This is a genomic window from Sorangium sp. So ce726 (genome assembly GCF_051521405.1).
GTDB lineage: Bacteria > Myxococcota_A > Polyangia > Polyangiales > Polyangiaceae > Sorangium.
The window spans coordinates 12,001,986-12,059,656 of the sequence record NZ_CP150349.1 but is presented as its reverse complement, the minus strand read 5'-3'; the positions used below and the strand labels follow the sequence as shown (position 1 = coordinate 12,059,656).

Annotated in this window: 24 protein-coding genes and 1 pseudogene (1 of these 25 only partly in view); 16 read left to right on the top strand and 9 right to left on the bottom strand. The window is 73.0% G+C overall.

Annotation, left to right across the window (positions count from 1 at the left end):
- From WME79_RS44960 to WME79_RS44915, 10 genes are all read left to right on the top strand, one after another.
- On the top strand, nt 1-2,557 hold the 3' portion of the coding sequence (locus tag WME79_RS44960) for an amino acid adenylation domain-containing protein (RefSeq protein ID WP_437528313.1). It extends 2,801 nt beyond the left edge of the window; 2,557 of the gene's 5,358 nt are visible here — the last part of the coding sequence; its start codon lies beyond the left edge, outside the window; it ends in the stop codon at nt 2,555-2,557.
- Nucleotides 2,554-7,350 carry a type I polyketide synthase gene (locus WME79_RS44955; protein ID WP_437528311.1) on the top strand — a complete coding sequence of 1,599 codons (4,797 nt, stop codon included), beginning with the start codon at nt 2,554-2,556 and terminating at the stop codon, nt 7,348-7,350. Before WME79_RS44960 ends, WME79_RS44955 begins: the two co-directional genes overlap by 4 nt.
- Nucleotides 7,347-9,035: a cyclic peptide export ABC transporter gene (locus WME79_RS44950; RefSeq protein ID WP_437528309.1), complete on the top strand. Its 1,689-nt coding sequence runs from the start codon at nt 7,347-7,349 to the stop codon at nt 9,033-9,035. Before WME79_RS44955 ends, WME79_RS44950 begins: the two co-directional genes overlap by 4 nt.
- Nucleotides 9,032-11,410 carry a penicillin acylase family protein gene (locus WME79_RS44945; RefSeq protein ID WP_437528307.1) on the top strand — a complete coding sequence of 793 codons (2,379 nt, stop codon included), beginning with the start codon at nt 9,032-9,034 and terminating at the stop codon, nt 11,408-11,410. The genes WME79_RS44950 and WME79_RS44945 overlap by 4 nt, the downstream gene beginning before the upstream one ends.
- A 31-nt stretch (nt 11,411-11,441) precedes the next feature.
- Nucleotides 11,442-11,663: an MbtH family protein gene (locus tag WME79_RS44940; protein WP_437528305.1), complete on the top strand. Its 222-nt coding sequence runs from the start codon at nt 11,442-11,444 to the stop codon at nt 11,661-11,663.
- 95 nt (nt 11,664-11,758) lie between these two features.
- Nucleotides 11,759-12,691 (top strand): TauD/TfdA family dioxygenase, encoded by a 933-nt coding sequence (locus WME79_RS44935; RefSeq protein ID WP_437540066.1) that lies wholly within the window; start codon nt 11,759-11,761, stop codon nt 12,689-12,691.
- A gap of 36 nt (nt 12,692-12,727) precedes the next feature.
- Nucleotides 12,728-25,387: an amino acid adenylation domain-containing protein gene (locus WME79_RS44930; protein ID WP_437528303.1), complete on the top strand. Its 12,660-nt coding sequence runs from the start codon at nt 12,728-12,730 to the stop codon at nt 25,385-25,387.
- 4 nt (nt 25,388-25,391) lie between these two features.
- Nucleotides 25,392-34,442 carry an amino acid adenylation domain-containing protein gene (locus tag WME79_RS44925; RefSeq protein WP_437528301.1) on the top strand — a complete coding sequence of 3,017 codons (9,051 nt, stop codon included), beginning with the start codon at nt 25,392-25,394 and terminating at the stop codon, nt 34,440-34,442.
- Entirely contained in the window at nt 34,439-38,431 is a 3,993-nt protein-coding gene (locus WME79_RS44920; RefSeq protein WP_437528299.1) for a non-ribosomal peptide synthetase, read from the top strand. The genes WME79_RS44925 and WME79_RS44920 overlap by 4 nt, the downstream gene beginning before the upstream one ends.
- Before the next feature lie 16 nt (nt 38,432-38,447).
- Nucleotides 38,448-39,896: a diaminobutyrate--2-oxoglutarate transaminase gene (locus tag WME79_RS44915; RefSeq protein ID WP_437540064.1), complete on the top strand. Its 1,449-nt coding sequence runs from the start codon at nt 38,448-38,450 to the stop codon at nt 39,894-39,896.
- A gap of 45 nt (nt 39,897-39,941) precedes the next feature.
- On the opposite strand, the pseudogene WME79_RS44910 reads toward WME79_RS44915, so the two are convergent.
- The 3 genes and pseudogenes from WME79_RS44910 to WME79_RS44900 all read right to left on the bottom strand — a co-directional run.
- A pseudogene (locus WME79_RS44910) lies at nt 39,942-40,280 on the bottom strand (hypothetical protein); the annotation flags it as partial.
- Between the two features lie 283 nt (nt 40,281-40,563).
- Entirely contained in the window at nt 40,564-41,046 is a 483-nt protein-coding gene (locus WME79_RS44905) for a nucleoside 2-deoxyribosyltransferase domain-containing protein (RefSeq protein WP_437528297.1), read from the bottom strand.
- Between the two features lie 77 nt (nt 41,047-41,123).
- Complete coding sequence (locus tag WME79_RS44900; RefSeq protein WP_437528296.1) at nt 41,124-41,798, bottom strand: RNA polymerase sigma factor; 675 nt, start codon at nt 41,796-41,798, stop codon at nt 41,124-41,126.
- Between the two features lie 112 nt (nt 41,799-41,910).
- Between WME79_RS44900 and WME79_RS44895 the strand changes: the two genes are divergently transcribed.
- Complete coding sequence (locus WME79_RS44895) at nt 41,911-43,080, top strand: hypothetical protein (protein WP_437528295.1); 1,170 nt, start codon at nt 41,911-41,913, stop codon at nt 43,078-43,080.
- 171 nt (nt 43,081-43,251) lie between these two features.
- On the opposite strand, the gene WME79_RS44890 is transcribed toward WME79_RS44895, so the two are convergent.
- Both WME79_RS44890 and WME79_RS44885 read right to left on the bottom strand, forming a co-directional pair.
- Nucleotides 43,252-46,419, bottom strand: coding sequence for an efflux RND transporter permease subunit (locus WME79_RS44890; RefSeq protein WP_437528294.1), 3,168 nt, complete (start codon nt 46,417-46,419; stop codon nt 43,252-43,254).
- A 7-nt stretch (nt 46,420-46,426) separates the two neighbouring features.
- Nucleotides 46,427-47,515 (bottom strand): efflux RND transporter periplasmic adaptor subunit, encoded by a 1,089-nt coding sequence (locus WME79_RS44885; RefSeq protein WP_437528292.1) that lies wholly within the window; start codon nt 47,513-47,515, stop codon nt 46,427-46,429.
- Nucleotides 47,516-47,824: 309 nt separating this feature from the next.
- On the opposite strand from WME79_RS44885, the gene WME79_RS44880 reads away from it, so the two are divergent.
- Together WME79_RS44880 and zigA are read left to right on the top strand one after the other, a co-directional pair.
- Nucleotides 47,825-48,457 carry a TetR/AcrR family transcriptional regulator gene (locus tag WME79_RS44880; RefSeq protein WP_437528291.1) on the top strand — a complete coding sequence of 211 codons (633 nt, stop codon included), beginning with the start codon at nt 47,825-47,827 and terminating at the stop codon, nt 48,455-48,457.
- Nucleotides 48,458-48,752: 295 nt separating this feature from the next.
- The gene (gene zigA, locus WME79_RS44875; protein WP_437528289.1) at nt 48,753-49,997 is read left to right on the top strand and encodes a zinc metallochaperone GTPase ZigA; all 1,245 of its coding nucleotides are present in this window, start codon (nt 48,753-48,755) and stop codon (nt 49,995-49,997) included.
- 98 nt (nt 49,998-50,095) lie between these two features.
- Here zigA and rpmG read toward each other — a convergent pair whose 3' ends face one another.
- Nucleotides 50,096-50,266, bottom strand: coding sequence for a 50S ribosomal protein L33 (gene rpmG / locus WME79_RS44870; protein WP_437528287.1), 171 nt, complete (start codon nt 50,264-50,266; stop codon nt 50,096-50,098).
- A gap of 221 nt (nt 50,267-50,487) precedes the next feature.
- Nucleotides 50,488-51,162 carry a phosphatase domain-containing protein gene (locus tag WME79_RS44865; RefSeq protein WP_437528285.1) on the bottom strand — a complete coding sequence of 225 codons (675 nt, stop codon included), beginning with the start codon at nt 51,160-51,162 and terminating at the stop codon, nt 50,488-50,490.
- Nucleotides 51,163-51,301: 139 nt separating this feature from the next.
- Between WME79_RS44865 and WME79_RS44860 the strand changes: the two genes are divergently transcribed.
- Genes WME79_RS44860 through WME79_RS44850 form a run of 3 tightly spaced genes read left to right on the top strand, consistent with a single transcriptional unit; the run spans nt 51,302 to nt 55,622 of the window.
- Complete coding sequence (locus WME79_RS44860) at nt 51,302-52,168, top strand: fumarylacetoacetate hydrolase family protein (RefSeq protein ID WP_437528283.1); 867 nt, start codon at nt 51,302-51,304, stop codon at nt 52,166-52,168.
- 11 nt (nt 52,169-52,179) lie between these two features.
- Nucleotides 52,180-53,685: an aldehyde dehydrogenase (NADP(+)) gene (locus WME79_RS44855; RefSeq protein ID WP_437528281.1), complete on the top strand. Its 1,506-nt coding sequence runs from the start codon at nt 52,180-52,182 to the stop codon at nt 53,683-53,685.
- Nucleotides 53,682-55,622: a YjhG/YagF family D-xylonate dehydratase gene (locus tag WME79_RS44850; protein WP_437528279.1), complete on the top strand. Its 1,941-nt coding sequence runs from the start codon at nt 53,682-53,684 to the stop codon at nt 55,620-55,622. The genes WME79_RS44855 and WME79_RS44850 overlap by 4 nt, the downstream gene beginning before the upstream one ends.
- A gap of 177 nt (nt 55,623-55,799) precedes the next feature.
- Here WME79_RS44850 and WME79_RS44845 read toward each other — a convergent pair whose 3' ends face one another.
- Complete coding sequence (locus WME79_RS44845; protein ID WP_437528278.1) at nt 55,800-56,714, bottom strand: SMP-30/gluconolactonase/LRE family protein; 915 nt, start codon at nt 56,712-56,714, stop codon at nt 55,800-55,802.
- 16 nt (nt 56,715-56,730) lie between these two features.
- A complete protein-coding gene (locus WME79_RS44840; RefSeq protein ID WP_437528276.1) occupies nt 56,731-57,630 on the bottom strand; it encodes a M20/M25/M40 family metallo-hydrolase in 900 nt (299 codons plus the stop codon).
- Nucleotides 57,631-57,671: the final 41 nt, after the last annotated feature.

The following is a 57,671-nucleotide window of genomic DNA, read 5'->3' as shown; positions in this document are numbered from 1 at the left end:
GCTCGTGGCGCGGCTGAGCGCCCTCGGGCGGCGGACGGGCGCCACGCTGTTCACGATCGTGGCGGCGGGGCTCTTCTCGCTGCTGCACCGGTACACGGGCCAGGGCGATGTCTGCATCGGGACGCCGGTCACCGCGCGGCCGCGGGCGGCCCTGGAGGGCGTCGTCGGGTGCCTGCTCAACACCCTGGCGCTGCGCGTCGACGTCTCGGGGAACCCCAGCGTCACCGAGCTCCTCGCCCGCGTCCGCGCGGCGATCCTCGAGGGGCAGGCGCACCAGGAGGTGCCGTTCGAGCGCGTCCTCGAGGCGCTGTCCCTCGAGCGGAACCTCAGCCACACGCCGCTGTTCAACGTGATGATCACCATGGATCCCGCGCCCGAGCAGGCGCCGGAGATCCCCGGCCTCGCGATCGGCGTGCAGCGGGTGGACACGGGGACGGCCCAGTTCGATCTGGCGCTCAACCTGGTCCCTGACGGCCAGGGAGCGCGCGGCGCCTGGGAATACAACACCGATCTCTTCGACGGCGCGACGGTCGCGCGGATGACACGGCACCTCCTCGCCATCCTCGAGGGCTTCGTCGCCAATCCAGAGATCCGGCTGGCCGATCTGCCGATGATGGATGCGGCCGAGCGGAGGCAGGTCCTCGTCGGCTGGAACGCGACCGAGCGCGCAACTCCGGACGAGCGGCGCGTCCACGAGCTCTTCGAGGCGCAGGCGGAGCGGGCGCCGGACGCCGTGGCGGTGATCTTCGATGAGAAGCGGCTGAGCTATCGAGAGCTCAACGAGCGCGCCAATCAGGTGGCGCACGCGCTCAGGAAGCGCGGCGTGGGGCCCGACGTGCTCGTGGCCATCGCCGCAGAGCGCTCCGTCGAGCTCGTCGTCGGGCTGCTCGGCATCCTCAAGGCCGGCGGCGCCTACGTGCCGATCGATCCCGATTACCCGATCGACCGCATCGCGTTCATGCTCGAGGACGCGGCCGCGCCGGTCCTGCTGAGCCAGTGGCCCGTGGCGTCGCGCCTGCCGGCGCACGGCGCCCAGGTGCTGTGCCTGGACGCAGATCGCGCCGAGATCGACAGGGAGCCGACGGGCAACCTCGCGACCCCGCTGTCGCCGGACAACCTCGCTTACACCATCTACACCTCCGGCTCGACCGGGCGTCCCAAGGGCGCCGGCAACAGCCACCGTGGCCTGCTCAACCGCCTGCAATGGATGCAGGAGCGCTACGGCCTCACCCCGGATGACCGGGTGTTGCAGAAGACCCCCTTCAGCTTCGATGTCTCGGTCTGGGAGTTCTTCTGGCCCTTGATCACCGGCGCTGGCCTCGTCGTCGCCAGGCCCGGCGACCACCGCGACGGCGAGCGGCTCGTCGAGCTGATCACGCGCCACGGCGTCACCACATTGCACTTCGTCCCGCCCATGCTCCAGGCCTTCCTGGAGACGCCGGGCGTGGACTCGTGCCGGTCGCTGCGCCGGATCATCTGCAGCGGCGAGGCGCTGCCAGCGGAGCTCGCGCGGCGGTGCTTCGAGCGGCTCGATCACGCCGAGCTCCACAACCTCTATGGCCCCACCGAGGCCTCCATCGATGTGACGTACTGGGCCTGCGAGCGAGGGGACTCCTCCGCCTCGGTGCCCATCGGCTACCCCATCGCCAACACCCAGATCTACCTGCTCGACCGCCACGGCCAGCCCGTGCCCGCGGGCGTCGCCGGCGAGCTCCACATCGGCGGCGTCGGCCTCGCCCGCGGCTATCACCGTCGCCCCGCCCTCACCGCGGAGCGCTTCGTGCCCGATCCGTTCGGCTCCGCCCCGGGAGGGAGGCTGTACCGGACTGGCGATCTGGCGCGCCATCGCCCCGACGGAGCCATCGAGTTCCTCGGCCGCCTCGACTTCCAGGTCAAGATCCGCGGCCTGCGCGTCGAGCTCGGCGAGATCGAGGCCCGCCTGCTCCAGCACCACGGCGTCGGCGAGGCCATCGTCCTCGCCCGCGACGAGGCCCACGGCGGAAAGCGCCTCGTCGCCTACGTCGCCGGCCGCGACGGCGCTGCCCTCGATCCGAAGACGCTCCGCGCGTGGCTCGGCGAGGTCCTCCCGGCGTACATGGTGCCCTCGCCCATCGTCGTGCTCGACCGCATGCCGCTGTCGCCCAACGGCAAGGTCGACCGGCGCGCCCTGCCCGCGCCCGAGCAGCTCGACGCGCCCGCCAGGGCCGTGACGCCGCCGCGAACCGACCTCGAGCGCACCATCGCGGCGCTCTGGCGAGAGGTGCTGTCGGTCCCGCAGGTCGGCATTCACGACAACTTCTTCGATCTGGGTGGACACTCGCTCTTGCTGGCCAAGGTCCACAGCCGGCTGCGCGACACGGTGGACCGTGATCTGCGGCTGCTGGTCCTGTTCCAGCACCCCACCATCGCCTCGCTCGCGGCGGCGTTGAGCCGGGATCCCAGCGCCGAGACGGCGCCGCAGGGCGGAGCGCCGGAGGGCGAGCGGGCGAGAGCCGCGCAGCAGCGGCGCGGGGAGATCTTCGCGCGTCGGCGCGGCGGACTGGAGACCAAGAAATGACGACACCGACCAGCGGCGAGCCCCGCCCGGGCCTGGACATCGCGATCATCGGTATGGCCGGGCGCTTCCCGGGCGCGCCGGACGTGGCGACGTTCTGGCGCAACCTCTGCGCGGGCGTCGAGTCCGTCTCCCTTCTCACCGAGGAGGAGCTCCTCGGCGCGGGCGTTGACCCCGCGCTGATCGCGCGGCCCGAGTACGTGCGGGCGCGCGCGGTGCTCGACGACATCGAGATGTTCGACGCGGAGCTCTTCGGGTTCACGCCGCGCGAGGCCGCGGCGCTGGATCCGCAGCACCGGCTGTTCCTGGAGTGCGCGTGGGAGGCGTTCGAGAACGCCGGGATCGACCCCGAGCGCGCGGGCGGCCCGGTCGGCGTGTACGCCGGATCGAGCCTGAGCGGGTACCTGGCCCACCTCTTCCCGGACGGGCCGCGCCTGCAATCGGCGGCGGACGTCGCGGCGCTGCTCGCGCTCGACAAGGACTTCCTCACGACCCGCGTGTCGTACAAGCTGAACCTGGAAGGGCCGAGCATCGCCGTGCAGACGGCGTGCTCCACGTCGCTCGTCGCCGTGCACCTGGCCTGCCAGGGGCTCCTCGGCGGCGAGTGCGATCTGGCGCTGGCGGGCGGCGCCTCCGTCGGCGTCCCGCAGAAGAGCGGTTACCTCTACCAGGAAGGCGCGATCGCGTCGCCCGACGGCCACTGCCGCGCGTTCGACGCCGGCGCCCGCGGTACCGTCGGCGGCAGCGGCGTCGGCGTGGTCCTCCTGAAGCGGCTCGACGACGCCATCGCGGATCGGGACGCGATCCTCGCGGTCATCAAGGGATCGGCCATCAACAACGACGGCCGGGCCAAGGTCGGGTACACCGCGCCGCGCATCGACGGCCAGGCGCGCGCGATCCGCGCGGCCCACGCGGCCGCAGGCGTGGACGCGGACTCCATCACGTACGTGGAGGCGCACGGCACCGGGACGCCGCTCGGCGATCCGATCGAGATCGCCGCGCTGACCCAGGTCTTCCGCGCGACGACCGACCGGAAGGGCTTCTGCGCGATCGGCTCGGTGAAGACCAACGTCGGGCACCTGGACGCAGCCGCAGGGGTCACTGGGCTGATCAAGGCGGCGCTCGCCGTGGCCCACGGGAACATCCCGCCGAGCCTGCACTTCCGCGCGCCGAACCCGGCGCTCGACCTCGAGAACAGCCCCTTCCGCGTGGCCGCCGAGCTCGCGGCCTGGTCGACCCCAGGCGCCCCGCGCCGCGCTGGCGTGAGCTCCTTCGGCATCGGCGGCACGAACGCGCACGTCGTCCTCGAGGAGGCGCCGCCCCCGCCAGAGGCGGACCCGCCCCGGCCGTGCGAGCTGCTCGTGCTGTCGGCCCGGTCGAGCGCGTCGCTCGAGCGCCTGACCGACGCGCTCGCGGAGCACCTGGAGACCCGCGCCGATCTCGAGCTCGGCGACGTGGCGTTCACGCAGCAGCTCGGGCGCCGGGCGTTCGGCCACCGCCGCGCGGTGGTGTGCCGCTCGCGGGAGGAGGCCGCGCGCGCGCTGCGCGATCGGAGCGACGCGCTGCGGACCGGCGGGCCCGCGGCCGGACCGCGGCCGGTCGCGTTCCTGTTCCCCGGGCAGGGCACCCAGCGCCCCAACATGGGCCGCGATCTCTACGAGACCGAGCCCGTGTTCCGGGCCGAGGTCGACGCCTGCGCTTCGCTGCTGCAGCGGCACCTGGGTACGGACCTGCGGGCGCTGCTGTTCCCGGCGCCCGCGGACGTCGAGGACGCCGCGAGGCGGCTCGATCGGACATCGATGACGCAGCCGGCGCTGTTCGTCGTGGAGTACGCGCTCGCGCGGCTGTGGATGGCCTGGGGCGTGACGCCCGACGCGATGCTCGGGCACAGCGTGGGCGAGTACGTGGCCGCCTGCCTCGCGGGGTGCCTGTCGCTCGAGGACGCCGTGGCGCTGGTGGCGGCGCGGGGGCGGCTGATGGAGGCGACGCCGGACGGGGCGATGCTCGCGGTGTCCGCGGCCGAGGCGGAGGTCGCGGGCTGGCTCGGCGACGAGGTCGCGCTGGCCGCCGTCAACGGGCCGCGGCAGTGCGTGCTGTCCGGAAGGGCGGCGGCGATCCAGCGGGTCGAGCAGGAGCTCGCGGGTCGGGGGATCGAGGCGCGCCGGCTGCGCACGGCGCGCGCCTTCCACTCGCACCTGATGGACGGCTCCCTCGCGGCGTTCCGCGACGCGGTGGCGAGGACCACGCTGCGGACGCCGCGCATCCCGTGGATCTCGAACGTCAGCGGGACATGGATCACGGCGGCCGAAGCGCAGGATCCCGAGTACTGGGTCCGGCACCTGCGCAGCACGGTCCGCTTCGCCGATGGCGTGCGAACCCTGCGGGAGCATTCGGAGCGGATCTTTCTGGAGGTCGGGCCGGGGCAGACGCTCACGGCGCTGAGCCGGCAGCTCGCGGGGGAGTCGCTGGCGCTCGCGTCGATGCCCATGGGGCGCGAGCCTGCACACCAGGGCGCGGCAGGGGCGGCGCTGCTCGACGCGGTCGGGCAGGTCTGGGCTGCCGGCGCTGCGGTGGACTGGGCAGGCCTGCAGGCGGGGCGGCACCGGCGGCGCGTCGCGCTGCCGGCGACCCCGTTCGAGCGAAAGCGGTACTGGCTGGAGCGCCCTGGCGCGAGGACGACCTCAACCTCGGTCGGCTCGACCTCAACCTCGGTCGGTTCGACCTCAACCTCGGTCGAGACCTCAACCTCGGTCGGGACCTCAACCTCGGTCGGGACCTCAACCTCGGTCGGCTCGACCTCAGCCTCGGTGCGGGCACCGTCCGATCTGGATGGAATTTTCTACGTCCCATCGTGGAAGCGCTCCCCCCTGGAACCACTCGCGCTCGCGGCTGACGCCGACGAGACGCACTGGCTCGTCTTCACGGACGAGGATGCGATTGGCCCCCGGCTCGTGGAGCGGCTCGAGCGCGCCAGCCGGCGGGTCACCCGTGTCCGGAGCGGCGAGCGCTTCGAGCGCCTCTCGGAGCGCTCCTTCACGCTCCGCCTGGACCAGCCCGAGGACTACGCCGCGCTCCTCCGCGACCTCGGCGCAAGCGCGGGGCCGCCCACGCGCGTCGTGCACGCCTTCAGCCTCGGCGACCCGCGCGACCGCCGCGACGCCGCGCGAGAGACGCAGCTCGACCCGGGCGCGTTCCGCGAAGCGCAGCGCCGCGGCTCCGCCAGCCTGCTCTGGCTGGCACGGGCGCTGGGCCAGCAGCCCGGCGGCGCCCACCTCGTCACGCTCGCCAGCGGCCTGCACGACCTGACCGGCCGGGAATCCCTGCGCCCCGAGCACGCCCCGCTCCTCGGCGTCTGCAGGAGCGTCCCGCTGGAGTACCCGCACGTGCGCTGCCGCGTGCTCGATCTCGAGGCCCCCGTCCCGGACGCCGCCGAGGCCGATCGCCTCGTCGAGCGGATCCTCGCAGAGGCGCGCTCCGGCGCCGCCGACACCGTCATCGCCTACCGCGGCCACCACCGCTGGACGCCCGCCGTCGAGCCGGTCGCGCTGAGGCCAGCACAGGCGGCGCCCCCCTTGCTGCGAGAGCGCGGCGTCTACCTCATCACCGGCGGGCTGGGCGGCATCGGCCTCTGGCTCGCGGACTACCTCGCCCGCACGGCGCGCGCGCGGCTCATCCTCACGGGTCGCTCCGCTCCGACCGACGAGCAACGCGCGCGGCTCCTCTCGCTCGAGCAGGCCGGCGCCGAGGTGCTCGCGCTGCGCGCCGACGTCGCCGACGCCTCACAGATGCGCGCCGCCGCGCGCGAGGCGATCGACCGGTTCGGCGCCCTGCACGGCGTGATCCACGCGGCCGGGGTCGCCGCCGGCGGGCTCATCGACCGGCTGACCGCGGACGCGCTGGACGCGGAGCTCAGCCCCAAGGCGCTCGGCGCGCTGGCGATCGACGAGATCGCCCGCGTCCACCAGCCGGATTTCGTCCTGCTCTGCTCCTCGATCACCGCGCTGAGCGGCGGCCTCGCCCACGCAGGCTACGCGGCCGCCAACGCGTTCCTCGACGCGTACGCGCAGGCCTGCGCGCGCAGGGCCGGGCCGTACACGATCTCCGTCAACCTCGATCGGTGGCGCAACGTCGGCATGGCGGCCCGCGCCGAGGCGCGCCTCCTCGCCCTCGGGATCGACGACGTGATCCGCGACGGGATGAGCCCAGAAGAAGGCCAGCAGGTCTTCCACCGCGTCCTGAGCCAGGCGGCGCTGCCGCAGGTGATCGTCTCGGTCCGCCCGCTCCACGGCCTGCCCAGGGACGACGAGGGCGCCGCCCTGGCGCGGCGGCTCGGCGCCGGCGACGCCGCCGCGCCGGGCCGCAGCCACGAGCCGCCCCGGCGCGCCGAGGCAGCGGCCGCCAGCGCAGCCGAGGGCCTGTCGCCCGAGGCGATCACAGCGCAGGTGACCGCGATCTGGGCGCGGGCGTTCGGCATCGATCCCATCGATCCCAGGAAGGACTTCTTCGCCCTCGGCGGCGAGTCGCTCCTCGCCCTGCAGATCCTCAACCGCGTCCGCGAGGCGTTCCAGGTGGAGGTGCCGCTCCGCGAGTTCTTCGAGCGGCCGACCGTGGCCGCGCTCGCGGAGCGCATCCACGAGGCGCGCGGCCAGGCCCCCGCGGGCCCTAGCCCCGAGCCGGCGCTGGTCGCGCTGCCGCGGACCGCGCGGCGGGTCCCCGGCGGCGCGAACGCGCAGGCCCCCGCCCGCCAGGACGGCGAGCCGGTCCCCGCGAAGGAACCGAAGGAGGACGGGCGATGAGCGTGCTCGGCTTCCTCGTGCGCCGCGACCTCCGGCGCCTCCTGCTCGCCATCGCCGCCGGCGCGATCAGCGGGCTCGCGGGCGCCGGCATCATCGCGCTCGTCCAGGAGGCGCTCTCCGCGGACGGCCGCCCCGCCGCGCGCCTCGCCTGGGCGTTCGCGGCGCTCGCCGTCCTCGGCGTGCTGAGCAAGGCCGTCTCCCAGGTGCTCCTGACCCGGCTGGGACAGGCCATGATCGCGGAGCTGCGCATGCAGCTCGGCAAGCGCATCCTCGAAGCGCCGCTGCGCCGCATCGAGCAGATCGGCCCCCACCGGCTCCTGGCGGCGCTCAACGACGATCCGGCCGTCATCACGCAGGCGTACGTCTTCCTGCCCCTCCTCTGCGTCAACGTGGCCACCGTCCTCGGCTGCCTGGCCTACATCGGGCGGATCTCGTGGTCGGCGCTGGCGATCGTGATCGGCGCCATGGGGCTCGGCGCCGTGCTCTTCCGGGCGCACAACGGGCGCGCGATCCGCTTCTTCACGCGCGCCCGCGAGACGAGCGACGCCCTGTTCCAGCACTTCCGCGCGCTCACGGGCGGCGTCAAGGAGCTCAAGATGCACGGCGGGCGCGGGCGGGCGTTCATGTCGGACGCCCTCGGCACGAGCCTCGCGACGTACCAGCGGGACTTCGTGGCGGGCACGACCGAGTTCTCCGTCGCGATCGGCTGGGGCACGCTGCTCTTCTACGCGATCCTCGGGCTGACGCTCTTCGCCCTCCCGGCCTGGGCAGGGCTCACGCAGCCGGCGATGTCGGGCGTGGTGCTGGCGATGCTGTTCCTGCTGACGCCGTTCGCGCAGACGGTCGAGTTCCTGCCGGCGGTCGGGCGAGCCAGCGTCGCGCTCTCGAAGGCGAACGAGCTCGGCCTCTCCCTGACGCCGGAGCTGGAGAGCGCCGCGCCGCAGCCGCGCGGCGGCGGCATGGAGGGCACGCCCGCGGCGTGGAAGCGCCTCGATCTGGTCGGCGTCACGCACCGCTATTACCGGGAGAAGGAAGACGGGAGCTTCCAGCTCGGGCCCATCGATCTGACGTTCCGGCCCGGCGAGATCGTGTACCTCGTCGGCGGCAACGGCAGCGGCAAGACGACGCTGTCCCTCCTGCTCCTCGGGCTCTACACGCCGGAGTCCGGCGAGATACGGCTCGACGGCGTGCCCATCGACGACGCGGGTCGGGAGCGGTACCGGCAGCTCTTCTCGGTCGTCTTCGCGGAATACCACCTCTTCGAGAGGCTGCTCGGACTCGGCGGCCCCGACCTCGACGAGCGCGCCCGCCGCTACCTCGAGCGGCTGCAGCTGGATCACCGGGTGCGCGTCGAGGAGGGCGCCCTCCGCGTGACCGGGCTGTCGCAGGGGCAGCGCAAGCGCCTCGCCCTGCTCACCGCCTACCTCGAGGACCGGCCGTTCTACGTCTTCGACGAGTGGGCCTCCGATCAGGACCCGCAGTTCCGGAAGATCTTCTACACGGAGCTTTTGCCCGAGCTCCGGGCGAGGGGGAAGACCGCCCTCGTCATCACGCACGACGACCAGTACTTCGCGCTCGCGGATCGCTGCCTGCGGCTCGACTTCGGCCGCCTCACGCAGCTGCCCGCGACCGCCGCGGGGGACGGCGCGGAGCGGCGATCGGCGCGGGAGGCGCACGCGATATGAGGCGTAACGTTCGCTCACTCCTCCTCTCGGCGCTCGCGTCGCTGGCGATCGCCGGCTGCGCGGAGAAGACCCAGGGCACCGCCCGCGCCCCGGCGCCGCACGCCGACAACGCAACGACGTTGGCCGGCCTGGAGCACGCGGTGACGGTCACGTCCGATCGCCTGGGGATCCCCGCGATCCGCGCCGCCTCGCGGGAGGACGCCCTCCGGGCCCTCGGCGTCGTCACGGCGCGCGACCGGCTGTTCCAGATGGACCTGCTCCGGCGGAGCAGCGGAGGGCGGCTCGCAGAGGTCCTCGGCCGCGATCTGCTGGAGGCCGATACCCGGCAGCGGCTCTACGGCGTCCCGCGGGCCGCGGCGGCGATCCTCTCGCGCCTGCCGGAGCGCCAGCGCGCCGCGCTCGACGCGTACGCCGACGGCGTCAACGCGGTCCTCCGGAGCCCGGAGGCGCTGCCGATCGAGTTCCAGAAGCTGGGCTATCGGCCCGAGCCGTGGCGCCCCGAGGACAGCGTCCTCGTGGTGCTGGGGATGTTCAACGCCCTCAGCGCCACCGAGGACATCGAGCGGACGCAAACGGTCCTGACACAGCGCCTCCCCAAGGGCGTGATGTCCTTCCTGCTCGAGAGCATCGACCCGTACACAAAGGCGCTGCTCGGCGCGCAGGACACCGCGTCTCCGCCGCTGCCGGCCGAGGAGCTGCGAGCGCTGGTGGCGCAGAGCCGGAAGGAGCGCCCGCAGCGCGAGCGCGTGCTCAGCGAGGACGCCGGCGAGGCGCCGGTCGGCTCGAACGGCTGGGCGGTGGCCGGCAAGAGGACGCGGGACGGCCGCGCCATCCTCGCCAACGACATGCACCTCGAGCTCGGCGTCCCCAACATCTGGTATCGCGCGGAGCTCCGCTATGGCGAGCGCGAGGTCGCGGGCGTTGTGCTGCCCGGCCTGCCCTTGGTCATCGTGGGGACGAACCGCCATGTCGCCTGGGGGATGACCAACCTCCACGGCGACGTGATGGATCTCGTCCGGCTCGAGACCCGCCCCGAGCGCCCGGACGAGTACCTGACGCCCTCGGGGTGGAAGCGGTTCGACGTCGCGCAGGAGACGATCAAGGTCCGCGGCGAGCCCGACGCGACCATCACGGTGCGCAGCACGATCTGGGGGCCCGTCGCGCCGAGGCCGCTCCTCGGAGCGCCGGTCGCGGTCCGCTGGACAGCGCTCGATCCGGAGGGGGTCGACCTCGGGCTCCTCGAGATGGATCGGGTCCGGAGCGTCGACGAGGCGGTCGCCGTGCTCAGCGCCGCCGGCGGGCCCGGGTGCAACGTCCTCCTGGCCGATCGAGGCGGCCGCGTGGCGTGGACGGTGACAGGGCGCATGCCCCGGCGCCGCGGGTTCGACGGCTCGGTCAGCGTCTCCTGGGCGGACGGGCGCGCCGGCTGGGACGGCTACCTGGCCCCGGCCGCGTTGCCGCGCATCGTCGATCCGCCGTCGGGGTTCATCGTCAACGCCAACCACCGCATGCCGATGGGCGAGGGCGCGCCGGTGCTCGGCCACGATTATGCGAACGGCTACCGCGCCTACCGCATCACCGAGCGCCTGCGCGAGGCGCGCCCGGTCACCGAGGCGGACCTGTTCCAGCTGCAGCTCGATACGCGCGCCGAGTTCTTCGGCTTCTACCGCGACCTCGCGCTGCGCGTGCTCACCGAAGAGGCGGTGTCGAGGCGGCCAGCGCTCGCCGAGGCGCGGCGCGCGGCGGCCGCGTGGGACGGCCGAGCGGATGTGTCCGGCGTCGGGCTGCCGCTCCTGATGCGGTTCCGGCGCGTCCTGACCGACGACGTGTTCGCCGCGTGGCTCGGCGCGAGCCGCGCCGCGGAGCCGGGCCTCACGCTGGCGCTGCCCGACATCGACACGCCCCTCCAGCGCGCCCTCGACGCGCGATCGGCCGATCTGGTGCCGGCGCCGGCGGGCGGCTGGGACGCGTTCGTCCTGGCGGCGCTGGAGAAGGCCATGATCGCGGTGAAGCAGGAGCACGGCGGACAGCCCCTCGACCAGCTCGAGTGGGGCGCGGTGAGCCGGGTGCGGATCGCGCACCCGCTCGGCGCGAGCCCGGAGCTCGCCGCGCGCCTCAACATGCCTGACGAGCCGCTCCCGGGGTGCGGCTTCTGCGTGCGCCTCGCGACCCGCTCGGTCGGCGCGAGCGAGCGGCTCGTCGTCTCGCCCGGCCACGAGCAGGACGGCATCCTGCACATGCCGGCCGGCCAGTCAGGCGACCCGCTGTCGCCCCACTACCGCGATCAGCAGCGCGCCTGGGTCGACGGGCGCCCGCTGCCGCTCCTGGCAGGGCCGGCCGACCACACGCTCACGCTCGTTCCCGAGCGCCGCTGACGTCATCACCACATCTCGAACGGAGGAGTCCATGGCCAACGAAGAGCGCGAAGACAACACCACTTACAAAGTCGTCGTGAACCACGAGGAGCAGTACTCGATATGGCCCGAGTACCGGGAAAACCCCCTTGGCTGGCGCGACGCAGGCAAGACAGGCACGAAGGCCGAGTGCCTTGATCACATCAAGGAGGTCTGGACCGACATGCGGCCGCTCAGCCTCCGAAAGCGGATGGAGGAGGGCCGGCCGTCGTGACCGCCCCGAGCGCTCTGTCACAGCGCGCGACGCCCGAGGACGCGGCGCGGAGCGAGGCGGCGAGCCTCTCGCGGTCCTGCTTCCCCGGCGGCGCGCTGCCGCTCGTCGTGAGCCCGCCCGGCCGCGACGACGTGAGCGTCCCCGCGCTCGCCGCGGCCATCCGGGCGTGCGCGGAAGAGGAGCTGACCCGGCACGGAGCGGTGCTGTTCCGCGGCTTCCCGGTCGGATCGCTCGCCGACTTCCACGCCTTCGTCAAGCTCGTGACGCCGGATCTGCTGGACTACACGTTCGGGTCGACGCCGCGCTCCCACGTGCAGGACCGGATCTACACGTCGACGGAGTACCCCGCTCACCAGCACATCCCTCTTCACAACGAGCAGTCGTACACGCTCGATTGGCCGCTCAAGATCTGGTTCCACTGCGCCGTGGCCGCGCCCGAGGGCGGCAGCACCCCGATCGCGGACAGCCGCGAGGTCTTCCGGCGCATCCCGGCCCGGCTACGGGAGCGCTTCGCGGCGAAGAAGGTGATGTACGTGCGCAATTACGGCAATGGGCTGGACCTGCCGTGGCAGAAGGTCTTCGGCACGGACGACAGGGCCGAGGTCGAGCGCTTCTGCCGGGCGGCAGGCATCGAGTGCGTGTGGAAGGCCGACGGCGAGCTGCGCACACGCCAGGTGTGCCAGGCCGTGGCCACCCACCCGCGCACCGGAGATCAGGTGTGGTTCAACCAGGCCCACCTGTTCCACGTCTCCAACCTGGAGCCGGCCGCGCGAGAGGCGCTCCTCTCGATCTTCGCCGAGGAAGACCTGCCCCGTAACGCGCTGTATGGGGACGGATCGCCCATCGAGGGCGCCGCGCTCGACGAGATCCGCGAGGTGTACAGGCAGCTCGCCGTGGAGTTCGCCTGGCAAGCGGGGGACGTGCTCCTCGCGGACAACATGCTGGTCGCCCACGGGCGCGCGCCGTACCGCGGCCCGCGCAAGGTCCTTGTCGCCATGGCCGAGCCGTACCGGGCCAAAGCCTCCTGAGGTTCTTTCATGCTTGAGGATGTCTTCGTTTTTCCGATGAGCTTCGCGCAAGAGCGGCTGTGGTTTCTCGCCCAGCTCGAGCCGGAGAGCGCCTCCTACAACCTGGCCACGGCCGTGCGGCTCACCGGGTCGCTCGACGTCGCCGTGGTGGAGCGGTGCCTCTCCGAGATCGTGCGCCGGCACGAGATCCTGCGCACGACGTTCGCCGTCGTCGACGGGCAGCCCTCCCAGGTCGTCCAGCCCGACGGGGCGGCGCGGATCGAGCGGCTCGACCTCGGCGTCCTGCCGCCGGCGCAGCGGGAGGCGGAGGTCCGGCGCGTGATCGAGCGCGAGGCGCGGCGGCCGTTCGACCTCACGAACGGCCCGCTCCTCCGGCTCACGCTCCTGCGGCTCGGATCGGAAGAACACATCCTCCTCTGGGTGGTCCACCACATCGTCTTCGACGGGTGGTCCACGAGCCTGGTCCTCGGCGAGTTCGCCGCGCTCTACACGGCGTTCGTGGCGGGCCGGCCCGCCCCGCTCGCCGACCCGGCGCTCCAGTACGCGGACTTCGCGCACTGGCAGCGCCAGCGCGTCGAGGGCGGATTGCTCGAGGCCCAGCTCGCGTACTGGAAGAAGCAGCTCTCGGATCAGCCGGGGGTGCTGGAGCTGCCCACGGATCGCCCCCGGCCGGCGACGCAGCGTTACCAGGGAGCGCGGCGCTTCTTCCGCGTGCCCGGCGCGCTCGCCGAGGCGCTCGGCGCGCTGGCGCGGCGCGAGGAGACGACGCTGTTCGCGGTGCTGACGGCGGCGTTCCAGGCCCTCCTCGCGCGCCACGCGGGGACGTTCGACGTCAGCGTGGGCACGCCGGTGACGAACCGGAGCCGGGCCGAGCTGGAAGGGCTCGTCGGCTGCTTCGCCAACACCGTCGTGCTCCGCGCCGATCTCTCCGGGGATCCGTCGTTCGCGCGGCTGCTCGGCCGGGTCACGCAGACCGTGCGCGAGGCGCAGACGCACCAGGAGGTGCCGTTCGATCAGGTGGTGGAGGCCGTGAGCCCGGTCCGCGACCTGAGCCACGCGCCGCTCTGCCAGGTGATGTTCGCGCTCCAGCCGGTGCTCCGGCAGCCGATGGAGATCCCGGGCCTCGGCGTGCGCCTGCTCGATCTGGACGTGGGGGGCGCCCAGTTCGATCTGTCGCTCGACGTCGCGCCCGACGAGGACGGGCTGGCAGCCGCCCTCGAATACGACACCGATCTGTTCGACGAGGCGACGATCGCGCGGATGGCCGATCACCTCCTGCGCCTGCTCGCGGGCGCGGCGGCGAGCCCCGGGGCGCGCCTGTCGGAGCTGCCGATGCTCGCGGCCGAGGAGCAGAAGCAGGTGCTCGGGTGGAGGACGGCAGGGGCGCTCCGCAAGACCCCGAGCGCCGTCCACCGGATGTTCGAGGAGCACGCCGCGCGCGCGCCCGGGGCGACGGCCGTCGTCCACGAGGAGCGGCAGATCACGTACGGCGAGCTCGATCGGCGGGCCAACCAGCTGGCGCAGCTGCTCCGGCGGCGAGGGGTGGGGCCGGAGGTCCGCGTGGGCCTCTGCCTGCCGCGCTCGATCGAGATGATCGCCGCCGTGCTGGGCGTGCTGAAGGCAGGCGGCGCCTACGTCCCGATCGATCCCAACCTCCCCCGGGAGCGCGTCGCCGCGATGATCGACGGCGCCGGGATCCGCGTGGTGATCGCGCAGGAGGGCGCTGCGGCGGAGCAGCGCCCCGGCGTGGCGGTGATCCAGCTCGACGCCAGCTGGGCGTGCGTGCGCCGCGAGGTCTCCTCCGCGCCGCCGCCGCCGGCCGGCGAGCCGGCGCCCGAGCAGGCGGCCTACATCCTCTACACCTCCGGCTCGACGGGGACGCCCAAGGGCGTCGTGGTCCCGCACCGGGCGATCGCGAGCTTCGTCGACGTCGCGGCGGGGGTCTACGAGATCTCGCCGCGCGACCGGGTGCTGCAGTTCGCGTCGCTGAGCTTCGACGCGAGCGCGGAGGAGATCTTCCCGTGCCTCGCGCGCGGCGCGACGCTGGTGCTGCGCACCGAGGCGATGCTCGAGTCCGTCGCCGGGTTCCTCGCGGCGTGCGGCGCGTGGGGCGTGACCGCGGCGGTGCTGCCGACCATGTACTGGCACCGCGTCGTCGCGGCGCTCGGCGAGGGCGCGGCCCTGCCGCCGTGCCTCCGGCAGCTCGTCATCACCGGCGAGGCGGCCTTGCCCGAGCGGGTGAGCGCCTGGCGGGCGTCGCCCGGCGCCGCGCGCGTCCGCCTGCTGAACGCCTACGGCCCGACCGAGACCACCGTGACCGCGACGGTCAGCAACCTGTCGGCCGCCGCCGACCCGCGTGACGCGTGGGTGGTCCCCATCGGCCGGCCGCTCGCGAACACCCGCGCGTACGTGCTCGATCCCGCCGGGCAGCCGGTGCCGGCCGGCGTGGTGGGAGAGCTGTACCTCGGCGGCCAGGGGCTCGCGCGCGGGTACTGGGCGCGCCCGGATCTGACCGCGGAGCGCTTCGTCCCGGATCCCTTCGCGGACCGGCCAGGAGAGCGGCTCTACCGGACGGGAGACCGGGCGCGGTGGCGCGCGGACGGGCAGCTCGAGTTCGCCGGCCGCGTGGATCACCAGGTGAAGCTGCGCGGCTTCCGGATCGAGCCCGGGGAGATCGAGGCGCGGCTCGGCGAGCAGCCCGGCGTGCGCGAGGCGGTCGTGATCGTGCGGCAGGACCGGCCAGAGGAGCGGCGCCTCGTGGCGTACGTCGCGGCGGGCGCGGACGTGGAGCCGGAGGCGCTCCGGCGCGCGCTCAAGGAGCAGGTGCCGGACTACATGGTGCCGTCGGCGTTCGTGGTGCTGGAGGAGCTGCCCCACACGCCATACGGCAAGATCGACCGGCGCGCGCTGCCGGCACCGGCCGCGCCGAGCGGCGAGGCGGCGACGCCGCGCACCGAGGCCGAGGCGGCGCTCGCAGGGATCTGGGCGGAGCTCCTGGGGCGGCCGGCGGTCGGGGTGCAGGAGAACTTCTTCGAGCTCGGCGGCGACTCGATCCTCGCGCTCCAGGTCGTCTCTCGCGCGCGGGCCGCGGGCCTCTCGCTCACGCCGCGGCAGATCTTCCAGCACCAGACGATCGCCGATCTGGCCGCGGTGGCGGCGCCGGCCCCGACGCCGGCCGCGGCGGCGCCGCTCGCGCCGTTTGTCGAAGACGCGCCGCTCACGCCGATCCAGCGCTGGTTCTTCGAGCTGGGCGGGCCGAGCCCGCACCACTGGAACCAGACCGTGCTGCTCGAGCTGCGGCAGCGGATCTCCGTGGAGGCGCTCACGGCCGCGGTCCGGGCCACGGCCGACCACCACGGCGCGCTGCGGCTGCGGTTCACGCGCGAGGCGGACGGCTTTCGCCAGCGCTACGCGGGCTCGGGCGCCGCGGAGGTCGCGCGGGTCGACCTGTCGAACCTCCCCGCCGAGGCGCAGGCCGCGGCGCTGGCCAGGGCGGCCGGGGAGCACCAGGCGCGGCTCCACCTGAGCGAGGGGCCGCTCCTCCGCGCGGTGCTGTTCGACCTGGGCCCGGAGCGCCCGGGCCGCCTCCTGCTGATCGCGCACCACCTCGTGGTCGATGCGGTCTCGTGGCGGATCCTGCTCGAGGATCTCCAGACCGCTCACCGGCAGCACGGCGCCGGCGAGGCGATCCGGCTCCCGGACGAGACCCTCTCCTTCGGCGAGTTCGCCCGGCGCCTGTGCGCGCACGCCCGATCCGAGGAGGTGGCGCGGCAGGCCGAGGCGTGGATCGCCGCGAGCCGCCCCACGGCGGCGCTGCCCGCGGACGATCCGGCCGGCGGGTCGCTCGAGGCGGAGACCGTCTACCTGACCCAGTTCCTCGGCGCCGAGGACACGCGCGCGCTGCTCCATGCGACGCCCGCGTACCGGATGCGCGTGGACGAGATCCTGCTCGCGGCCTTCGCCGGCGCGCTCGCGCGGTGGACGGGCGATCCGGCCGTGCGCATCGACCTGGAGGGGCACGGGCGCGACGCGCTCGACGACGTGGATCTCTCCCGGACGGTCGGGTGGTTCACGAGCATCTACCCCGTCCGGCTGGAGGTCCCGGCCGGCGCGGCGCCGGACGGCGTGCTCAAGGCGACGAAGGAGCAGCTCCGCGCCGTCCCCCGGGGCGGCGCCACGTACGGCGTGCTCCGGTACCTGAGCGAGGACGAGCGCGCGGCGCGGCTCCGGGCGCACGCCGCGCCGCAGGTGAGCTTCAACTACCTCGGGCAGTGGGACGACCTGTTCGCGTCGAGCCCGCTGTTCGCGCACGCCGAGGGCGACGTCGGGCGCGACCACGATCCGCGCACGCCGCGGGGCTACGAGCTGGAGGTCGACGCGGCGATCGTCGGCGGGCGCCTCCGCGTGATGTGGAACTACAGCGGCGCCCGCTACCGGCCCGAGACGATCGCGCGGCTCAGCGAGGACTTCGCGGCGCGGCTGCGCGCCCTCGTCGCGCACTGCCTTTCGCCGGACAGCGGAGGGTACACGCCCTCGGACTTCCCCCTCGCGCGGCTCGACCAGGCCAGGCTGGATCGCCTGCTGGGCGCCGGCCGCGACGTCGAGGACGTCCATCCTTTGAGCCCGCTCCAGCAGGGGCTGCTCTTCCACAGCCTGTGGGAGCCCGGCTCCGGCGTCTACGTCGAGCAGGTGACGTGCCGGCTGGAGGGCGCGCTCGACGTGGACGCGTTCCGCCGGGCCTGGGAGGCCGTGGTGGAGCACCACGGCGTCCTGCGCACGACCTTCGCGTCGGAAGGGGCCGACGAGCCGCTCCAGGTCGTGCGGCGCGGGGCGGCGCTGGAGATCGAGCTCGAGGACTGGCGCGACGCCGGGGCCGAGGAGCAGCGGGCGCGGATGGCCGCCCGCGTCGACTCGGATCGCGCGCGGGGCTTCGATCTGGCGCGGGGCCCGCTGATGCGCGTCGCGCTGCTGCGCGTGGGCGACGAGGCCCACCACGTGCTCTGGAGCCACCATCACCTGGTCCTCGACGGGTGGGCGGCGTCCCTCGTGCTGCAGGACGCCTTCGCTGCCTACGACGCCCTGCGCGCCGGCCGCGAGGTCGCGCTGTCGCCGCGCCGGCGCTACCGCGAGTACATCGCCTGGCTGCGCGAGCGGGACGCCGGCGCCGAGGAGCCTTTCTGGCGAGGCGCGCTCTCGGGCTTCAGCGCGGCGACGCCGCTGCCCCTGGAGCGCGTCACGGCGGCCGAGGGGATGAGCGGTCACGGGGCGACGATCGTCTCGCTGTCGGAAGCGGCGACGGCGCGCCTGCAGCGCTTCGCGCAGCAGCACCGCGTGACGGCGAGCACCCTGGTCCAGGCGGCCTGGGCGCTCCTGCTGAGCCGGGCGGCCCGGAGCGACGACGTGGTCTTCGGCATCACGGTGGCCGGGCGGTCGGCGCCGCTCGCCGGGATCGACGCCATGGTGGGGCTCTTCATCAACACGCTGCCCCTGCGCGTGGCCGTGCCGCAGGCCGCCACCGTCGCGGACTGGCTGCGCGATCTCCTGCGGGCCACGACGGAGCTTGGCCCGCACGAGCACACGCCGCTGGCCCAGGCGCGGGCGTTCAGCGCGATACCGGCGGGACAGCCGCTGTTCGAGAGCTTGCTCGTCTTCGAGAACTATCCCACCGATCCTCGGACCCAGGCGGGGTTGCCCGGGCTCGGCGTCCGCGACGTCGCGTTCGCGGACCAGACCAACTACCCGCTGACGCTGGCCGTCCTGCCGGGGAGCCAGCTCCAGCTGCGCCTGTCCTATGACCGGCAGCGGTTCGACGAGGACGCCGCTTCCCGCCTGCTCGGCCTCGTGGAGGTGGCGCTCAGGCAGCTCGTTAGCCGCCCCGAGGCGCGGGTCGGCGAGCTGTCGCTCCTGGGCGAGCTGGAGTCCCGGCGTGTCGTGACGGACTGGAACGCGACGGAGCGCGCGTATCCGGACGAGCGGCGCGTCCACGAGCTCTTCGAGGCGCAGGCGAGGCGGGCGCCGGACGCCGTGGCGGTGATCTTCGATGAGAAGCGGCTGAGCTATCGAGAGCTCAACGAGCGCGCCAATCAGGTGGCGCACGCGCTCAGGAAGCGCGGCGTGGGGCCCGACGTGCTCGTGGCCATCGCCGCAGAGCGCTCCGTCGAGCTCGTCGTCGGGCTGCTCGGCATCCTCAAGGCCGGCGGCGCCTACGTGCCGATCGATCCCGATTACCCGATCGACCGCATCGCGTTCATGCTCGAGGACGCGGCCGCGCCGGTCCTGCTGAGCCAGTGGCCCGTGGCGTCGCGCCTGCCGGCGCACGGCGCCCAGGTGTTGTGTCTGGACGTGGATCGCGCCGAGATCGACAGGGAGCCGACGGACAACCTCGCGACCCCGCTGTCGCCGGACAACCTCGCTTACACCATCTACACCTCCGGCTCGACCGGGCGTCCCAAGGGCGCCGGCAACAGCCACCGTGGCCTGCTCAACCGCCTGCAATGGATGCAGGAGCGCTACGGCCTCACCCCGGATGACCGGGTGTTGCAGAAGACCCCCTTCAGCTTCGATGTCTCGGTCTGGGAGTTCTTCTGGCCCTTGATCACCGGCGCTGGCCTCGTCGTCGCCAGGCCCGGCGACCACCGCGACGGCGAGCGGCTCGTCGAGCTGATCACGCGCCACGGCGTCACCACATTGCACTTCGTCCCGCCCATGCTCCAGGCCTTCCTGGAGACCCCGGGCGTGGCCTCATGCCAGTCGCTGCGCCGGATCATCTGCAGCGGCGAGGCGCTGCCAGCGGAGCTCGCGCGGCGGTGCTTCGAGCGGCTCGATCACGCCGAGCTCCACAACCTCTATGGCCCCACCGAGGCCTCCATCGATGTGACGTACTGGGCCTGCGAGCGAGGGGACTCCTCCGCCTCGGTGCCCATCGGCTACCCCATCGCCAACACCCAGATCTACCTGCTCGACCGCCACGGCCAGCCCGTGCCCGCGGGCGTCGCCGGCGAGCTCCACATCGGCGGCGTCGGCCTCGCCCGCGGCTATCACCGTCGCCCCGCCCTCACCGCGGAGCGCTTCGTGCCCGATCCGTTTGGCTCCGCCCCGGGAGGGAGGCTGTACCGGACTGGCGATCTGGCGCGCCATCGCCCCGACGGAGCCATCGAGTTCCTCGGCCGCCTCGACTTCCAGGTCAAGATCCGCGGCCTGCGCGTCGAGCTCGGCGAGATCGAGGCCCGCCTGCTCCAGCACCACGGCGTCGGCGAGGCCATCGTCCTCGCCCGCGACGAGGCCCACGGCGGAAAGCGCCTCGTCGCCTACGTCGCCGGCCGCGCCGACGGCGCGGCGCTCGATCCGAAGGCGCTCCGCGCGTGGCTCGGCGAGGTCCTCCCGGCGTACATGGTGCCCTCGCCCATCGTCGTGCTCGACCGCATGCCGCTGTCGCCCAACGGCAAGGTCGACCGACGCGCCCTGCCCGCGCCCGAGCAGCTCGACGCGCCGGCCCAACGCCCCTTCACAGCGCCGCGCACCGAGCCGGAGCGGATCCTCGCCGAGGTCTGGGCCGAGGCGCTGCGCCGCGAGCAGGTCGGCGTCGAGGACGACTTCTTCGAGCTGGGCGGCGACTCCATCGTCTCGCTGCAGGTGATCGCGCGCGCCGCCCAGCGAGGGCTGCGCCTGACGCCCAAGCAGATCTTCGCGGGCCGCACGATCGCAGCGCTCGCGCGCGATCTCTCCGCGGCGCAGGCCGGGCCGCGGCCGCCCGCCTCGCCCCCGCCCGCCGCGATCGAGCCGTTCGGCCTGGCCCGGCTGGCGCGGGCGCAGCTCGACGCGCTGCTGCAGGCCGGCGGCGACATCGAGGACGTGGTCCCCGCGTCCCCGGTGCAGCAGGGCATGCTCTTCCACTCGCTGCTGACGCCGGAGGACAGCCCGTACTTCAACCAGGTCGTCTGCCGGTTCGCGCAGGGGCTGGACGTCGAGGCCTTCGCGCGGGCCTTCGAGGTCCTCGGCGCGCGCCACGCGATCCTCCGGACCGGCTTCGTCACCGGCGTCGAGGAGCCTCACCAGGTCGTGCGCCGCGCCGTGCGCCTGCCCCTCGAGGTCCTCGACTGGCGGGAGCTCCCGGAGGCCGAACACGCGGCGGCGCTCGAGCGCTTTCTCCGGGAGGATCGCCGGCGCGGCCTCCGCTTCGAGGAGCCGCCGCTGATGCGGGTCACGGTGATGCGCCTCCCGGAGCGCGCCGACCAGATCGTCTGGAGCGTCCACCACGCGCTGCTCGACGGCTGGTGTCAGGGGCTGATCCTCAAGGAGTGGCTGACCTACTACGAGGAGGCGCGCCGCGGCGCGCTGAGAGAGCGCGAGCCGGCGCCGCCCTACCGGAGCTACATCGCGTGGCTCGAGCGGCAGGACATGGCGGCCGCCGAGGCCTTCTTCCGGGCGCACCTCAGGGGGCTGACGGCGCCGACCCCGCTGCCGGAGCGCGCCGGGGCCGACGCGGCGCCCGGCTTCCGCGAGCACCGCGCGCGGCTCTCTCCGGGCGCGACGGGGGCGCTCCAGGGCTTCGCCCAAGCGCAGGGGGTGACGCTCAACACCGCGGTGCAGGCCGCGTGGGCGCTGCTCCTGGCCCGCAGCAGCGGCGAGCCGGACGTGCTCTTCGGCGTCACCGTGGCCGGCCGCCCGGCCGACCTGCCCGAGGCCGGCTCCATCATGGGCGCGTTCATCAACTCGCTCCCCCTGCGCCTGCGCGTCGACCCGGAGATGCGGCTCGCGGCGTGGCTCCACGAGATTCAGGAGCTCAACCTCGAGCTGCGCCAGTACGAGTACAGCCCGCTGGTCCAGGTGCAGCAATGGAGCGAGGTGGAGCGAGGCGCGCCGCTCTTCGAGTCGCTGCTCGTGTTCCAGAACTTCCCCCTCGACGAGGCCGTCGACGAGCACCGGCGGGCCCTCGGGATCGAGGTGAGCACGGAGGAGGCCTGGACGAACTATCCGCTCACCATCGCCGTCGTCCCCGGCAGCGAGCTCGCGCTGTCGCTGTCGTTCGACACGCGGCGCCTCGACGGGGGGACCGTCGCCCGCATGGCGGCGGACCTGTGCGCGCTGCTCGAGCGCATGGCCGGCCAGCCGGAGGCGCGGCTCGCGAAGCTCGCGGCCCTCGGGGGACCGGGGTCGGAGCTGGCAGCGGAGGAGGCGCGGCTCGCCGCGGCGTGGCGCGCGGCGCGGCGGGACGACAGGCCCGCGGCGGACGGCGCGCGGGGCCGGAAGGCCGGGCCGGCGCCCGGGCTCGCCGCTCGCGCCGCGGGCGATCGCCCCCGCACGGCGACGGAGGAGGCCGTCGCGGGGATCTGGGCCGAGGTGCTCGACCTGAAGGCCGTCGGCGTGGACGAGACGTTCTTCGAGATCGGAGGGCACTCGCTCCTCGCGACGCGCGTGATCTCCCGCGTCCGCGCCGCCTTCCAGGTGGAGCTGCCGCTCAGGACCCTCTTCGATCACCCGACCGTGGCGCGGCTCGCCCGCGCGGTCGACGAGGCCGTCCGGCAGCAGCAGGGCGTGACGCTGCCGCCGATCACGGGGCAGCTCACAGGACCAACGAGCGACGGCGCGCCGCCGCTCTCGTTCGCCCAGCAGCGCCTGTGGTTCCTGGCCCAGCTCGAGCCCACGGCGGCCTCGTACAACATCCCGGCGGCCGTGCGCCTCGTCGGCCCGCTCGACGTCGACCGGCTGAAGCGCGGGCTCGAGGCGGTGGTCCGCCGCCACGCGTCCATGCGCACGACCTTCGCGGAGATCGACGGCCGGCCGGCGATGATCGTCCGGCCGGAGCAGCCGGTCGCGCTCTCGATCGCGGACCTCCGCGCCGCGCCCGCCGAGGAGCGCGAGGCAGCGGCGCAGCGCGCGCTCGAGGCGGAAGCCAGCCGCGCCTTCGACCTCACCGAGGGGCCGCTGTTCCGGATCACGCTGCTCCGCCTCGGGGAGCGCGAGCACGCGTTGCTCGTCGTCCTCCACCACATCGTGTCGGACGGGTGGTCCCTGAGCCTCCTCGTCAGCGAGGTGATGGAGCTCTACGCCGCCGGCGCCGAGGGCCGCGCCGCGGCGCTCCCGTCGCTCCCGGTCCAGTACGCCGACTACGCGCGGTGGCAGCGCGCGTGGCTCACCGGGCCGGTGCTCGACCAGCAGCTCGCGTACTGGCGGCAGCGGCTCGGCGCGGAGCCGCCGGTGCTGCGGCTGCCCACCGACCGGCCGCGGCCCCCGGCGCGGTCGTACCGGGGCGCCCGCCATGCCTTCGCGCTGCCGGGCGAGCTCTCGGCGGCGCTCGGCGCGCTCGCGCGCGGCCAGGGGGTCACCTCGTTCATGCTGCTCCTCGGCGCGTTCGAGGTGCTGCTCGCGCGCTACAGCGGCCAGACCGACCTGTGCATCGGGACGCCGATCGCGGGCCGCACCCGCGTGGAGGTCGAGGGGCTCATCGGGTTCTTCGTCAACACGCTCGTGCTGCGGGCGGATCTCGGCGGAGATCCGCGCTTCACCGAGCTGCTGGCGCGCGTCCGTGAAGAGGTGCTCGCGGCGCAGGCGCACCAGGATCTGCCGTTCGAGCAGCTCGTCCAGGCGCTCCGACCCGCGCGGGATCTCGGCAACACCCCGCTGTTCCAGGTGATGTTCTCGCTCCAGGAGGCCCCGCAGCGCGCGCCGCGCCGCGCGATCGACGGCCTCGAGATCCTGACGCTCGACGTGGATCCGGGCAGCGCCCAGTTCGACCTCTCGCTCCACATGGCGGTGACGCCGGAGGGCCTGAGCGGCTCGCTCGAGTACAGCACGGATCTCTTCGAGGAGCGCTCGATCCGCCGCATGGCGGACGATCTCCTCAAGCTGCTGGAGGGGATCGCCGCCCGGCCGACCTCCCGGCTCGGCGAGCTGCCGCTGCCGGAGCCGCGCGAGGCGGCGCCGCCGGAGCCGCCGTCTCCGGCGCTGCTGGGACCGCGCCAGGACACCGCCGACGGCGCGGGCGGCGCGGACGCAGCGCGCCCGGCCGCGGAAGCGGACGCAGCGCCCGCCACGGCCGTCGAGGCGCAGCTCGCGGAGATCTGGGCCGCGGTGCTGGGCCGCGAGCGCGTCGGCCGGCACGACAACTTCTTCGAGCTGGGAGGCGACTCGATCCTGAGCCTGCAGGTCGTGTCCCGCGCGAAGCAGGCCGGCCTGCGCGTGACGGCGCGCCAGATGTTCCAGCACCAGACCGTCGCGGCGCTGGCCGCCGCCGCGGGCCTTGCCCCGGCCGCCGCCGCGCCAGCCGAGGAGGATCCGGCGGGCGGCGACGTCCCGCTGACGCCGATCCAGCGGCGGTTCTTCGCGCGCGGCCTGCCCAACCCGCACCACTGGAACCAGTCGCTCCTGCTCTCGGTCTCCGAGCCGCTCGAGTGGCCGGCGCTGGAGGCGGCGGTGCGGGCGCTCCTGCGCCACCACGGCGCGCTCCGGCTGCGCTACGTGCCCGAGGAGCGCGGCTTCCGTCAGACGCTCGCGCGCTCCGACGAGCCCGCCACGGTCGTGCACCGGGCGGACCTCGCCGGCGTGCCCGAGGCCGAGCAGCCACGGGCGCTCGAGGCGCACGCCGCCCGGTGGCAGGCCAGCCTCGACCTGACGGCGGGGCCGCTCTTGCGGGTTGTCGGGTTCGACCTTGGCGCCGGCAGGCCGGGGCGGCTGCTGCTGGTCGCGCACCACCTGGTCATCGACGGCGTATCGTGGCGGATCCTCCTCGAGGATCTGGAGGCCGCCTACGACCAGGCCCGCCGCGGAGCGCCGGCGCAGCTGCCCGACAGGACCACCTCGTTCCCGCGGTGGGCGGCGCGCCTCGAGGCCGCGGCGCAGGACGCCGCCCTCCAGGAAGAGGCGGCCTTCTGGCTCGGGCTGCCCTGGGATCGCCTCGCGCCGCTGCCGGTCGACGAGCCGGCGGGGGATCGCGCGGAGACGGCCATGGCCACGCTCAAGGTGGGCCTGAGCGGGGCGGAGACGCGGTCGCTCCTCGAGGCGGTGTCGGAGGCGTACCGGACGCGGATCGACGAGTTCTTGCTGGCCGGGCTGGCCCTGGCGCTCGCGCGGTGGACGGGCCAACCGCTCTCGGCGATCGAGGTCGAGGGCCACGGGCGCGAGGCGCTCGACGGCGACGACCTGGACCTGTCGCGCACGATCGGCTGGTTCACGAGCGCCTACCCGGTGCTGCTCGAGGTCGCGCCGGACGCGACGCCGGGCGCCGTGCTCAAGACCGCGAAGGAGCAGCTCCGCCGCGTCCCGCGGCGCGGCCTCCCTTACGGCGCGGTGCGGGAGCTGGGGAAAGGGGCTATCGCGGACCAGCTGCGCCGCCTGCCGACGCCGGGCGTCGCGCTCAACTACCTGGGCCAGTGGGATCAGGTGGTCGGCGCCGGCGCGCGGTTCTCCCTGGCCGCGGAGTCGTCCGGCGCCGAGCACGACCTGCGCAGCCCGCTCGCGTACGAGATCGAGATCGACGCGGCCGTGTACGACGGCCGGCTCGAGGCGACCTTCCGTTACAGCGCCGCGCGGTACCGGCAGGAGACGGTCGCGGAGGTCAGCGCGCTGTGGCGCGACGCGCTGAGAGAGCTGATCGCGCACTGCCTGTCACCCGACGCCGGTGGCTACACGCCGTCCGACTTCACCGACGTCGCGCTCGGGTCGGACGAGCTGGACTCCATCCTGGAAGCCTTGGACTGAGACCATGACGAACAAGAAGAAAGACGTTGAGTCGATTCACTACCTCTCCCCGCTCCAGCAGGGATTGCTCTTTCACGCGGTCTCGGACCGGTCCGCCGATCCGTACTTCGTCCAGACGGCCTTCCTCCTGGAGGGGCGGCTCGACCTCGATGTCTTCGAGCGCGCCTGGCAAGCGCTCGCGGAGCGGCACCCGATCCTGCGCACCGGCTTCGTCTGGGAGGGCGTGGCGAAGCCCGTGCAGGTGGTCCGACCGCGGGCGACGATCCCGCTCGCGCGCCACGACCTCCGCGGGCTCGGCGCGCGCGAGCGCGAGGCGGCCCTCGTCGAGCTCATGGCCGCCGACCGGCGCGCCGGCTTCGACCTGCTGAAGGCGCCGCTCATGCGGCTCACGGTGGCTCAGGCCGAGGACGAGGCCTTTTATTTCATCAACAGCCATCATCACCTCCTGCTCGACGGGTGGAGCTTCGCGCTCCTGCTGAGAGAGGCGCTGTTCGTGTATCAAGCGCTCGTGCGGGGCACCGCGCCCGAGCTGCCGCGGCCGCGCCCGTACCGGGAATACCTTGCGTGGGTGCAGGCCCAGGACGAAGGCGCCGCCGAGCGGTTCTTCCGCGGCGCGCTGGCCGGGTTCCGGGCGCCGACGCCGCTCCCCATGGAGGCCGGCCCGGCCGCGGCGGCCGCGGCGAGCGACGCGGCGTTCCCCTGCGCCGAGCAGGCGCTGCGCTTCTCGCGGGCCGAGACGGAGGCGCTCGCGGCCTGCGCGCGCCGGCTGCGCGTCACGCTGAACACCCTCGTGCAGGGCGCGTGGGCCCTCCTGCTCTCCCGGCACAGCGGAGAGCGCGACGTGGTCTTCGGCGCCACGGTGTCGGGCCGCCCCCCGGAGCTCCCGGGCTCCGAGGCCATCGTCGGCGTGCTGATCAACACCTTGCCGGTGCGGGTCCACGTGGACGAGCACGAGCCGCTCGCCGCCTGGCTCTCGCGGCTGCAGGACCGCAACAGCGCGCTGCGCCAGCACGAGTGGACCCCCCTGTCCAACGTCCAGCGCTGGAGCGACGTGCCGGGCGGGCGGTCCCTCTTCGACACCATCGTTGTGTTCGACAGCTACCCCGAGGAGGACGTGAGCGGCGCCCAGACCGACGTGCGCGTCCGTCCCTTGCCCCGGCCTGGCGGCGGGCGCGTCGGCGACGCCCTGCTCACCGCCGGGCGCAACAACTACCCCGTTTCGCTCATCGTCGAGCCGTCGAGCGAGCTCGGGCTCCTCCTGTCGTACGAGCGCCGCCGCCTCACGCACGAGGCCGCGGCCAGCCTGCTCGGCCAGTGCCGCGCGCTGATCGAGGCGATGGTGGCGCGGCCGCACGCCCGCCTGGCCGAGCTGCCCCTCGTGGGCGCCGCCGAGCGGCGCCGCCTGCTCACCGACCTGAACGCGACGGCCACGGCCTCCCCGCCGGCGGCCTGCGTCCACGAGCTCTTCGAGGCGCACGCCGCCGCGCGGCCCGGCGCGCTCGCGGTCGCCTGCGAAGAGACGGCGCTGACCTACGGGGAGCTCGACCGGAAGACGAACCAGCTGGCGTGGAGGCTGCGGGCGCTCGGCGTGGGGCCCGAGGACCGGGTCGTCCTGTGCATCGAGCGCTCGGCCGAGATGATCCTCGCGCTGCTCGGCGCGCTCAAGGCCGGCGCCGCGTACGTGCCTGTCGACCCGAAGTTCCCGCGCGAGCGGCTCCGCGCCGTGGTGGAGGACAGCGGCGCGCGCGTCGTGGTCACGCAGGAGCGGTGGGCCGGCGCGTTCGACGAGCCGGGTCCCGCGCTGCTCTTCCTGGACCGCGACGCGGGCGCCCTCGCGGCCGAGCCCGACGCGCCGCTCGGCCAGACGGCCCGCCCCGACAACCTCGCCTACCTCATCTACACCTCGGGCTCGACGGGGCGCCCGAAGGGCGTGGCCGTCGAGCACCGCCACCTCGTGAACTACGTGCGCGGCGTGCTCGCGCGGCTCCCCCTCGCCGAGGGCGGCGGCATGGCGCTCGTCTCGACCGTGGCCGCGGACCTCGGGCACACGTCGCTCTTCGGGGCGCTCTGCTCGGGCCGCGCGCTGCACGTCCTGTCCGAGGCGCGGATCTTCGATCCCGACGCGACCGCCGAGTACATGAGCCGCCACGGGGTCGAGGCGCTCAAGATCGTCCCCAGCCACCTCGGCGCGCTCCTCGAAGCCGCGCGCCCCGAGCGCGTGCTGCCGGCGCGCTGCCTCGTGGTCGGCGGAGAGGCCTCGAGCTGGGAGCTCATCGAGCGGATCCGGACGCTCGCGCCGGGCTGCACCGTCGTGAACCACTACGGCCCCACCGAGACGACCGTTGGCTCGCTCACATGGCAGATCGACCCCGCAGACGGCCGCTCCGGGGCGACCGTGCCGATCGGCCGGCCGCTCCCGAATACCCAGGCATATGTCCTTGGTGTAAACTTTGAGCCCGTACCGGTGGGCGTGCCCGGGGAGCTCTACCTGGGCGGGGCTGGCGTGACGCGCGGCTACCACGCTCGCCCCGAGCTGACGGCGGAGCGCTTCGTCCCGGATCCGTTCGGGGGCGTGGCCGGGGGTCGGCTGTACCGCACCGGAGATCGCGTGCGCCTCCTCGCGAACGGCGCGATCGAGTTCCTCGGGCGCACCGACCACCAGATCAAGCTGCGCGGCCATCGCGTCGAGCTGGGCGAGATCGAGGCGCGGCTGCGGGAGCAGCCCGAGGTGCGCGAGGCGGTCGTGGCGGCGCGGGACGACAGCGGGGCCGTGCGCCTCGTGGCCTACGTGGTGAGCAGGGAGGCGGCGGCGCTCGACGCGGCGGCGCTCCGCGGCCGGCTCACGCAGCAGCTGCCCGACTACATGGTGCCCGCCGTGATCGTGGCGCTGCCGGCGCTGCCGCTCACCGCGAACGGCAAGATCGACCGCGCGGCGCTGCCCGAGCCCGAGCGGGCGGGCGCGCAGGAGGCGAGCGGCTTCGTCGCGCCGCGGAACGAGGTCGAGGCCACCCTCGCGCAGATCTGGGCCGACATCCTGCGCGTGGAGCGGGTCGGCATCCACGACAACTTCTTCGCCCTCGGCGGCGACTCCATCCGGAGCTTGCAGGTCATCGCGCGCGCCAACCAGCGCGGCATCAAGCTGAGCCCGAAGGCCCTGTTCGACCACCCCACGGTGGCCGCCGCCGCGGCGGTCGCGGTCTCCGCCGCGGCCCCGGAACGGGCTGCCGCTGCCCCGGAAAAGGCGCCCACACGCCCGGGAAATGCGGGAGGGCCGCAGGGAGAGCAGCGCGAGGCGACGCCATCCATCTCGCCGTCGCAGTCAACGTCGCAGTTCCCGCTGAGCGGCCTCACCGAGGACGAGATCGCGCGCTGCCTGCCGGACGCGTCGGGGCTCGATGACGTCTACCCGCTCTCGCCGATGCAGGAGGGCATGCTCTTTCACACCCTCCTGAACCCGGGCTCCGGCATCTACCTGATGCAGCAGCACTACGTGTGGCACGGCCCGCTCGACGCCGGCCTCATCGTCGAGGCCTGGCAGCGGGTGGTGGCGCGACACCCCATCCTGAGGACGTCGTTCGCCTGGAAGGATCTCGAGCGGCCGGTCCAGGTCGTCCACCGGCAGGTCGACCTCTCCGAGGTCATCCACGTCCTCGACTGGCGCGATCAGACCGAGGCCGAGCAGGAGAGGCGCCTCGCCGAGACGCTCGAGGCCGAGCTCGCCGCCGGGCTCGACATGACCCGCGCGCCGTTGATGCGGATCCGGCTGATCCGCATGAAGGACGACGCGTATCGCATCGTCCGGAGCTTCCACCACATCCTCACGGACGACTGGTGCTTCTCCGTGATGATGATGGAGTGCCTGTCGTACTACGAGGCCTTGGGCGAGGGCCGCTCGCTGGAGCTGCCAGAGCCGCGCCCGTACCGCGACTACATCGCCTGGCTCTCGCAACAGGACCTCTCGGCGGCCGAGCGGTTCTGGCGCGAGGAGCTCCGCGGCTTCGCGGAGCCGACGCCCCTCGGCGTGGAGCGAGCCGCCGCCGACGGCGCGGCGCCGCTCGCGGGGGCCGGCGTGAGCGACGCGCTCGTCGAGCTGCCCCCGGCCATGACCGAGTCGCTCCTGCGCCTCTCGCACCAGCACGGGCTGACGCCCAACACCCTCGTGCAAGGGGCCTGGGCGCTCCTCCTGAGCCGCTACAGCGGCCAGCGCGACGTCGTGTTCGGCGTGACCGTGGCGGGCCGACCGACCGATCTGCCCGGCGTGGAGACGATCGTGGGCCTGTTCATCAACAGCCTGCCGCTCCGGGTGCGCGTGCCGCCCGAGCAGCCGCTCCTCCCGTGGCTCAAGGGCCTCCTCTCCCACAACTACCGTATCCGCGAGTTCGAGTATCCGCCGCTTGTGCACATCCAGCGGTGGAGCGAGCTCCCCAAGGGACAGGCGCTGTTCAACAGCCTCCTCGTCTTCGAGAACGCGCCGAAGGATCCCCGCCTCGGGCAGCAGGTCGGCGCCGTTCGCCTCTCGTACGAGCAGGACCGGGTCCACACGAACTATCCGATGACGGTCGTGGCGTACCCGGGCGAGTCGCTCGGGATCCGGCTCTCGTACGACCGGCGCTTGTTCGAGCCCGATGCCGTCCGGCGGATGCTCGACCACCTGGTCCAGCTCCTCTCCGAGATGGCCCGCCGCCCGGACGCCCGGCTGGGCGACCTCTCGCTCCTCGACGAGCGCGAGCGCCAGAGGCTCCTGCGCGAGTGGAACAGCACGAAGGGCGCGGAGCCTGCCGCGCCGAGCTACGTGGCGCTCTTTGAGGCCCAGGCGCGGAGGACGCCGGACGCGGACGCCGTCACGTGCCGCGGGCGCCGGCTCACCTACGCGGCCCTGAACCGCGCCGCGAACCACGTGGCCCACGCGCTGCGGGCCCAGGGGGTCGGCCCGGACACGATCGTGGCCGTGCTGGAGTCGCGCGACATCGAGCTGGTCGTCGCGGTGCTCGGCGTGCTCAAGGCCGGCGGCGCGTACCTCCCGCTCGATCCCCACCAGCCGGAGCAGCGCATCGCCGGCGTTATCGAGTCGAGCCGCGCGCCCGTGGTCGTGACCTCGGACGCATGGGTCCCGCGACTCGCGAAGGCGCTCGCGCACCTGCCGGAGCCGGCGCGGCCGCGGTTCGTGACGCGCGAGCGCCTCGCCGCGCAACGCGGGCCCGCGCCCGTCGACGACCTGCCGCGGCTCGCCGGCCCCGGCCACCTCGCCTACGTGATCTATACGAGCGGATCGACCGGCGTGCCGAAGGGCGCGATGGTCGAGCACGCGGGGATGCTCAACAACGTGTGGGGGAAGATCCCCGCGCTGGAGCTCGGCCCCTCGGACGTGATCGGCCAGACCGCGTCCCAGTGCTTCGACATCTCGGTGTGGCAGCTGCTCTCGGCGCTGCTCTGCGGCGGCCGCGTCCACATCGTCCCCGACGAGATCGTGGGCGATCCGCGGCGCCTGCTGGAGGAGGCCGAGGCGCAGGGCACCACGGTCCTGGAGCTGGTCCCGTCGCTGCTCGCGGAGCTCGTCTCGGCGGACGCCGACGCGCCGCGCCTCCCGCGCCTCCGGTGGATGCTGCCCACCGGCGAGGCGCTGACGCCCGACCTCGCCCGCCGGTGGTTCGCGCGGTACCCCCGCGTCCCCCTGATGAACGCCTACGGGCCGGCCGAGTGCGCCGACGACGTCGCGCTGCACACGATCATGGCGGCCCCGGGGCCCGAGGTCGTCCACATGCCGATCGGCCGGCCCGTGCCCAACGTGAGGCTCCACGTCGTGACGGGCGACGACCTCGCGCCCGTCGGCGTGACCGGCGAGATCTGCGTCGCGGGCATCGGCGTGGGGCGCGGCTACCTGAACGACCCCGCCCGCACCGCCGAGGCCTTCGTGCCCGATCCCTTCGGCGGCGCGCCCGGCGCGCGCATGTACCGCACAGGCGACCTCGGCCGGCGCCTCGCGGACGGCACCCTCGAGTTCGCGGGGCGGCGGGATCACCAGGTGAAGATCCGCGGCTTCCGCATCGAGCTCGGCGAGATCGAGGCGCGCCTCGCGCGGCACCCGGAGGTCCACGAGGCCGTCGTCGTGGTCCGGGAGGAGCGCACCTCGGGCAAACGGCTGGTGGCCTACGTCGTCGGCGAGGGCGGCGCGCCCCCTGCGCCCGATCGCCTGCGCGAGTTCCTGAAGGAGACGCTGCCCGACTACATGGTGCCGCCCGTCTTCGTCGCCCTGCCCGCGCTGCCGCTCACCCCGAACGGCAAGGTGGACCGCAAGGCGCTGCCGGCGCCGGAGGCGCCCGCGATCGACGCGGGCGGCGCGGCGGCCGGCGCCCCGACGACGCCGACCGAGGAGGCCCTCGCGGGCATCTGGGCGGAGGTGCTGGGGCTCGAGCGGGTCCCCGTCCACGCGGGCTTCTTCGAGCTCGGCGGGCACTCGCTGCTGGCCACGCAGGTGGTGTCGCGCGTGCGCAAGGCGCTCGGCGTCGAGCTGCCGCTCCGCAGCCTGTTCGACCACCCCACGGTGGCGGAGCTCGCCCGCGACGTCGATCGGCGCCGCGCTCCGGGCGGCGGCGCCGCGGCCGCGGGCGCGCCGCCGCCGCTCGTCCCGGCGCCGCGCACGGGGCCGCTGCCGCTCTCGTTCGCGCAGCAGCGCCTGTGGTTCCTGGCGCAGCTCGAGCCGGACAGCGCCGGGTACAACATGACCGCGGCCGTGCGCGTCGAGGGGGCGCTCGACGTCGCGCTGCTCAGGGAGAGCCTTGCCGCGCTCGTCCGGCGCCACGAGTCGCTGCGGACCACGTTCGGCGTGGCCTCGAGCGAGCCGGTGCAGGTGATCGCCCCCGAGGGCGCGCCGGAGTTCGAGGTGGTGGACCTGTCGGCGACGCCCGCCGAGGAGCGCGGCGCGGCGGTCCAGCGCCTGGCCGCGGACCGCGCGGAGCGGCCGTTCGACCTCGGTCGAGGGCCGCTCCTGCGGGTGACGGCGATCCGGCTGCGCGGCGACGAGCTCGTGCTGGTCCTCGTCGTCCACCACATCGTGGCGGACGGCTGGACCATGAACGTGCTGGTCGCGGACCTGGCCGAGCTGTACGCGGCGGCGAGGGCCGGGCGGCCGCCGGCGCTGAGGCCGCTGCCGGTCCAGTACGCGGACTTCGCGGTCTGGCAGCGCAGCTGGATGCAGGGCGCGACCCGCGAGGCGCTGCTCGGCGCCTGGCGCGAGCGGCTCGCCGGCCCCCCGCCGGCGCTCGATCTGCGCCCGGATCACCCCCGGTCCGCCGCGTCGACCTACCGCGGCGGGCGCCACACGATCGTGGTGGACCGCGCGCTCTCCGAGGCGCTGCGCGCGCTCGGCCGGCGCGAGGGCGCCACGCTCTTCATGACGCTGCTCGCGGCGTTCAAGGTCGTGCTCCTCGGCCGCACAGGCCAGAGCGACGTCCTCGTCGGCACCGACGTCGCGGGCCGCAACCGCGCCGAGACCGAGGGGCTCATCGGGTTCTTCGTGAACCTGCTCGTCCTGCGCACGGATCTCGGCGGCCTGCCCACGTTCCGGGAGCTCCTTCAGCGGGTCCGGGAGGTCACGCTCGACGCGTACGCGCACCAGGACCTGCCGTTCGAGCAGGTCGTCGACGCCGTGCGGCCGGCCCGCGAGCCCGGCCGCCACCCCCTCGTGCAGACGCTCTTCGTGCTGCAGAACGTGCCGGCGTCCGAGATCTCGCTGCCCGGGGTGCGCTTCAGCGCCGTGGAGCTCGAGCGGGAGGTGTCGCGCTTCGACCTCGGCGTCTTCGTCGAGGAGACGGACGAGGGGCTCACGTGCGCGTGGAAGTACCGCGCCGATCTGTTCGAGCCGCCGACCATCGCAGCGATGGCGGCCCACTTCATGGCCGTGCTGCGGGCCATCGTGGACGACCCCGACCGCCGCGTGACGGCGCTCGCGGCAGCGGAGAGGAAGGAACGCACCGTGGAAGGACGCACGCGCGACGAGGGCCGGCTCCGGAGCCTCAAGCGCATCACCCCCCGCAAGGTGGACGTGGGCCCGAGCGCGCTGGTCGCGACCAGCACGCTGGGCGACGGGCCGCTGCCGCTCGTCGTGAAGCCGGCGGTGGACGACGTGGACCTCGCCGCATGGGCCCGCGAGGAGCGGGCGTTCGTCGAGGCGCAGCTGCTCCGGCACGGGGCCGTGCTGTTCCGCGGCTTCCCGATCCGATCGGCCCCGGAGTTCGAGCAGGTCGCGCAGGCCATCTGCGGCGAGCTGTTCGGCGAGTACGGCGATCTTCCGCGGGAGAAGACCGGGCAGCACATCTACAGCTCGACGCCCTACCCGGCCGACAAGGCCATCCTGTTCCACAACGAGAGCTCGCACCTGCCGCGCTGGCCGCTCAAGCAGTGGTTCTTCTGCGTGCAGGCCGCGCCGGAGGGCGGCGCGACGCCGATCGTGGACTGCCGGCGGCTCTACGAGGCGCTCGCGCCCGACGTCCGCGAGCGCTTCCGGCGGTCGGGGCTGCTCTACGTGCGGAACTTCACGCCGGGCTTCGACGTGGATTGGCAAGACTTCTTCCACACCACCGATCCCGCGGTCGTGGAGGAGCGCTGCCGCGCCGGCGGCATGCGGTGCGAGTGGCTCGCGGGCGGCCGGCTGCGGATCAGCCAGCGCGGGCCGGCCGTGCTCTCGCACCCGAAGACGGGAGAGCAGGTGTTCTTCAACCAGATCCAGCTGCACCACCCCGCGTACCTGGAGGCGCCGGTGCGCGAGTCGCTGATGGCGATGGTCGGCGAGGAGTGGCTGCCCCGCAACGTGACCTACGGCGACGGCGCGCCGATCGAGGTCGAGACGACGCGCGCGCTCGGCGAGGCCTACGAGCGCTGCGCCGTGCGGTTCCCGTGGCAGGAGGGCGACATCATCCTGCTCGACAACATGCTCGTGGCCCACGGCCGCGATCCGTTCTCGGGCCCGCGGAAGATCGTGGTGGCCATGGGCGAGATGATGACGGCCGAGCGGGCGATGCAGGCGTCGCGGACGTCGGATGGCGCGGTGGCGTCATGACGGCGCAGGTCAGCGAGCTCGGGCCGAGCGTGCAGGGCGTGCGCCTGTCGCCGCAGCAGCGGCGCCTGTGGGCGCTCCACCGGAGCGGAGCCACGGTGTTCACGCGCGCGTGGATCCGGCTGGAGGGAGACCTCGACGCCGCGCGGCTGGCCAGCGCCCTCGGCCAGGTCGTCGCGCGCCACGAGATCCTGAGGACGACGTTCCGCCGGGATCCGCGCCTCAAGTTCCCGCTGCAGGCCGTCGGCGGGGCGGCGCCCGCGTGGCACCGGGTGGATCTGGGCGGCCGCGCGGCCGGCGAGCAGCAGGCGCACGTCGAGGCGCTCTGGCGCGAGGCCGCGCGGCTCAAGGTCGACCTGGAGCGCGGGCCGCTGCTCCACGTGTGGCTGGTGCGCCGCGCCGAGGGGCTGCACGACCTGCTCGTGGCCGCGCCCGGGCTCTCTGCCGACGCGTGGACGCTCGACCTCCTGTTCCGCGAGCTGGCCGAGGCCTACGCCGCCGCCGGCGAGCGGCAGGAGGCCGGGGTGGAGCCCGTGCAGTACGCCCAGTTCGCCGAGTGGCAGAACGAGCTCGTCGGCTCGGCGGAGAGCGCCCCCGTTCCTTCGGGGATGCCGGTCGTCCTCCCGTTCGAGGGCGCCGCCGAGGAGGGCGGCGCCTCCGGCGAGGTCGTCGACATCGAGGTCGACCCGGCGCTTCTCGGCCGGCTGGAGTCGCTGGCCCGCGGCGAGGGCGCCTCGCTCTCGTCGGTCCTGCTCGCCGCCTTCCAGCTCCACCTCGCGCGCCTCACCGGGTCGCGGGAGCTCCTCGTCGCCGTGGCCTCGGCCGGGCGGCGGATCGAGGACGTCCAGGAGGTCATGGGCCCGGTCGCCAAGTGGCTCCCGGTGCCGTGCCGCGTGGACGAGGCGCAGCGGTTCGCCGAGCTGGTGCGCCGGGCGCAGGCCGGCGTCGAGGAGGTGACCGAGGAGGAGGAGCACTGGAACCCCGACCTGCAGGCGGACGGCGGGGGGCCCGGGAGCACCGTCGGCTTCGAGTTCTCCTCGCTCCCCGAGCCCAGGGTGGCGGGCGGCGTCGCGTGGCACGTCGAGCGCCAGTGCACGGGCGCGGGCGGGCTCAAGCTCGCGCTCTCGGCGCAGCGCGGGCGGGGCCGCGTGCGCCTCTCGCTCTGGCACGACGCGCGCCGCTGCGGGGCGGAGGGCGTCCTGGCGATGGCCGAGCAGTACCGGGCGCTGCTCGGCAGCGCGGCCGAGGCCTGGTCGGAGCCCGCCGCGCGCCTCGGCCTGCTGGGCCCCGCGGAGCGGGCGCGGCGGCTCTCCGAGGGCCGGGGGGCGGCGCACGATGCCGCGCCCCCGCGGTGCCTGCACGAGGCGTTCGAGGAGCACGCTGCGCGGCAGCCCGACGCGCTGGCGGTGGTCGCGGGCGACCGGCGGCTGACCTACCGCGAGCTCAACCAGCAGGCCAACCGGCTCGCCCACCACCTCCGCCGGCGCGGCGTTGGGGGCGGCAGCCCGGTCGGCCTCTGCGGCGAGCGATCCGTGGACATGATCACGGGCCTCCTCGCCATCCTGAAGGCCGGAGGCGCCTACGTGCCGCTCGACCCGCAGGCCCCGGTGCAGCGGCTCGCCCAGCAGATCCGGCGCGCGGGCTTCTCCGTCCTGCTCACGAACGCGCCCGTCCGCGCCCGGCTGCCGGACCTGTCGAACACCGACTGCGCCGTCCTCTCCCTGGACGACGCGGCGCTGCTCGACGGCGAGCCTGCCGACAACCTGGGCGTGCCGGTGCTGCCCGATGATCTCGCGTCCGTCGTCTTCACGTCGGGCTCGACCGGTGAGCCCAAGGGCGTCGGCGTCACGCACCGCGGGATCGCCAGCTACACCCGCTCGGTGTGCGAGGCGCTCGGGATCATCGAGGCCGGGCTGCACTTCGCGACCGTCTCGACGCTGAGCGCCGACCTCGGCAACACGAGCATCTTCGGCGCGCTCGCCGCGGGCGGGTGCCTGCACGTGATCGGCTACGAGACGGCGACCGACGGCCGGCTCTTCTCGGAGTACTACCGGCGCTGGCCGATCGACGTGCTGAAGATCGTGCCCTCGCACCTGAGCGCGCTGCTCGACACGGGCGAGGGGTCGGCGGTGCTGCCGCGGCGGCTCCTGGTGCTCGGCGGAGAGGCGCTGCCGCTCGCGCTCGTCGAGCGCATCGCGGCGGTCTCGAGCGGCTGCGCCGTGGCGAACCACTACGGGCCGACCGAGACGACGGTGGGCGCGCTGGTCTTGCCGCTGCGCGCGCTGCGCGACCGGCGCGGGTGCGCGTCGGTGCCGATCGGCCGCCCGCTCGCCAACGCGGAGGCGTACGTCCTCGACGAGCGCCTGGAGCCGGCGCCGGTGGGCACGGTGGGCGAGCTGTACCTGGGCGGCGCCGGCCTCTCGCGCGGGTACCTGGGCCAGCCGGATCTGACCGCGGAGCGGTTCGTGCCGCACCCGTTCGGCGTGGGCGCGCGGCTCTACCGGACGGGCGATCGGGCGCGGTACCGGCCCGACGGCGCCATCGAGTTCATGGGCCGGCGCGATCACCAGGTGAAGATCCGCGGCTTCCGCGTGGAGCTCGGGGAGATCGAGGCGCGGGTCCGGGAGCACCCCGCGGTCGGGCAGGCGGTCGTCCTCGCCGCGCGCCAGGACGGCGCGGTCGGGCCGACGATCGTCGCGTACGTCGTCCCCCGGGAGGGAGCGCTCGACGAGGCCGCGCTGCGCGCGTTCCTCAAGGACCGGCTCCCCGAGTACATGCACCCGAGCGACTTCGTGCTTCTGCACGCGTTGCCGCTGACCGCGAACGGGAAGGTGGATCGCAAGGCGCTGCCCAGCCCTGCCGCGCGCCGGCGGCGCGAGTACGTCGCGCCGCGGACGCCGGTCGAGGAGACGCTCGCGGCGATCTGGGCCGACGTCCTGGGGCGCCCGCAGGTCGGCGTCGAGGACAACTTCTTCGACCTCGGCGGGCACTCGCTGATGGCGATCCCGCTGATGCACCGGATCCAGCAGGCGCTCGGCGGCGGGCTGTCGTTGATGGCGATCTTCGAGGCGCCGACCGTGGCGGGGCTAGCCCGGCTCCTCGACGCCGGCGGTCCGGCGTCGAGCGTCGTCGAGCTCCGCGCGGGCGGGTCGCGCCCGCCGCTCTTCTGCGTGGATCCCACGGGCCGGCACGTCACCGCCTACCGGGGCCTCGCCGACGCCATCGGCGAGGACCGGCCTGTGCTCGGCCTCGATCTCGGCCCGGCGCTCGCGCGCGAGGTCGAGGCCGCGTCGATCGGGCGGATCGCCGAGCGCCTGTCGCGCGAGGTCCGGGAGCGGCAAGCGCGCGGGCCGTATCATCTCCTCGGGTGGTCCCTGGGCGGCGTGCTGGCGCTCGCCGTCGCCCGGGCGCTGGAGGAGCAGGGCGAGCAGGTCGCTTTCCTCGGCATCCTGGACACGCAGCCGCGCACGCGCGTCTACGCGGCGGCGGGGGGCGAGCCGGACGCCGTGGACGAGCTCGCGGAGTATGTCGCGCCGGACCGCAGGGCGGCGCTGCTCGCGCTCCCGCCGGCGGAGCTCGACGCCTTGCGCGAGCGGCTGCGGGGGCTCAGCGAGGTCGACCGGGTGGACGAGGCCGTGCGGTGGGCGCAGGCCCACGGCCTCGTGCCGGGCGACGTGCCGCCCGCGGCCTTCCATCACCGGTACGCGCTGCTCCGGGACGCGGCCCTGTTCCTGAACGACCTGCCGCCGCGCTGCCTCGGCGCGCCCATCCACGTGTGGTGGAGCGCCGAGACGATCGAGCACCACGGCGGCCCGCCCGTGGACTGGCAGCAGCACACGGCCGGAGCGGTGCGCACAGCGATTCTTCCCGGCGATCATATCGCCGCCGTGCAGGGGGCCGACGCGCATGCGCGCGTACGCGAGACCCTGGACGTCCTGGACCCCGCGGAGCGCGCCCTGGAGCGCCCGGTGCGGAACAACCCTTCTCACTAGGGAGTACCCCATGAGTCTGTCTGCAGCTTCCAGTTTGCCTGTGTCGGACCAGGTGCCGGCGGCCTCCAGATCGCCCCTTCACGCGGGCCTCGCCGCGGAGCTCGGCGAGCGCCACCGGCGGCGCGCGCTGTACGAGCTGGGAGATCACCCCTTGCTCGAGCGGCAGCGGCAGCGCGAGTCGAACGCCCGCTCGTACCCGCGGCGGCTGCCGCTGGCGCTCTCGCGCGCGCAAGGCGTGTATGTGGAAGACGTCGAGGGGCGCGTGTTCCTCGATTGTCTGGCCGGGGCTGGCACCCTGGCGCTCGGGCACAACCACCCGGCGGTCACTGACGTCCTGGTGCGGACGCTGCACTCCGGTCTACCGCTCCACACGCTCGACCTCACCACGCCGGTCAAGGATCGCTTCACGCAGGACGTGCTCGGCGTGCTGCCGGCGGCCTTTGCCCGCCACGCGCGCATCCAGTTCTGCGGCCCCACGGGGGCGGACGCCGTGGAAGCTGCGCTGAAGCTGGTCAAGCTCGCGACGGGGCGCGGCACGGTGCTGGCCTTTCAGGGCGCGTACCACGGCATGACGCAGGGCGCGCTCGCCCTGATGGGCAACCTCGGGCCCAAGGCGGCGCTCGGCTCCAGCCTGAACGGTGTGCAGTTCCTGCCGTATCCGTACGAGTACCGCTGCCCGTTCGGTCTCGGCGGCAGCGCCGGCATCGCGGCCTCGCTCGCGTACATCGACAACCTGCTGTCCGATCCGGAGGGCGGCGTGCCCAAGCCTGCTGCCATCATCGTCGAGGCGGTGCAGGGCGAGGGGGGCATGATCCCGGCACCGGTCGCCTGGCTAAAGGGGCTGCGGGAGCTGGCGACGCGCCATGATATCCCGCTGATCCTCGACGAGGTGCAGACAGGCTTTGGCCGCACCGGGCGCATGTTCGCGTTCGAGCACGCCGGCATCGAGCCGGACGTGCTGGTCCTGTCGAAGGCGCTTGGCGGCGGACTCCCGCTCTCGGTGGTGGCGTATCACGAGCGCTTCGACACCTGGCGTCCGGGCGCCCACGCCGGCACGTTCCGCGGCAACCAGCTCGCGATGGCCGCGGGCTCGGTCACGATGTCGGTGCTGCGCGCGGAGCGCCTCGACGCGGCGGCCGCGGAGCTCGGCGCGCGGCTCATGGCGCAGCTCACCGCGCTCGCCAAGGAGCACGCGTGCATCGGCGACGTGCGCGGGCGCGGCCTGATGGCCGGCGTGGAGCTCGTGGACACGGCGGCCGCGCCCGACGCGCTCGGGGCGCGCCCTGCCCACCGCGACCTCGCCGGGCGCGTGCAGCGCGAGTGCCTGCGGCGGGGGATGATCGTGGAGCTCGGCGGCCGCCACGGCAGCGTGGTGCGCTTCCTGCCGCCGCTCGTCATCACGGCGGCTCAGATCGACGAGGCGGCGAGGATCTTCGGTCAGGCGCTGGCGGCCGCTTCTCCGTAATTGTCGTTCGGGGGGAGGGATCTCGGGGACACGGAGGTGCCGTGTTCAGGAGCCGGTCGTGGCGAGCAGCTCCCTGGCGTCGCTGACGACGGCGGCGCGGCGGATCCAGCGGTCCAGCTCCTCAAGATCGGTACTCGCGAGGACGCGCTCTCGCACCTCGGCGGGGACCTCGAGCCCGCGGGCCTCGAGGAAGGCGAGCACGGCCTGCGCCTTGGCTTCGAGGATTCCCTCCTGCCGACCTTTCGCTACGTAGCCGCGCGCGAATTCGCTCTGAAACTGGTAACCGCTCTTCATCATCGCCTCCAACTTCCGCCTCGCCGCTGCGTTCAGCGAGGATAGCACCAGGTCCCCGTAGACGGCCCGGCGCTCCTCATCGAGCTCGTCCGTCGCCCCCGAAAAGAGGGCATGGAGTCGTCTCACAAGTGGTTGCAATCATGCTGGATTTGCGTGGCGCGCCAGGCTCATGCGGTGGATCCCGCAGGAGCCGAGCAGCCACCTCCCACTCATGAATTCCGGGCAGCTCCTCGGATTCGTCACGCCGAGCGCCCTGCGTGTGCTCCGACGGTCAGGGCACGTGGGCTCCACGGGGGCTCGCGCGTACACGAGCGGAATCGGGCCCTCGACGGCTTCGAGATGCTACCGACGATGGGTGGTGTTCACGCAGCGGTTACCGCGTTGAATCGCCGCAGCTGGGCAGGAGCGCGCCCCGCACCGCGCGCAGCCCCTCAGTCAAGCTCCCATAGCGTCGGATCGCGTACCGCTCGCACACGACATCCACGTTGCCCTTGCGCCAGAACCCCTCCGGACAGACGACATGCATCTTCCCGGAGCGCCCGAACAGGCCGAGCTCCAGCAAGCTGATCGGCGCCTTCGAGTCAGGCGCGAAGTACATCAAGATGACGTCCGCCTCCTCGAGCCCGCGGAGCTCCCATTGCACCTGTTCCACGAAGCTCCGGTTCTCGAGGCTCTGCGCCCAGCCCGGCTCCCACCGCTCCCGCCGCGGATTGAGGATCACCACCTCGAGATCCGCGAGCTCCTGCGCGACGCTCGCCTGCCACAGCTCGGCCTGGCCGTTGTCGATGGATCCGGCGAGGAACAGCTTCGGACCCGCCAATCCGTCGAACGGCCGCGGCGCCAGCACCTCGATCATGGGGAACACCTCGCGGATGAGAACACGTGGACGACGATCGCCATGCGGGCCGCTCCCCTCCCCCGCCCCGTAAACGGTCAGCCCGCTCCGCCGTGCCCGTGCCCGCAGCCTCGCTTCGGCTCGGGCTCGCCCTTCGCCTGCGGCGGGGGCACCGGGGCGCACGTGCAGTCGAGGCACCCGTGCTCCGCGCAGCTCCCGCACGACGCGACCACCTGCTTGCGGAGGGCCTCACGGGCGCGGAAGAGGCGCACCGCCGCGTTGTTCGCGGTGATCGACGCCTCCTCGGCGAAGGCCTGCACCGAGAGGCCGTCGACCTCCACGCGCTGGATCGCGGCGGCGTACTCGGGCTTCAGCGTGCCGGCCAGCGCCCGGACGCACTGGCAAACCGCGCGGTGCTCCACCTCGGGCTGGGCCGCCTCGTCGAGCTCGGCGGCCAGCGCGGCCATCGCCCGCTCCGACGCGCCCTTTCGCCGGAAATGGTCAACCACAGCGTTCCGGAGGGTTCGATAGAACCACGCCGTGGCCGACTCCTCGTCGCGCAAGCTGTCGATGCGCCCTATGCCCCGCACGAAGGCGTCCTGCAGGATGTCCTCGGCGATGGCGCGATTGCCGACCTTCCGTTCCAGGAAGCGCAGAAACTCCCGGTGGCTCTCGACGAGGGTCGCGACCGCCGCCGCCGGCCGCGCGTCCTCGGCGCCTTCCCTCGGCGGCTCGGCGCGCTCCGGGCTTCGCTCTGGCTCGCTCTCGCTCATGACGCACCAGGCTATCCACGAGGGCCGCCCTGCGCCACCGCGCCACGGCACAAAGCGATGGCCAGCGTGACCGGTCGGGTCAGAATGTCCTCCTCTTCACCGGGAGGCTTGAATGACGCTTCAGAGGGTGCTCTTCCTGTCCAGCGTGGGGCTCCTGCCGGCCTGCTCAGGGGCAGATGTCGATGCCCCGCTGTCGTCCGCGCCGAGCTGCAGCGCATCGCCGGAGTGCGCCGCCACGCCCGAGACGCCGCTGTGCGACCAGGCGCGCGGCGAGTGCGTCGAGCTGCCGCCGGGATCTGCGATCGGCGTGAAGGATGGCAGTCCGTCCTCGGTCGCGCTCGTGTCCGTCTTCGAGCCGAACCGGCAGCGCGAGCCGACCGACCTCGCCTTCAACCCGGAGCGGCCCGAGGAGCTCTGGGTCGTCAACCGCAAGGACGACAGCGTGATCATCATCACGAAGCCCGGCGCGCCCGACGGCTCGTGGGTCCGCCTCCGCGACCCCGCCGCGGCGCACTTCATGGACCAGCCGCCGGCGATCGCCTTCGGCCACCCAGGCACGTTCGGGGTCTGCGGCGACAACGACAACGGCGGCAACTACTTCATGGGCCCGTCGCTCTTCTCGTCGGATCTCTCGATCTTCGCCACGGAGACGCCGGACGGCCTCGGGTCGCACCTCGACATGCTCCACTCGAGCTCCTTCTGCAAGGGCATCGCGCACGAGCAGGCCAACGTCTACTGGGTCTTCAACGGCAACGACAAGGCGCTCGACCGGTACGACTTCGCCCACGATCACGGCCCTGGCCACGACGACCACTCCGACGGCGAGATCTACCGCTATGCCGCCGGCGAGGTGCTCGGGGTCGACGCCACGTCGAGCCATATCTTCTACAGCGCCAAGGAAGAGCGCCTCTACGTCGCCGACACCGGCCACAAGCGGCTGCTCAAGCTGGATCCGACGAGCGGCGTGCCCGGCGCGAGCTTCGACGGGCAAGAGCCGGTCAAGGTGCGCAGGCACATGGACGGCGCCACCCTCATCGAGTTCGTCCCCCCGGGGACGCTCGAGGCCCCGAGCGGCCTCGAGGTTCACGAGGGCCTCGTCTACGTCACGGATCACGCGACCAGCAGGATCTACGCCTTCGACACGGCGGGGCAGGTGGTCCGGACCCTGGATACGGGCCTGCCCGCAGGCTCGCTCGCGGGGATCACCTTCGGGCCGGACGGCAAGCTCTACCTCGTCGACACGCTGACGAGCCGGGTCTACCGCATCGATCCCATCCTCTGACGCGGCCGCGCGGCGCCCCTAAGACACCGATCACGTTGATCGAGCGAGAAATGAACCGCCAAGACCCCAAGGACGCCAAGAGCATTCTCCGTTCTTGGCGTCCTTGGCGACTTGGCGGTTCGAAATTCTGCGCTTTTCAGGCAGTTTCAACCCGTTTGTCGCTCTAGCCCATTACTCGCCGCCCGCCGGCGCGCTCGCTTCCGGCCCGCCGAGCAGCGCGTCCAGCTCGGCCTCGCCCTTGTCCTCGGCCGCCTTGCGCCGGCGGCGGCGGATCCACTCGGCCGCGTCGTCGAAGAGCGAGTAGGCCACCGGGACCGCGAGCAGCGTGAGGACCAGGGAGAGCGACTGGCCGCCGAGCACGATGGCCCCCGTCGTCCGGTTCTGGCCCGAGCCGACCCCGTGCGAGAGCACGAGCGGGATCATGCCGGCCACGAAGGCGATCGTCGTCATGAGGATCGGGCGGAGCCGGTCCTTGTTCGCCTGCAGGATCGCCTGGAGCCGCGGCATCCCCTCCGCGCGCAGGTGGTTCGTGTGATCGATCTGGAGGATCGCGTTCTTCTTCACCACGCCGAAGAGGACGAGCAGCCCGAGCCCCGAGAAGAGGTTCAGCGACTGGCCGAAGAGCTTGAGCGAGAGCAGCGCGAAGGGCACCGTGAGCGGCAGCGAGAGCAGGATCGTGATCGGGTGAAGCCACGACTCGAACTGCGCCGCGAGGATGAGGTACATGAACACGAACGCGAGCCCGATGACGACGGCGAAGCCCTCCGCCGTGCTCGCCGTGTTCTTCGAGGAGCCCACCCGCGTCGTCGAGTAGCCGGCCGGCATCTTCTGCTCGGCGACGATACGATCGAGCGCCGCCTGGATCGTGCTGTCACCGACGCCGGGCGCCGCGTTCGCGCTGATGGTGATCTGCCGGCGCCGACCCAGGCGGCCGATCGATGAGGGGCCGCTATCGGGCTTCATCGTGACCACGCTGGGGAGCGGGACCGAGCCGTACTTCGACGAGGGCACCGTGAGCAGCGAGAGATCCTGCTCGTCGGCGCGGTACTTCGCGTCGGCGCGCATGCGGACGTCGAACTGCTCGCCGCCCTCGGAGTAGGTCGAGACCTTGAGCCCGCCGACGAAGAGCTGGAGCGTGGTGGCGACGTCGGCCACCTGCACGCCCAGATCCGCGGCCTTGTCTCGATCGACGTAAGCGCGGAGCTCGGGCTTCCCGACGATGAGGCTGTTGTCGACGTCGACGGCGCCGGGCACCTTGCGCAGCTCCTCGGTGATGCGCGTCGCGTACTCGCCGAGCTTGTCGAGGTCGGGGCCCTGGAGCGCGATCTGGGTGCGAGCCGACGACTGGCCGCCGGACGACACCGCCTGCACTTCGCCGGCCGTGATCCTGAGCTCGGAAGGCTGCCTGGCGAGGATCTCCTTGCGCACCCTCTGCATGATCTCGAGCTGCGTGAGCTGCCGCTGCTCGGGATCGACCAGCATCACGAAGATCTTGGCGACGTTCGCGGCCTGCTGATCGCCCTCGCCGACGGTCAGGAGCGTGTGCGTGACGCCGGGCAGCGCGCGCACGTCGTCGGCGATCCGCTCGGCGATGAGCCGGGTCGAGGTCAGGCTGGTGCCCTCGGGCGCGCGCATGTTGATCTCGAACTGCGCCTGATCGTCGTCGGGCAGGAAGCCGCTGGGCAGCGTCTTGGCGATGGGGCCGCAGGAGCCGAGCGTGACCGCCGAGGCGACGACGATCACCCAGCGGCGCTTCATCACCCAGGAGAGCACGGCCATGTAGACGCGCTCGATCGGGCGGTAGAAGACGTCGACGACGCGCTCCAGGATCGGAGGCTTCGCCTCCTTCCCGTGGACCTTGTGGCCGGAGAGCCAGCGCGCCGCGAGCGAGGGGGTGAGCGAGAAGCTGACGATCAGCGACACGCCGATGGAGAACGCCATCGTCAGGCCGAAGCTCTTGAGGAAGCGGCCCACGATGCCGGGCATGAACGCGACCGGGATGAAGACCGCCATCAGCGACAGCGTGGTCGCGAGGACGGCGAGGCCGATCTCCTTCGTCGCGAGGACGGCGGCCGGGAAGGGCTTCATCCCCTTCTCGTCGATGTAGCGGACGATGTTCTCGAGCACGACGATCGCGTCGTCGATGACGATGCCGACCGCGAGCGCGAGCGCGAGGAGCGTGAGGAAGTTGAGCGTGAAGCCCGCGATCCACATCACGGCGAAGGTGCCGATGACGGAGATCGGGATCGCGAGCGCCGCGATGAGCGTGCTCCGCGCGTTGCCGAGGAAGAAGAGCACGACCACGGCGGCGAGGAGCGCGCCGAGCACGAGGTGCTCCTTCACGGCGGCGATGCCCGTGCGGATCACGCGCGAGCCGTCGCGCACGACCTCGATCTTCGTCCCCTCGGGCAGCGTCCGCTGCACCTCGGCGAGGCGCGCCTGCACGGTGTCGACGACGGCGACCGTGTTCTCGCCCGACTGCTTGACCACGGAGAGGAGGACGGTGCGCTCGCGGTCGAGCTGGGCCCAGGTCTTCTCCTCCGCGCGGTCGTCCTCGACGCGGGCGACGTCGGCGAGGCGCACGGCGTGCCCGTCCTTCTCGCGGAGCACGATGCGGCCGAGCGCCTCGGGCGACTCGACGCGGCCCATCACCCGGAGCGTGAGATCCGTGGGGCCGGTCTCGACGCTTCCGCCCGGGGTCATCAGGTTCTGCGCGCCGATCGTGCGCTGCACCTCGGCCGCCGTGATCTCCTGCGCGCGCAGCGCGACCGGATCCAACCAGACGTTGAGCTGCCGGTTCTGGGCGCCGATGACGTTGACCTGGCCGACGCCGGCGATGCCCTCGATCTGCCGGCGCACCTGCTTGTCGGCGATCTCGCTGAGCTCGCGGATCGGCTTGTTCGACTTCACGGAGACGATCAGGACCGGGGCCGCGCCGAAGTCGATCCGGCTCACGACCGGCTGGTCGATGCCCTTCGGCAGGCTGGGCAGGATGGCGTTGATCTTGTCACGCACCTCCTGCGCGGCGACGTCGCTGTCCTTCTCGAGCTTGAAGCCGACGATGACGATGCTCACCCCCTGGGTCGAGGTCGAGCGGAGCTCGTCGATGCCGCTGATGGTGTTCACCGCGCCCTCGATCCGGTCGGAGATCTCGGCCTCGACCTCCTCGGGCGCCGCGCCGTCGAGGCGCGTCGTGACGACGACGTACGGGACGTCGATGTTGGGGAACTGGTCGAGGCCGAGCCGGGTGTAGCCGGCGACGCCGAGGACCACGATGACGAGCATGAGGACCGACGCGAAGACGGGCCTCTTGACGCAGACGCGAGCGAGCCACTGCATGACGACCTCACTCCACGGCTTGGCCGTTCTGGAGGGCCTCGGACGGGTTGATGACGATCGCTTCCCCTGCGCGGACGCCGCGGAGAACCGCCACGGCGTCGCCCTTCTCCACGCCGGTCTGCACCACGCGCTCCTCGAGCCGGTGGTCGACGACGGCGAACAGGTGCGCGCGCCCCTCCCGCGGGACGATGGCGGACCTCGGCACCACCGGGCTCGGCGTCTCGGCCGTGGCGAGCGCGACGGACGCGAACATGCCCGGCCGCAGCGCGCCGTCGGGGTCCTGCACCTCGGCCTCGGCGACGAGATCGCGCGTGGTCTCGCGGACCGCGGCGCCGATCCAGCGCACCGTACCCGCGAACGACCGCCCCGGGTACGCCGGCACGGTGAACGTCAGCGCGCCGCCGGTCTTGACGGCCGCGAGGCTCGCCTCGGGCACGGTGAACCGGAGGCGCGGCGCGCCCTTCGAGACGAGCGCGACGACCCGGGAGTCCTGGCGGACATACTCGCCGACGTCGACGAAGCGCTCGGCGACCACCCCGTCGAACGGCGCGCGGATCTGGCCGTCGCCGACGCTCTGCGCGGCGGCGCGGGCGCGGGCGGAGGCGGCCGCGACCGAGAGCGGGGCGCTCCGGCACTGGTCGGCGATCCGGTCGTGCTCGACGCCGGAGATCGCGCCGCTCTCGAGCAGCGCCCTGTAGCGGTCGCACTCGCGCTTCGCCGTCTCTTCCTGGGCGCGGGTCAGCGCGGCGTTCGCCTGCGCCTCCGCGGCGGAGAGCGCGGCGGCGCGGACGTCGAGGCGCGCGAGCAGGTCGCCCTTCTTCACCTCGGCGCCGCGCTCGACGAACGTCTCCACCACGCGGCCGACCGCGTTGGCGGCGAGATCGGTCTCGCGATCCCCGCGCAGCGTGCCGGTGAGCGCGATGCTGCGCGGTATGGGCTGCTCGCGCACCTCCGCGGTCTCGACGCGGGCCTTCGGCCCGCTCGCCTCGGGGGCGGTGGTGGCGCTGGCCTTGCGCTCGCAGCCCGCCGCTGCGGCGGCGAGCGCGAGGAGCAGGAGGAGGCTTTGGGCGCGGCCTTTCGTCGTGGTGTGGGTCAAGGGTCCCTCGGGGCAGCGTCGGTCGCGGAGCGGCCTGATCCGGGCAGAGCACGGCCCTCGGCGGAGCACGGCGCCACGCGCGTCGGCGCGCTGCGCCGTCCGCTCGTTCCCCGTCGCCCAGCCTCTGGCCCCACCCGCTCGGGCGCGCCGGCGCCCAGGCGATCGCAACCGACAGTTGCGATGGGTATAACACGGCCGAAGGCGACCGCAACCATCGGTTGCGATGATCGCAACGAAAAGGTGCGATAGCTGGCCACGCCGCGAAATTGGGCTGGCGTGTGCCGCGCGGCGGAACTTCAATGGCGGCCGATGCAGGCGACGACGGCGAAGCGCACGGCGAAGCGAGGCTCCGCGAAGACGCACGCGCTCGTGCGCGGCGAGCCTGTCGTGCGGGGCATCCTCGCCGCCACGCTGGAGGAGCTCGCCAGCGCCGGGTATCGCGCGCTCCGGATCGAGGACGTGGCGACGCGCGCGGGGGTCAACAAGACCACCGTCTACCGGCGCTGGCCGACGAAGGAGGACCTCGTGCGGGCCGCGCTCCTGTCGGTCACGGACGAGAAGATCATCCCGCCGAACACGGGCTCGCTCCGTGGAGATCTCGTCGCGCTCGGGCGCGCGATCGTCGAGATCCAGATGTCACCGGTGGGGCAGAGCCTCTTTCACGTGTTCCTGTCCGAGGGGCCCGACTCGGAGCTCATCACCATCGCCCGCTCGCTGCGCGCGGTCCAGGAGGCAGGGCTGCGGGCCATCATCGAGGCCGCGGTCGCGCGCGGCGAGCTCGCGCCGAGCGCGGATCCGCTGCTGCCGTGCGAGCTGCTCGCGGCCTATCTCCGGCACCGGATGCTCGCGGATCGCACGGGCGTGGACGAGGCCCAGCTCGCGCACGTCGTCGACGTGATCCTCCTCGGGGTGCTGCGCCCCGACAGCCGGAAGCAGGCCTGAGCCGCGGGGGCGCCGGGCGGCGCGGCGCCCCGCGCTAGGCGCGGCGATCGCCGAGGCCTCGGCGCACGGGTCCGTGGCGCGCGGGCGCGCGCGAGGTGTCTGGTGCACGTCCTGGCGACAAAAGATATTTTATTGCAAATGCAATTTGGTTGCATTACTTCGAGCCCACGCCAGACCGTAGCCCTGCCGATCGCGCCGCGGCCACGGATGCACCTCGTTCACCCCACGCCGCGCGCGCGGCAGCCGCACCCGCCCGCGCTGGAGCGCGCCGGCGCTGGCGAGAGAGGACCTCGACGTGACGCAAAAGCTTCCTGTGACCGTGCTGTCCGGCTTCCTGGGCGCCGGCAAGACCACGCTGCTCAACCACGTCCTCGCGAACCGCGACGCGCTGCGCGTCGCCGTGATCGTCAACGACATGAGCGAGGTCAACGTCGACGCCGCGCTCGTCCGGGGCGGGGGCGCGGCGCTGCGCCGCGTGGAGGAGCGGCTCGTCGAGATGTCGAACGGCTGCATCTGCTGCACGCTCCGGGAGGATCTCCTGGTCGAGGTGGCTCGCCTGGCGGCCGAGGGGCGCTTCGACTACCTGCTGATCGAGTCGACGGGCATCTCGGAGCCGCTCCCGGTCGCCGAGACGTTCACCTTCGACGACCCGGCGACGGGCAAGAGCCTCTCGGAGGTCGCCCGGCTCGACACGCTGGTCACCGTCGTCGATGCGCAGCGGTTCCTAGCCGACTGGACGAGCGCCGACGACCTGCTTGCGCGCGAGGCTGCGCTGGACGGCGACGACGAGCGCACGGTCGCGGATCTGCTCGTCGAGCAGATCGAGTTCGCGAACGTGCTCGTGCTCAACAAGACGGATCTGGTGAGCGATGACGAGGTCGAGCGGCTCACGGCGATGCTGCTGCACCTGAACCCCGGCGCCCGGATCATCAGGGCCTGCCGTGGCCGGATCGATCCTCGGGAGATCCTCGGCACCGGGCGCTTCGATTTCGAGGAAGCGGCGCGCTCGCCCGGCTGGATGCGGGAGCTGCGCGGGGAGCACGTCCCCGAGACCGAGGCGTACGGGATCGAGAGCTTCGTCTACCGCGCGGAGCGCCCCATGCACCCGGAGCGGCTCTGGGCCTTCCTCCACGGGGCGGCGGCCTGGGATGGAGTGCTCCGCTCCAAGGGGTTCTTCTGGCTGGCGACGCGCATGGACATCACAGGCGCCTGGTCGCAGGCGGGCGGCGCCGCCTCGTTCGAGGCGGCGGGGCGCTGGTACGCCGCCTTGCCGGAGGAGGAGCGGCCGGAGGAAGACGGGCCGTGCGCCGCGTGGCATCCTGTCTGGGGCGACCGGCGGCAGGAGATCGTCTTCATCGGCGTCGACATGGTCCGAGAGGAGCTCACGCGCGGGCTCGACGCCTGCTTGCTCACGCCGGACGAGATGGCCGCGGGGCCCTCCGCCTGGAGGCGGTTCGAGGATCCCTTCCCGGCGTGGGAGGACGCGAGTGAACCGAGTGAACAGGAGAGAGAGGCCGGGCCGGCGCAGCTCCTGTCCTGAGGCGCTCCATGCAGGCTGACTGACGCGGCCTCGGCGGCGGGGTCATGCAGCGCAGCGCATCCACGCTGGCTGCACGACCGCGAGCGCTGGAGTCGCGACTACTTGCCAGCTCCCTTCGAGATCTTCCCTTCCGTGAAGACCACGTGTTTGCGGGCGATCGGATCGAACTTGTTCACCTGCATCTTCTCCGTCATCGTCCTTTTGTTCTTCGTCGTGTAATAGCAGTAACCCGTCCCTGCAGACGAGACGAGTTTAATGACATCGCGCACGAGGTGCCCTCCTTGTCGCCGTTCGGCGTCAGGTCGCGCTCCGCGGCAGCGGCGGTGGAGCGACTGACCTGCTGGACGCAACACCATTACTTCGGTTCCGTCGATGATGCAAACAGATTGCATCAACGGCGCGGCTCATGGCATCTTGTCCCATGAGTCTTCGTCGCGACAGCGCAGTGTGTGCACCGGGCTCCCCGAGCGAGGCGACCCTGCGAACAGGGTCATCCGCCCTCACGTCGAGTCAGCATTCCCTCCAGAGCTCGCCGCTGCGCGGCGTTCAGCCGGATCCCCGGCCGTCGGAGCCGGAGCTGGGCCTCCGCCTCGCTCACATTCGCGGCGAGCCCCCGGCTCAACAGCAGGGCTGCCGCGATCGTCGCCGAGCGACCATGGCCGGACGCGCAATGCAGGTAGATCGCTTCCTTGCCGTGCAGTCGATGGATGAGCCCGCGCAGCGCGCCCACTTCGGGAGCTGTGCCGTCGAGCACCGGCATGCACAGGTAACCTGGATGGCGGCGCATCGCGGCGGCAGCGGGAAACTCCGCCGTCATGTCCACGATCACCCGCACGCCCTCCGGTAGCTCCTGGCCGCAGGGGCGCCGACCGACCCAGAGCCCCGGCACGACCTCGTTCGCGCAGTCCTCGCGCCCGAGCAGGCGCTCGCCGTGCCATATCGACCACGTGAGCAGGAAGTACGGCGCGAACAGCAGGCAGGCCCACCACGCCAGCGTGCCGTCGACCCGCTTTCCTAACAGGGCGGGCTGACGCGCGAGGTAGGCAGCGCCGACGAGGGCGAAGCTCAGCGCCGGCCAGAGGAGGGCGAGCCCGGCGTCGCCAACCATGACGGCAAGCCACAGGAGCGACGCGCTCAGCGCGATGAACAAGGAGCCGTAGCGCATCGAGCGGTCCGATCGTAGAGCCCGGAACGAGAGAAGTGTTGACTCGATTCCAGAATTGCATCGAGAGTGCGTGGGTGGACGCGCAGGGCGCGGTCCTGGCCTTGCGATCGACAGGGCGGCTCTGTAGGAAGGTGCAGACATGAAGCTGTTTCGGTTTGCAGGCAGTGGCGGTCCGCACCTCGGGATCGAGGACGAGCGGGGAGCGCGCCACGACCTCACGGCGGCATCCCCGGAGGCGTTCGCGTCCGTCGCCTCGTGGCTCGCCTTGCCGGATCCCCTTGGCGCGGTGCGCGACGCACGCGCGCGCGCCGCAGCCCACCCCCTCCCGCCCGACGTCTCGCTGCTCGCCCCGATCGACGGGCAGGAAGTCTGGGCGGCGGGCGTGACCTACGAGCGCTCGCGCGCCGCGCGCAAAGAGGAGAGCGCCGGCGGCGGCGACTTCTACGACCGCGTGTACGACGCCGAGCGCCCCGAGCTGTTCTTCAAGGCGATGCCCCGCCTCGTCGCCGGCCCGGGCGCGCCAGTGCGCATCCGGCGCGACTCGAGCTGGAACGTGCCCGAGCCGGAGCTCTCGCTTGTCGTGTCCGCGACGGGCCGCATCGTCGGCTACACGGCCGGCAACGACGTTTCGTCGCGGTCCATCGAGGGCGACAATCCCCTCTACCTGCCGCAGGCGAAGATCTACGACGGCTGCTGCGCGCTCGGCCCCGCCATCGCGCTCGCGGACGAGCCCGGGCTCGACCTGCGCGCGCTCTCCATCGAGCTCGCGATCCGGCGCAAGGGCGAAGCGGTGTTCTCGGGGAAGACCTCGACCGCGAGCATGCGGCGCGCGCCCGAGGAGCTCGTCGGCTACCTCACGCGCGAGCTGAGCTTCCCCGCGGGCGTCGTCCTCATGACCGGGACCGGCATCGTGCCGCCAGACTCGTTCACCCTGGAGCCTGGCGACCTCGTGGAGATTGCGATCCACGGCGTCGGCACGCTGGCAAACCCTGTATCTCGAGGTTGACGAGGCGCCCCATGGAATTCCTCGCCCACAACGCCGCCACCGGGGAACAACTCGGCGCCTACCGTGACGCCACCGCCGACGAGATCGACGCCGCCGCCGGCGCCACCGTCGCTGCGGCGCCGGCCTTCGCCGGCCTCGCGCCGGAGATGCGCGCCCGGTTCCTGGAGACCGCCGCCGACGAGATCATGGCGCTCGGCGAAGCCCTGATCCAGACCGCACACCGGGAAACCGGGCTGCCTATCGCCCGCCTCGAAGGCGAACGCGCCCGCACCACCGGCCAGCTGCGCCTCTTCGCCGCCGTCGTGCGCGAGGGCTCCTGGGTCGATGCCCGGATCGATCCCGCGCTGCCGGACCGCAAGCCGCTCCCGCGCCCCGACGTGCGCCGGATGCTGCGGCCGCTCGGTCCGGTCGCCGTCTTCGGCGCGAGCAATTTCCCCCTCGCGTTCTCTGTCGCCGGCGGCGACACCGCCTCCGCCCTCGCTGCCGGCAACCCGGTCGTGGTCAAGGCCCACCCGGCGCACCCGGGTACCTCCGACCTCGCGGCAGCGGCCCTCCGCTCCGCCGTTCAGAAGGCGGGCCTGCCCGCGGGCGTGTTCGGCATGGTGCACGGCGCCTCGCCCGAGGTCTCGCTCGCGCTGGTACGCCACGAGGCCATCCAGGCGGTGGGCTTCACCGGGTCCACCCGCGCCGGCCGCGCCCTCTGGGACGCCGCCGCCGCCCGCCCGCGGCCGATCCCCGTCTTTGCCGAGATGAGCAGCATCAACCCGCTGGTCGTGCTGCCCGGCGCGCTGCGCGAGCGCCGCGACGCGATCGCCGAAGGGCTGATCAACTCGTGCACGCTCGGCGTCGGCCAGTTCTGCACCAAGCCCGGCCTTGTCCTGGGGTTGGCTTCCCCTGAGTGGGATGCATTTGCGCGGTCGGTCGCCAACCGAGCCCGCGCCATCACGCCTGGTGTGATGCTGCACGCCGGTATCCAGGCGTCGTTCGACCGCTCCGTGCGGGAGCTGAGAGGCGTGGAGTGGCTGACCGACACCGGCGCGCGCGTCGCTCGCGTCTCCGCCGCCGACTTCGCGCGGGAGCCGCACCTCGCGCACGAGATCTTCGGACCGTACACGCTGCTCGTCACCGCTTCGAGCCGCGGAGAGTTGCTTCAGCTCCTCGGCGCGCTCGACGGCCAGCTCACCGCCACGCTTCACGGGACCACCGACGATCTCGCCGCCGCCCAGGACCTTGTCGATGTCCTCAGCCGGGTCGCGGGCCGCCTTGTCTTCGATGGCTACCCGACGGGCGTGGAGGTGTCGCACGCCATGCACCACGGCGGGCCGTATCCAGCGAGCAGCGACGTGCGCTTCACGTCGGTTGGAACCGCGGCCATCCTCCGCTTCGCACGCCCCGTTTGCTACCAGTCGTGTCCGCCCGCGCTGCTCCCGCTGGAGCTGCGCGACGACAATCCGCTCGGGATATCGCGTCTCGTCGACGGCCGGGCCACCCGCGATCCCATCGCACCCCGCGCATGAGCCACGACCCGGTGTTCGAGTCCGGCAGCGAGGCGATCTACACCCTGCGCACGACCGCGCCCGGACCGTCGGGGCGCCTCCCGCTCGGGGCCGAGCAGCTGCGCGCCATGTCCAGCGGGGAGCTGTTCGGCTGGACGCAGAATGCCGGGATGGGGTGGGATCCTGCGCGCCTGAACGGGAAGCAGTTTCTCGTGCTCAGCACGCAGGGGGGGATCCGCGCGCCCGACGGCACGCCGATCGCGCTCGGGTACCACACCGGGCATTGGGAGGTGGGCCTGCTCATGGAGGAGGCCGCCCGCACGTTCACGGCCGGCGGGGCCATCCCGTTCGCCGGCTATGTCAGCGATCCGTGTGACGGGCGGACCAATGGCACCGTCGGCATGCTCGACAGCCTCGCTTACCGCAATGACGCCGCCATCGTCTTTCGACGGCTGATACGCTCGCTGCCCACCCGCAGAGGCGTGCTCGGCGTCGCCACCTGCGACAAGGGCCTGCCGGCCATGTTGATGGCGCTCGCCGGCACCCTCGACCTCCCCACGGTGCTCGTGCCGGGAGGCGTCACGCTCCTCGCGGAGGAGGCCGAGGATACCGCCAAGGTCCAGACCCTCGCCGCGCGTTATGCGCGCGGGGAGGTGAGCCTCGACTACGCGGCCGAGATGGGCTGCCGAGCCTGCGGTTCCCCCGGCGGCGGCTGCCAGTTCATGGGCACGGCCGCGACGAGCCAGGTGGTGGCGGAGGCGCTCGGCCTCGCCCTCCCCCACGGCGCGCTCAGCCCGTCGGGCGCCGAGATCTGGCGCGACCTCGCCCGCCGTTCCGCGCACGCGCTCATGGCCCTCGAGCGGCGTGGAGCGACAACGCGGGACATCGTCACCGACGACTCGGTCCACAACGCCATGGTGCTGCATGCCGCCGTCGGCGGGTCGACCAACCTGGTGCTCCATGTGCCGGCGATCGCCCATGCGGCCGGGCTTCGGCGCCCCACGGTGGATGACTGGGCGCGCATCAACGCCCTCGTCCCGCGCCTCGTGGACGTGTTGCCCAACGGGCCGAAACATTATGCCACGGTTCAGGTCTTCCTCGCCGGAGGCGTCCCGGAGGTCATGCTCCATCTGCGCGAGCTTGGCCTGCTGCGGCTCGATGCGCGCACCGTCAGCGGTCGGACCGTGGGCGAGAACCTCGAGTGGTGGGAGCGCAGCGAACGGCGCCGGCGCCTGCGCGACAAACTGCGGCAGCTGGACGGCATCGACCCGGACGATGTGATCATGTCCGCCGGGAAGGCGCGCGAGCGCGGCCTCACCAGCACGGTGACCTTCTTGCGCGGCAACCTAGCGCCCGAGGGAGCGCTCGTGAAGAGCACCGCGATTGCTCCCCAGGTGATCGGACCGGACGGCGTTTATCTGCACGAAGGACCTGCGCGCGTGTTTGGCAGCGAGGACGCGGCGATCGAGGCGATCAAGACGGGCGCCGTGCAACCGGGTGACGTGATGGTGCTGATCGGCATCGGCCCCGGTATCGGGATGCCGGAGACGTACCAGATCACCTCTGCCCTCAAGCACGTGAAGGATGGATACCGTATCGCCCTGATCACGGACGGTCGTTTCTCCGGCGTCTCCACCGGGGCGTGCATCGGCCACGTCAGCCCGGAGGCGTGGGCGGGTGGACCCATCGGCCGCGTGCGCGACGGCGACCGCATCAGGCTGCGGATCGACACGCGCAGCCTGGAGGGGACGGTGGACGTCGTGGATGTGGACGCCGGCGGTCTTGCCGCCCGTTCGCCCAATCCAGCCCTTCAGCCCGACGGCCGAGTGAACGCGGATACGCGGTTGTGGGCTGCTCTTCAGGATGCCAGCGGCGGCACCTGGGGTGGGTGCGTCTATGATGCGGAGCGCATCATCGGGCTCCTCGGTCGCGCCATCGCGGCCGAGCGGAGCGCCTGACTCCAGGTCTCGCTCCACAGCGGTTCCCCCCCACCTCTGCACCATGCCGAGCAGAGCGGCGGTCACCCGCACAGGAGACGGGCCCAGATCGGCGTTTTCGGCGCGCAAGCGCACTCCGGTGCGCTGAGCACCGGAAACGTCGAGGTGGGCCCGTATCCGAAGCGGGTGACCGCCGCTCTAGGCGCCGCGGGTGTTCAGGTAGACGGCGTACAGCGAGGTCGTGCCGCAGATGAACAGGCGGTTGCGCTTGGCGCCGCCGAAGCAGACGTTGGACACCGTCTCGGGGATCAGCACCTTGCCGAGGAGCGCACCGTCGCTCGCGTGGCAGCGCACGCCGTCGCCGGCCGACAGCCACAGGTTGCCGTGCACGTCGACGCGGAAGCCGTCGTACACGCCGACCGGGCAGGTCGCGAACACCTCGCCGCCGGTCAGCGTGCCGTTCGCGTCGACGCGGAACTTGCGCACGTGGTGCGGGCCGCCCTTCACGTGCGTCGCGCCGGTGTCGGCGATGTACAGCAGCGACTCGTCCGGCGAGAAGGCGAGGCCGTTGGGCTGCACGAAGTCGTCCGCGACGACCGTCAGCGCACCGGAGATCGGGTCGATGCGGTAGACGCGCTGCGCGCCCTGCTCGTTGGGCGACGCGTCGCCTTCGTAGTCGCTGTCGATGCCGTAGCTCGGGTCGCTGAACCAGATGCTGCCGTCGGACTTCACGACCACATCGTTCGGCGAGTTCAGCGGCTTTCCCTCGAAGTGCGACGCGAGCACCGTGCGCGAGCCGTCGTGCTCGGTGCGCGAGATGCAGCGGCCGCGGTGCTCGCAGGACACGAGCCGGCCCTGCAGGTCGACCGTGTGGCCGTTGGTGTTCATGGCGGGCTGGCGGAACACCGAGACCGAGCCGTCGGTCTCGTCCCAGCGCATCATGCGGTCGTTCGGGATGTCCGACCAGACGAGGTAGCGCCCCGCTGGGAACCACGCCGGCCCCTCCGCCCAGCGGCAGCCCGTGTACAGCTTCTCGACGTGCACGTGCGGGAGCGCGAGCTTGCGGAAGCGCGTATCGATCACCTCGAAGCTCGGGGTCAGCTCGATGACCATCGGGATCTCCTTCCAATCAGCCGGTACGGACCTGCCGCATCACCGTCGCGAGGACGAGCTGCGTCACGCGGCGCATGAAGCCGTAGTCGAGCGTCTCGGGGGTGTCCGTCGGCCGGTGGTAGTTCGGGTTGCGGAACTCCGCCGTATCGGTCCAGAGCATCGCAGGGATCTTCGCCTTCCAGAACGGCGAGTGATCGCTCCGGTGGAGCACGGGGAGCCATTCCTCGAGGCCGAGGTAGACCTTGAGACCGACCACCGGCAGCTCGGGCACCATCGCCTCTGCCTGCTTCGCGGCGAGCTCCACGAGGTGGTTCGAGCGGTGGTTCGTGAGCAGCCCGATGAAGTCGCCGACGTCCGGCGCCCCGGGGACCGGGACCGGCATCCGCTGGGAGCCAGGCTCGTGGCTCGCGTAGCCGACCATCTCCAGCACGTGCACGGCGGCGATCGGCGCTCCGCCCTGCGATCGATGGCGCGCCACGAACTCGACGCTGCCGAGCAGCCCGTCCTCCTCGCCGTTCCAGGCCACGAAGCCCACCGGCGGGGCCGGCTCGAAGCGCGAGAGCGCCCTTGCGCAGGCGAGCATCGCGGCGATCCCGCTCGCGTTGTCGTCGGCGCCGGGCGTCTCGGGCACGCTGTCGTAGTGCGCCCCGACGAGGATCATCGGGCGATCGGCCGGGGCCCGAGGCGTCGCGACCACGTTCCCGAGCTCGCCCTCGATCTCGACCGCGTAGCCCCGCTCCTCCAGCGCAGCTGCGACGTACTGCGCCGCGCGGCGGTTCTCCGCGCGCTGGCGGAACATGTGCCGCGGCCTCGCGAGCGCGACGATCGCGTCGAGCAGCTCCGCCTCGCTGACCGACGCGAGCGCATCGATCAGGCTGCCGTGACCGTCCATGGCCTTTGTGCGTCTCAACTCCATCGCGGGGACTCCTCCTGCTACCAGCGGAGTGTAGCTGAGTC

What these genes read in the sequence shown, in the direction of transcription:
- WME79_RS44945 (WP_437528307.1), top strand. Translation starts at nt 9,032, where the DNA reads ATGAGGCGTAACGTTCGCTCACTCCTCCTCTCGGCGCTCGCGTCGCTG.
- WME79_RS44920 (WP_437528299.1), top strand. Translation starts at nt 34,439, where the DNA reads ATGACGGCGCAGGTCAGCGAGCTCGGGCCGAGCGTGCAGGGCGTGCGC.
- WME79_RS44850 (WP_437528279.1), top strand. Translation starts at nt 53,682, where the DNA reads ATGAGCCACGACCCGGTGTTCGAGTCCGGCAGCGAGGCGATCTACACC.
- WME79_RS44930 (WP_437528303.1), top strand. Translation starts at nt 12,728, where the DNA reads ATGAGCTTCGCGCAAGAGCGGCTGTGGTTTCTCGCCCAGCTCGAGCCG.
- WME79_RS44880 (WP_437528291.1), top strand. Translation starts at nt 47,825, where the DNA reads ATGCAGGCGACGACGGCGAAGCGCACGGCGAAGCGAGGCTCCGCGAAG.
- WME79_RS44855 (WP_437528281.1), top strand. Translation starts at nt 52,180, where the DNA reads ATGGAATTCCTCGCCCACAACGCCGCCACCGGGGAACAACTCGGCGCC.
- WME79_RS44840 (WP_437528276.1), bottom strand. Translation starts at nt 57,630, where the DNA reads ATGGAGTTGAGACGCACAAAGGCCATGGACGGTCACGGCAGCCTGATC.
- WME79_RS44955 (WP_437528311.1), top strand. Translation starts at nt 2,554, where the DNA reads ATGACGACACCGACCAGCGGCGAGCCCCGCCCGGGCCTGGACATCGCG.
- WME79_RS44895 (WP_437528295.1), top strand. Translation starts at nt 41,911, where the DNA reads ATGACGCTTCAGAGGGTGCTCTTCCTGTCCAGCGTGGGGCTCCTGCCG.
- WME79_RS44845 (WP_437528278.1), bottom strand. Translation starts at nt 56,714, where the DNA reads ATGGTCATCGAGCTGACCCCGAGCTTCGAGGTGATCGATACGCGCTTC.
- WME79_RS44905 (WP_437528297.1), bottom strand. Translation starts at nt 41,046, where the DNA reads ATGATCGAGGTGCTGGCGCCGCGGCCGTTCGACGGATTGGCGGGTCCG.
- WME79_RS44925 (WP_437528301.1), top strand. Translation starts at nt 25,392, where the DNA reads ATGACGAACAAGAAGAAAGACGTTGAGTCGATTCACTACCTCTCCCCG.
- WME79_RS44860 (WP_437528283.1), top strand. Translation starts at nt 51,302, where the DNA reads ATGAAGCTGTTTCGGTTTGCAGGCAGTGGCGGTCCGCACCTCGGGATC.
- WME79_RS44940 (WP_437528305.1), top strand. Translation starts at nt 11,442, where the DNA reads ATGGCCAACGAAGAGCGCGAAGACAACACCACTTACAAAGTCGTCGTG.
- WME79_RS44890 (WP_437528294.1), bottom strand. Translation starts at nt 46,419, where the DNA reads ATGCAGTGGCTCGCTCGCGTCTGCGTCAAGAGGCCCGTCTTCGCGTCG.
- WME79_RS44865 (WP_437528285.1), bottom strand. Translation starts at nt 51,162, where the DNA reads ATGCGCTACGGCTCCTTGTTCATCGCGCTGAGCGCGTCGCTCCTGTGG.
- WME79_RS44900 (WP_437528296.1), bottom strand. Translation starts at nt 41,798, where the DNA reads ATGAGCGAGAGCGAGCCAGAGCGAAGCCCGGAGCGCGCCGAGCCGCCG.
- WME79_RS44950 (WP_437528309.1), top strand. Translation starts at nt 7,347, where the DNA reads ATGAGCGTGCTCGGCTTCCTCGTGCGCCGCGACCTCCGGCGCCTCCTG.